At 45.3% G+C, this 57,671-nt stretch carries 46 protein-coding genes, 1 tRNA gene and 1 rRNA gene (1 of these 48 running past the window's edge); 27 read left to right on the top strand and 21 right to left on the bottom strand.

Annotated features, from left to right (window positions below):
• Positions 1-1,453, bottom strand: the 5' portion of a protein-coding gene (ilvD, locus tag L0660_RS19340) for a dihydroxy-acid dehydratase (RefSeq protein ID WP_235160941.1). 233 nt of this gene lie to the left of the window's left edge; the window shows 1,453 of its 1,686 coding nt (coding positions 1-1,453); its start codon is at positions 1,451-1,453; the stop codon falls past the left edge of the window.
• 321 nt (positions 1,454-1,774) lie between these two features.
• Here ilvD and murQ point away from each other — a divergent pair, with 321 nt between their 5' ends.
• Entirely contained in the window at positions 1,775-2,578 is an 804-nt protein-coding gene (murQ, locus tag L0660_RS19335; protein ID WP_235160940.1) for an N-acetylmuramic acid 6-phosphate etherase, read from the top strand.
• 3 nt (positions 2,579-2,581) lie between these two features.
• On the opposite strand, the gene L0660_RS19330 is transcribed toward murQ, so the two are convergent.
• From L0660_RS19330 to L0660_RS19320, 3 genes are all read right to left on the bottom strand, one after another.
• A complete protein-coding gene (locus tag L0660_RS19330; protein WP_235160939.1) occupies positions 2,582-3,592 on the bottom strand; it encodes a zinc-binding dehydrogenase in 1,011 nt (336 codons plus the stop codon).
• 12 nt (positions 3,593-3,604) lie between these two features.
• Positions 3,605-4,396, bottom strand: coding sequence for an NIPSNAP family protein (locus L0660_RS19325; protein WP_409013439.1), 792 nt, complete (start codon positions 4,394-4,396; stop codon positions 3,605-3,607).
• A gap of 99 nt (positions 4,397-4,495) precedes the next feature.
• Positions 4,496-5,527 carry a type IX secretion system membrane protein PorP/SprF gene (locus L0660_RS19320; RefSeq protein WP_026631933.1) on the bottom strand — a complete coding sequence of 344 codons (1,032 nt, stop codon included), beginning with the start codon at positions 5,525-5,527 and terminating at the stop codon, positions 4,496-4,498.
• Positions 5,528-5,862: 335 nt separating this feature from the next.
• On the opposite strand from L0660_RS19320, the gene L0660_RS19315 reads away from it, so the two are divergent.
• The 3 genes from L0660_RS19315 (at position 5,863) to L0660_RS19305 (ending at position 10,213) form a co-directional block, all read left to right on the top strand.
• Positions 5,863-8,625 carry a PKD domain-containing protein gene (locus L0660_RS19315; RefSeq protein WP_233799159.1) on the top strand — a complete coding sequence of 921 codons (2,763 nt, stop codon included), beginning with the start codon at positions 5,863-5,865 and terminating at the stop codon, positions 8,623-8,625.
• Positions 8,626-8,678: 53 nt separating this feature from the next.
• Complete coding sequence (gene ruvB, locus L0660_RS19310; protein WP_233799160.1) at positions 8,679-9,704, top strand: Holliday junction branch migration DNA helicase RuvB; 1,026 nt, start codon at positions 8,679-8,681, stop codon at positions 9,702-9,704.
• Positions 9,705-9,787: 83 nt separating this feature from the next.
• Complete coding sequence (locus tag L0660_RS19305) at positions 9,788-10,213, top strand: (deoxy)nucleoside triphosphate pyrophosphohydrolase (RefSeq protein WP_233799161.1); 426 nt, start codon at positions 9,788-9,790, stop codon at positions 10,211-10,213.
• On the opposite strand, the gene L0660_RS19300 is transcribed toward L0660_RS19305, so the two are convergent.
• Positions 10,196-11,557 (bottom strand): dihydroorotase, encoded by a 1,362-nt coding sequence (locus tag L0660_RS19300; protein WP_235160937.1) that lies wholly within the window; start codon positions 11,555-11,557, stop codon positions 10,196-10,198. The genes L0660_RS19305 and L0660_RS19300 overlap by 18 nt on opposite strands.
• A gap of 48 nt (positions 11,558-11,605) precedes the next feature.
• Between L0660_RS19300 and L0660_RS19295 the strand changes: the two genes are divergently transcribed.
• The gene (locus L0660_RS19295) at positions 11,606-12,298 is read left to right on the top strand and encodes a ComF family protein (RefSeq protein ID WP_235160936.1); all 693 of its coding nucleotides are present in this window, start codon (positions 11,606-11,608) and stop codon (positions 12,296-12,298) included.
• A gap of 53 nt (positions 12,299-12,351) precedes the next feature.
• Here the strand turns inward: L0660_RS19295 and L0660_RS19290 are convergent, their stop codons facing one another.
• Positions 12,352-13,623: an SUMF1/EgtB/PvdO family nonheme iron enzyme gene (locus L0660_RS19290; RefSeq protein ID WP_026631927.1), complete on the bottom strand. Its 1,272-nt coding sequence runs from the start codon at positions 13,621-13,623 to the stop codon at positions 12,352-12,354.
• A gap of 105 nt (positions 13,624-13,728) precedes the next feature.
• Complete coding sequence (gene mfd / locus L0660_RS19285) at positions 13,729-17,082, bottom strand: transcription-repair coupling factor (RefSeq protein WP_235160935.1); 3,354 nt, start codon at positions 17,080-17,082, stop codon at positions 13,729-13,731.
• Between the two features lie 295 nt (positions 17,083-17,377).
• On the opposite strand from mfd, the gene pnuC reads away from it, so the two are divergent.
• Positions 17,378-17,992 carry a nicotinamide riboside transporter PnuC gene (gene pnuC, locus L0660_RS19280; RefSeq protein WP_235160934.1) on the top strand — a complete coding sequence of 205 codons (615 nt, stop codon included), beginning with the start codon at positions 17,378-17,380 and terminating at the stop codon, positions 17,990-17,992.
• Here pnuC and L0660_RS19275 read toward each other — a convergent pair.
• The 3 genes from L0660_RS19275 to L0660_RS19265 all read right to left on the bottom strand — a co-directional run bounded on the left by L0660_RS19275 (position 17,974) and on the right by L0660_RS19265 (position 19,702).
• A complete protein-coding gene (locus tag L0660_RS19275; RefSeq protein ID WP_235160933.1) occupies positions 17,974-18,420 on the bottom strand; it encodes a barstar family protein in 447 nt (148 codons plus the stop codon). The two genes, pnuC and L0660_RS19275, sit on opposite strands and share 19 nt — an antisense overlap.
• Before the next feature lie 64 nt (positions 18,421-18,484).
• Complete coding sequence (gene rhaM, locus L0660_RS19270) at positions 18,485-18,805, bottom strand: L-rhamnose mutarotase (protein WP_235160932.1); 321 nt, start codon at positions 18,803-18,805, stop codon at positions 18,485-18,487.
• 78 nt (positions 18,806-18,883) lie between these two features.
• On the bottom strand, positions 18,884-19,702 hold the full coding sequence (locus tag L0660_RS19265; protein WP_235160930.1) for a phytanoyl-CoA dioxygenase family protein: 819 nt from the start codon (positions 19,700-19,702) through the stop codon (positions 18,884-18,886).
• 136 nt (positions 19,703-19,838) lie between these two features.
• Between L0660_RS19265 and L0660_RS19260 the strand changes: the two genes are divergently transcribed.
• Positions 19,839-20,708 carry an AraC family transcriptional regulator gene (locus L0660_RS19260; RefSeq protein WP_235160928.1) on the top strand — a complete coding sequence of 290 codons (870 nt, stop codon included), beginning with the start codon at positions 19,839-19,841 and terminating at the stop codon, positions 20,706-20,708.
• Between the two features lie 19 nt (positions 20,709-20,727).
• Here L0660_RS19260 and L0660_RS19255 read toward each other — a convergent pair whose 3' ends face one another.
• Positions 20,728-21,087 (bottom strand): YraN family protein, encoded by a 360-nt coding sequence (locus L0660_RS19255; RefSeq protein WP_235160925.1) that lies wholly within the window; start codon positions 21,085-21,087, stop codon positions 20,728-20,730.
• 89 nt (positions 21,088-21,176) lie between these two features.
• On the opposite strand from L0660_RS19255, the gene lipB reads away from it, so the two are divergent.
• The 10 genes from lipB (at position 21,177) to L0660_RS19205 (ending at position 33,209) form a co-directional block, all read left to right on the top strand.
• The gene (lipB, locus tag L0660_RS19250; RefSeq protein WP_235160923.1) at positions 21,177-21,890 is read left to right on the top strand and encodes a lipoyl(octanoyl) transferase LipB; all 714 of its coding nucleotides are present in this window, start codon (positions 21,177-21,179) and stop codon (positions 21,888-21,890) included.
• A gap of 11 nt (positions 21,891-21,901) precedes the next feature.
• Positions 21,902-22,315, top strand: a complete 414-nt coding sequence (locus L0660_RS19245) for a hypothetical protein (protein WP_235160922.1) — start codon at positions 21,902-21,904, stop codon at positions 22,313-22,315.
• A 26-nt stretch (positions 22,316-22,341) separates the two neighbouring features.
• On the top strand, positions 22,342-23,076 hold the full coding sequence (locus L0660_RS19240; RefSeq protein ID WP_235160920.1) for a 3'-5' exonuclease: 735 nt from the start codon (positions 22,342-22,344) through the stop codon (positions 23,074-23,076).
• A 56-nt stretch (positions 23,077-23,132) separates the two neighbouring features.
• On the top strand, positions 23,133-25,514 hold the full coding sequence (rnr, locus tag L0660_RS19235) for a ribonuclease R (protein ID WP_235160917.1): 2,382 nt from the start codon (positions 23,133-23,135) through the stop codon (positions 25,512-25,514).
• 156 nt (positions 25,515-25,670) lie between these two features.
• Entirely contained in the window at positions 25,671-26,561 is an 891-nt protein-coding gene (locus tag L0660_RS19230) for a DUF1080 domain-containing protein (protein WP_235160913.1), read from the top strand.
• Positions 26,562-26,645: 84 nt separating this feature from the next.
• Positions 26,646-27,653 (top strand): phytanoyl-CoA dioxygenase family protein, encoded by a 1,008-nt coding sequence (locus L0660_RS19225; RefSeq protein ID WP_235160910.1) that lies wholly within the window; start codon positions 26,646-26,648, stop codon positions 27,651-27,653.
• A gap of 109 nt (positions 27,654-27,762) precedes the next feature.
• The gene (gene gldG / locus L0660_RS19220) at positions 27,763-29,418 is read left to right on the top strand and encodes a gliding motility-associated ABC transporter substrate-binding protein GldG (protein ID WP_235160908.1); all 1,656 of its coding nucleotides are present in this window, start codon (positions 27,763-27,765) and stop codon (positions 29,416-29,418) included.
• A gap of 105 nt (positions 29,419-29,523) precedes the next feature.
• Positions 29,524-30,648: a DNA polymerase III subunit beta gene (gene dnaN / locus L0660_RS19215; protein WP_233799181.1), complete on the top strand. Its 1,125-nt coding sequence runs from the start codon at positions 29,524-29,526 to the stop codon at positions 30,646-30,648.
• Between the two features lie 252 nt (positions 30,649-30,900).
• A complete protein-coding gene (locus tag L0660_RS19210) occupies positions 30,901-31,275 on the top strand; it encodes a BlaI/MecI/CopY family transcriptional regulator (RefSeq protein WP_026631911.1) in 375 nt (124 codons plus the stop codon).
• A 2-nt stretch (positions 31,276-31,277) separates the two neighbouring features.
• A complete protein-coding gene (locus tag L0660_RS19205) occupies positions 31,278-33,209 on the top strand; it encodes a M56 family metallopeptidase (RefSeq protein WP_235160907.1) in 1,932 nt (643 codons plus the stop codon).
• 65 nt (positions 33,210-33,274) lie between these two features.
• On the opposite strand, the gene L0660_RS19200 is transcribed toward L0660_RS19205, so the two are convergent.
• The 6 genes from L0660_RS19200 to L0660_RS19175 all read right to left on the bottom strand — a co-directional run bounded on the left by L0660_RS19200 (position 33,275) and on the right by L0660_RS19175 (position 38,910).
• Positions 33,275-34,342: a ferredoxin--NADP reductase gene (locus tag L0660_RS19200; RefSeq protein WP_235160904.1), complete on the bottom strand. Its 1,068-nt coding sequence runs from the start codon at positions 34,340-34,342 to the stop codon at positions 33,275-33,277.
• A gap of 96 nt (positions 34,343-34,438) precedes the next feature.
• Complete coding sequence (locus L0660_RS19195; RefSeq protein WP_235160903.1) at positions 34,439-35,668, bottom strand: pyridoxal phosphate-dependent aminotransferase; 1,230 nt, start codon at positions 35,666-35,668, stop codon at positions 34,439-34,441.
• A gap of 132 nt (positions 35,669-35,800) precedes the next feature.
• The gene (locus tag L0660_RS19190) at positions 35,801-36,007 is read right to left on the bottom strand and encodes a prevent-host-death family protein (RefSeq protein ID WP_235160902.1); all 207 of its coding nucleotides are present in this window, start codon (positions 36,005-36,007) and stop codon (positions 35,801-35,803) included.
• Positions 36,004-36,264, bottom strand: coding sequence for a type II toxin-antitoxin system RelE/ParE family toxin (locus L0660_RS19185; RefSeq protein ID WP_235160901.1), 261 nt, complete (start codon positions 36,262-36,264; stop codon positions 36,004-36,006). The genes L0660_RS19190 and L0660_RS19185 overlap by 4 nt, the downstream gene beginning before the upstream one ends.
• 78 nt (positions 36,265-36,342) lie before the next feature.
• Positions 36,343-37,584, bottom strand: coding sequence for a hypothetical protein (locus L0660_RS19180; RefSeq protein WP_235160900.1), 1,242 nt, complete (start codon positions 37,582-37,584; stop codon positions 36,343-36,345).
• Between the two features lie 114 nt (positions 37,585-37,698).
• A complete protein-coding gene (locus tag L0660_RS19175) occupies positions 37,699-38,910 on the bottom strand; it encodes an NADP-dependent isocitrate dehydrogenase (protein WP_235160898.1) in 1,212 nt (403 codons plus the stop codon).
• A gap of 156 nt (positions 38,911-39,066) precedes the next feature.
• On the opposite strand from L0660_RS19175, the gene L0660_RS19170 reads away from it, so the two are divergent.
• Together L0660_RS19170 and L0660_RS19165 are read left to right on the top strand one after the other, a co-directional pair.
• Complete coding sequence (locus L0660_RS19170; RefSeq protein ID WP_235160894.1) at positions 39,067-39,648, top strand: 5-formyltetrahydrofolate cyclo-ligase; 582 nt, start codon at positions 39,067-39,069, stop codon at positions 39,646-39,648.
• A gap of 149 nt (positions 39,649-39,797) precedes the next feature.
• Entirely contained in the window at positions 39,798-40,808 is a 1,011-nt protein-coding gene (locus L0660_RS19165; RefSeq protein WP_235160893.1) for an aspartate-semialdehyde dehydrogenase, read from the top strand.
• A gap of 137 nt (positions 40,809-40,945) precedes the next feature.
• On the opposite strand, the gene L0660_RS19160 is transcribed toward L0660_RS19165, so the two are convergent.
• Positions 40,946-42,163 (bottom strand): NADH-quinone oxidoreductase subunit D, encoded by a 1,218-nt coding sequence (locus tag L0660_RS19160; protein ID WP_235160890.1) that lies wholly within the window; start codon positions 42,161-42,163, stop codon positions 40,946-40,948.
• A 3-nt stretch (positions 42,164-42,166) separates the two neighbouring features.
• Entirely contained in the window at positions 42,167-43,684 is a 1,518-nt protein-coding gene (locus L0660_RS19155) for a glycoside hydrolase family 10 protein (protein ID WP_235160888.1), read from the bottom strand.
• Positions 43,685-44,064: 380 nt separating this feature from the next.
• Between L0660_RS19155 and L0660_RS19150 the strand changes: the two genes are divergently transcribed.
• From L0660_RS19150 to L0660_RS19130, 5 genes are all read left to right on the top strand, one after another.
• Positions 44,065-45,879, top strand: a complete 1,815-nt coding sequence (locus L0660_RS19150; protein ID WP_233799192.1) for a glycogen synthase — start codon at positions 44,065-44,067, stop codon at positions 45,877-45,879.
• 99 nt (positions 45,880-45,978) lie between these two features.
• Positions 45,979-46,809, top strand: coding sequence for a 50S ribosomal protein L11 methyltransferase (gene prmA, locus L0660_RS19145; protein ID WP_235160885.1), 831 nt, complete (start codon positions 45,979-45,981; stop codon positions 46,807-46,809).
• Positions 46,810-46,819: 10 nt separating this feature from the next.
• The gene (locus L0660_RS19140) at positions 46,820-51,502 is read left to right on the top strand and encodes a hypothetical protein (protein ID WP_235160884.1); all 4,683 of its coding nucleotides are present in this window, start codon (positions 46,820-46,822) and stop codon (positions 51,500-51,502) included.
• A gap of 153 nt (positions 51,503-51,655) precedes the next feature.
• Complete coding sequence (gene plsY, locus L0660_RS19135) at positions 51,656-52,312, top strand: glycerol-3-phosphate 1-O-acyltransferase PlsY (RefSeq protein ID WP_026631898.1); 657 nt, start codon at positions 51,656-51,658, stop codon at positions 52,310-52,312.
• A 104-nt stretch (positions 52,313-52,416) separates the two neighbouring features.
• A complete protein-coding gene (locus L0660_RS19130; protein WP_235160879.1) occupies positions 52,417-53,787 on the top strand; it encodes a dipeptidase in 1,371 nt (456 codons plus the stop codon).
• A gap of 67 nt (positions 53,788-53,854) precedes the next feature.
• On the opposite strand, the gene L0660_RS19125 is transcribed toward L0660_RS19130, so the two are convergent.
• Complete coding sequence (locus L0660_RS19125; protein ID WP_235160877.1) at positions 53,855-55,081, bottom strand: lipopolysaccharide assembly protein LapB; 1,227 nt, start codon at positions 55,079-55,081, stop codon at positions 53,855-53,857.
• A gap of 174 nt (positions 55,082-55,255) precedes the next feature.
• Here L0660_RS19125 and hpt point away from each other — a divergent pair, with 174 nt between their 5' ends.
• From hpt to L0660_RS19110, 3 genes are all read left to right on the top strand, one after another.
• Positions 55,256-55,783, top strand: coding sequence for a hypoxanthine phosphoribosyltransferase (hpt, locus tag L0660_RS19120; protein ID WP_235160874.1), 528 nt, complete (start codon positions 55,256-55,258; stop codon positions 55,781-55,783).
• 14 nt (positions 55,784-55,797) lie between these two features.
• Positions 55,798-57,198, top strand: coding sequence for an MBL fold metallo-hydrolase RNA specificity domain-containing protein (locus L0660_RS19115; protein ID WP_235160873.1), 1,401 nt, complete (start codon positions 55,798-55,800; stop codon positions 57,196-57,198).
• Positions 57,199-57,271: 73 nt separating this feature from the next.
• Positions 57,272-57,355: transfer RNA gene (locus L0660_RS19110), tRNA-Leu, on the top strand.
• A 210-nt stretch (positions 57,356-57,565) separates the two neighbouring features.
• Here the strand turns inward: L0660_RS19110 and rrf are convergent.
• Positions 57,566-57,671 (bottom strand): 5S ribosomal RNA (gene rrf, locus L0660_RS19105); the annotation flags it as partial.

Raw genomic sequence — 57,671 nt, 5'->3', positions numbered from 1 at the left:
GGCCTACAACAAATCCGTGCGTTCCGCCTGAGAAACGGCCGTCAGTGATCAATGCGATTTTGTCTCCCAGTCCAGCTCCCATCACTGCGGAAGTTGGTTTTAGCATTTCCGACATGCCTGGGCCTCCTTTTGGACCTGCGTTACGAATTACAACCACGTGTCCTTCTTTGATTTCACCTTTGGAAAGCATGGTGATGATTTCCGATTCATGCTCGCAAACCTTTGCCTCCCCGTCGAAAGTCATCCCTTCTTTTCCTGTAATTTTCGCAACCGCGCCCGTTGGCGTGAGGTTACCATACATGATCTGAATGTGACCGCTTGATTTGATGGCTTGCTCCAATGGAAAAACCATTTTTTGCGTATCGAAATTAAGATCAGGTGCTTCCGCAAGATTTTCAGCAACTGTCTTACCCGTTACCGTAATGCAATCTCCGTGGATCAAGCCTTTGGAATACAAGTATTTGGTAATGGCTGGAACACCGCCGATTTCCAGAATATCTTCCATATAATATTTACCACTCGGTTTCAAATCCGCGATAAATGGCGTACGATCTGAAATGGCCTGAATGTCATCCAATGTCAACCAAAGGCCGGCCGAACGCGCAATCGCCAGGTAATGCAATGCTGCATTTGTTGAACCGCCTAGTGCCATAACCACTGTCAAAGCGTTTTCAAGCGACTTTTTAGTAATAATTTCTTTTGGCGTAATGTTCAGTTCCAAAAGCTTTTTCATCGCCGCGCCGATTTTCTTGCATTCTTCCTGCTTGCCTTCGTGCGTCGCCGGGTAAGAACTGCTGAATGGCAAGCTCATTCCCATCGCCTCAATCGAAGCCGCCATGGTGTTCGCCGTGTACATGCCACCGCAAGCGCCCTGACCAGGAATTGAATTTTGGATAACGCCTTTGAAATCTTCGTCTGAAATGTTGTTCGCAAACTTCTTTCCAAGCGCTTCAAATGCAGAAACGATATCGAGTTTTTGTCCTTTATAATGTCCTGAACGAATTGTTCCGCCATAAACCATAATCGCAGGGCGATCGATCCGGGCCATCGCCATTACTGCTCCCGGCATATTTTTATCACAACCAACAACCGCAATCACGCCGTCATACCATTGTGCAGAAACCACCGTTTCAATCGAATCCGCGATAATGTCGCGACTAGGCAGAGAGTAACGCATTCCGTCGTTTCCGTTGGTCATCCCGTCTGAAACACCGATTGTGTTAAAGATCAAACCGACCATTTCATTGGCCGTAACACCTTGTTTCACATAAACGGAAAGTCCGTTTAAGTGCATATTGCAAGGATTTCCTTCATAACCCGTACTGGCAATCCCGATTTGCGGTTTTGCGAAATCTTCTTCCTTTAACCCAATGCCGTAAAGCATGGCTTGTGCTGCCGGGTTGGTTACTTCTTGTGTAAGTGTTTTAGAAAATCTGTTAAGTTCTGTTGCCATGGTGAATATGTTGTAAATAAAAACACCTCATTCAGTGCGGTGAGTGAGGTGCCAGGTTTTATGCAAATCGTCCTCACTCACACTAACGCGTGACTAGAATTAGAATTGGGACGATTAAAATGAATCTCATTAGCGTAACTATCAGGTCTAGCGAAATTTCGCTGATTTTTTATTTGTGATACAAATTAGAAGGGTATCTTTCTATTTTCCAAACATTCGCACGATTTTTTGAAGATATTCTGAGATAAATACCAAATTAATGTTTGGTCAAGGATGGTTTCAGGAAAATATTTAATTTTGACCATCGCAAAATCCATTACTATGCTTACCACCGAATCGTCGTCCAAATACCAGGATCTTGAAAAAATGAGCGTTCAGGATATTTTGTTTTCTATTAATAAGGAAGATAAAACAGTCCCGAATGCAGTTGAAAAAGCCATCCCACAAATTGAAGCGCTGGTGTCGCAAATTGTGCCGCGCATGCAGCAGGGCGGACGGTTATTTTACATCGGCGCAGGCACGAGCGGCCGTTTAGGCGTTGTAGATGCGTCGGAATGCCCACCTACATTCGGCGTTCCGTTTGATCTGGTGGTGGGAATCATTGCGGGAGGCGATAAGGCGATCCGTAAAGCGGTTGAAAATGCTGAAGATGACTGGAACCAGGCATGGCTGGATCTGGCACCTTATCAATTGAATGAAAATGACACATTAATAGGCATAGCCGCCTCGGGCCGCACACCTTATGTGATCGGTGGCTTGAATGAAGCGCAAAAAGCGGGTTTGCTGACGGGTTGTGTTGTTTGTAATGATGGCTCACCGGTTGCCAAAGCGGCGGAATTTCCAGTGGAAGTGGTTGTAGGACCTGAATTTTTGACGGGAAGCACGCGTATGAAATCTGGAACTGCTCAGAAATTGGTCCTTAACATGATCTCAACGGCTGTAATGATCCGCTTAGGCAAAGTGAAAGGCAATAAAATGATCGATATGCAGCTTACCAATGAAAAACTGGTGAATCGCGCGCAGCAAATGATCATTGACGAGCTGAATGTCGATGCCGCAGAAGCTGAGAAGTTGTTGAATCAATACGGAAGCGTTCGCGGGGCGATTGAATCTGTGCAAAAATAAATGCTAGATTTTTAAGACAATTTTCCCAAACTGCTGACCGGAATCCATCAAGCGTAATGCCTTTTCGGCTTGGTCTAATGGGAAAACGGTGTCAATTATTGGTATAATCTCTTTTTCTTCAACAAAGCTGATCATTTCCTGAAACTCCGACTCGGTGCCCATGGTGGTTCCGATAATGTTGAGTTGTTTGAAAAAAACTTTGGCCGGAACAATGTCGGTAATGTTGCCGGTTCCGCCGCCATAGAAGCAAATTCTGGCACCGGGAGCGGCAATGTCAATTAATTTCGCAAATCCGGCACCGCCTGCGCTGTCAATAATAACATTGAAATAGCCCAGCTTCGGACCTCTTGCTTTGACTAACAGATCTCTGAACCAGGTTGGATTTTTATAATTAATCCCGCCTTTTGCACCCAATTCAATCGCTTTTTGAATTTTTTGATCTGAACCGGAAGTAACCCAAACTTCCGCTCCTGCCGCAATGGCGAACTGAATGACAAAAAGTGCAACGCCTCCGCCCGCACCCGTCACTAAAACTTTATCGCCCGACTGAAAATTCGCGCGTGTATGCAGCGCACGCCACGCCGTCAACGCGCCAAGCGGCAATGTTGCGGCTTGCTCAAAAGAAAGATAAGCTGGCTTTTTGACCAGATAACGGGCTTCTACTTTGACATATTCCGCAAAAGTCCCGTTATCCGGCAAACCTAATATTTTATGATCCGCTCCGTAAAAAGCCGGATTATCACCCCAATTATGCGATGGATTAATAAGCACTTCCTTGCCGATCCATGCCGGATCAACCCCTTCGCCCACTTCACTTACAATGCCAGCGCCATCGGAACCGGGGATGATGGGCGTCGTGATTTTAGGATAAAGTCCTTTTTGGATCCAGACGTCGCGGTGATTTAATGAAGCTGCTTTTAATTGAACTATCACCTCGCCCGAACCGGCCTGTGGTTTTTCAACATCTTCTATAACCAAAGGTTCGTGAAGATTTTTAATGACAGCAGCTTTCATTCATTCGGGGTTTTAAATGTCAGAGTAATCTGTTGGTGTCAGGAAAAAGCTCGTGTTCTTCGAAACGTTATTTTGATACTCAGGATTTACTTTTAGCTTATTCCACTCCGCATCAGATCCAAATGCTTTCCAATGTTCGTCACGGGAAGCTTTGTTCTCAAAAGTGGTCATGTACATCAAATTTGGCTGGTGACTTCCGGCAATTACTTCTGCATAGAAAACCGCATTAAAACCAAGTCGCTCAAACAGAGGAACTTCGCCGCCGTCATTGAACATTTTTACTTTGTTCTGATAAATTTTTTCTGTGTGACCTTCGTAGCTGCGCAGTTCATAAACACGGTCTGCTTTTGGGCCGGTTAAGCCTGGTTTTTTGTGCATCGGCATGCCTGTAAATGCTTGAAGCAAAATCGTTTCGTAACGAGCGTAAGGTGCATTTTTATACTCAGCATCAATGTAATCCTTTCCGGCCGACGCGTAGGCTGCATCTTTTGCAAGCGTTTTAGGCAGTTCAAGCAATTGTTCCAGCGATTTCAATGGCGTGAAAACGTAGATTAGTTTCCCAGCGGCTGCTGTGTCAGAAGCAACGGGCTTGAAAACTCCTACATTTTTGATCCCGGCGCGGTGCATGGCAGGAATGTAAGCGTCTTTGAGATAATTTTCAACACGCGTTCCTTGTTCAGCGTTTTTGAGTTGATAAATTCTAATCTCGTAAAATTCTCTTTTGGGAGGAGCAGCTGCAATGCTTAATACGGCTGCGAACAAAAATACTGCGGTAAAAAGACCGCTCTTCAAGTAACTTATCATCGTTTTGGTAAAGGTAATAGGTGGATCATTGTAGGAAAAAGTCTACTTAAATGCTTTCTACCGCTATACGCCACGAAAATAATTTACCAACAACCTATTTTAGAACTTCGGACAAGAAAGCTGCCGTTTGCTGCTCTTACTCCTTCTGGGTTTAGACTCAATAGGATCAAACACATAGGAAAGCGAAATCTCATGCGCACCACCGCTGCTGGCACCTAATGTAGAAATGGTTAAGTCGTAGCTATAACCGATTGAAAACTTGTCCTGTCTGTAACCCGCCAAAAACACCAACGATTCGTGGTTATTAATGTTCTGTTCGTATTTTTTGAAAGGAATCCCGCGATACCAAACACCCAAAACCAACGGCTCAATGGTTGCGTAAAGTCCTGCGTCAAACTGATCATATTTGCCTTGCTTTTTGTACATAATGGCAGGTGAAATCGTTTTTTCCTTATCAATTTCATCCCCAAGGAATGTATAACCTGCAAATGGAATCCTTAATCCGGCCTGGAAACTTGTTTTCATTGGCAGCCTTGCTTCGGTCAGCGATGAAAATGCCTGGTTAGGACGGTTCAAATGGTGCGCCGAAATCCCGGCCCAATACCAGTCTGAATACAACATTAATCCAGACCCAAAATCAGCGTAATTTACATTAGGACCGCCTAATGCGAAGGGATCATCCGAAGGGCGGCCTGTAAGTCCGCCATTATCATATTGATCACCAAATGTCAGTCCGAAATAATCCAGTTTCCGGGAAACAAACCCGCCCTGAATTCCTAATCTTAATGAAGTAACATCATTCAACTGGATCTGATAGGAATATTGAAGCGCAATGTCGGTTGATTTTAAATTACCCAAACCCTGGCTGTCCATCGTTACCAAAACGCCCAACCCGCTGTTGTAATTAGGCAAAAATACATCTGCACCAAAAGAGGTGGTCACGAAATTCGCTGAAAGTGACGGCCATTGATTCCTGTAATTGATCGTCGCACGCGGCGCGAGCGCACCACCCGCCAAAGCAGGGTTCAGATATAACGGATTCGCATAAAATTGAGAAAACTGCGGGTCCTGGCTCCAACCTTTCAGGCAAAGCAGTGTCAGTACAAAAAGGAGAAGTAAACGCTTTGTCATAGATATTTCTTATTGCCGCAAGTTCAAAAGCGGGAGGAAAACAGGCTCAAAAAAAATACAAAATTAAATTCACAAAATATCATCAAATTGCGTATTAATATTCAAATTAGAGTGGTTTTTACGACATTACCGCACAAAATTTTAACATTTTATTTTCGTTAGTAGTGTCAGGTAATCCGAATATTAATTGTGGTGGCGTGGGGTGTTTGAACTAGTAACGAAACATGGGGCGATTTTATAATAAGTACCAACAAATATTTTATTTAACATTCTTTCTGCTCCTGCTGACCACAGTGTGTGCTAACGCACAGGATTTTGTGGTTCAAGGGCAGTGCATGCAGAATCCCGATTGCGAAGCCGACTCGACTACATTCAGTGATACGCTCCGCACGGCCATTGCGTGGCAATGGACTTTTGGGGAAGGCGGCGCAACGGACACCCGTCGCATTGCGCAACATTCCTATTTAGCCCCTGGCTCTTATACAGTTACATTGCTAAGAACATTGAGAGGCGGCGCGCAGCAAACGGTTTCAAAAGTCGTACAGATCGGTGAATTGCCGCCTGCTTTTCAGCAATGGAAAACGGACACAACGATTTGTCCGGGCGATACATTAATTCTGGATCCTTATCCCAACGGCGCACCCGATGGCGCCCGATATGTCTGGTATCCAAAAGGCGACACGACGCAGACCTTAAATGTCGACAGTTCAGGCTGTTATTCTGTGGAAGTTATCTTGCCTAATGGTTGTAAAATTCAGGACCGGATCAATGTGAAGATCTGTATGGAGCCAGCCAACCAGGAAGGCGCAAAATGGTTTTTTGGTGGAAATGCGGGCCTTGATTTTTCCAACAACCCACCCACGCCGATCACCGATGGAAAGCTCAATACGCCTGAAGGAACCTCATCCATAGCCAATTCCAAAGGCCAATTGCTGTTTTATTCCGATGGTATAACGGTCTGGAACAAGAATGGCGACCCGATGCCCTGTTTCGAACAGCCCAATTGTCCGCCGCTGAAAGGAAGCCCGAATTCCACGCAATCCGTCCTTATTGTGCCTCAGCCTACTTGTAAGGGTTGTGAATATTTGTTCAATGTATTTACAACTTCCGACATCAATGGTGAAAAGCTGCTGACGAAAAGCGTTGTGGATATGCGTCGGAACAACGGCCTGGGCGCGATCATTGAAACCAATACATTATTGCAGGAGCCAACGACCGAACGTATAGTGTCTGCACGTAATGACCGCGACAGCACTTACTGGGTTATTTCCCACGATTACGGCACGAATAAGTTCCGCATTTTCCACGCCACAACCGGCGGATTGGTAGAAAGCAGCGCGCCTGAGTTAGGAATGAAGCATGATAGCCTCGGAAAGGCAGAAGGTTATATGAAATTTTCTTCTCCTGACAGTGCCACCGGACAGCGCCGACTGGCGGTGATCATTCCGGGTCCTCCAAAAAATTACGTTGAATTGTTCAGTTTCAATGACTCAACAGGCACATTAACCTATGATAAAACGGTGGATCTGGGAGCCGCGCCGCCCACAGCTTATGGGATCGAATTTTCGCCCAGCGGGGAGAAAATGTACATTTCGTTTTCGGGCGAAAACGGCACCAGTTCTTATTTAAAGCAATACGATCTCACATTGCCCGACAGTTTGCTGACGGAAACTGCCATAACCATTGACAGTTCTGCCAACCGAAAATTTGGCGCATTGCAATTTGGTCCCGATGGCAGGATTTACATGGCGATTGAAGGCAGTGAATATCTGGCGGTTATTGGTGAACCGGAGGGGAATTCGCTTACTGGGGTGGAATATGAGCGCGATGGCGTGAGTTTAGGCGGCAAAAAAAGTCAGTTAGGTTTGCCGAATATGGTGCAGGATTTCACGCAGGAATCATCAGGTCCTGGTTTTGAGGCAAATGGTTTTTGTACAAATGAACCCACCACATTCGAAGCAAGCCCGATCTGCGATCCGATCGAAGACACTTATCAGTGGGATTTCCTTGGAGACGGCAGCTTTACAGCACCTTCGAAAGAACAAAAAGCAACTTACACCTATACAAAGCCAGGCACATACATGGTCCGCATGCGTGCGACCAATAAATGTAAAGACACAACAATTGTTCAGGAAGTCGTGATTTTCGAAACGCCTCCACCGATTAATCTGGGTGCTGATAAAGATACTTGCGGTGCATTTGTTCCTTTGGATATGGGCGTTCAGGCTGAGGTTTATGCCTGGATCAACCGCGGAAGGGTTGTAGGACGTGGAAAAACTTATAATGCAACTGCGACAGGCCGTTACATTGCCGTTGCATTCAATGGTCCGCAAGGCGAATGTTTCTCTGCCGACACCATTGAAATCACCTTGCGCCGCCCGCCAGCTGTGAGCATCGGGCCAGACACAACATTATGCCGCGACAGTTCAATTGTTCTCACCGTGCCAAGCGAAAGATGGATTGAGTTCAACTGGAGCACCGGCGAAGACACCAGAGACATCACAGTGGCTCAGCCAGGTTCTTATTTTGTGATCGTAAAAGACCGCAATGATTGCTATAATTCAGACACCATTCAGGTTGGCGAGCGTCCTTCACCGATTTTGAATCTCTTACCTGAATACGCGATATGCATTCCGGATGGACAGTCTGTTATTCTGGATGCAAACGGACAAGGCGTGCAATCCTATGAATGGCCGCATTCCGGCGACACCACGCGGACGGTGACTGTGGGTGCAGAAGGAACTTACACGGTGATCGCTGTCAATAAAGAAGGTTGCGTAGCGCAGCAAACAACTGAAGTTGTTGATCGCTGCGAGCCACGGTTCTTCATTCCCGATGCATTTACTCCCGATGGCGAAGGGCATAATGAGATTCTGGAAATTTTCGGGGCTTATTATACCAATTTCTCCATTCGCATTTATAACCGCTGGGGTGAAGTAATTTATGCTTCTACGAACATTGAAGATCGCTGGGATGGAACCTATAAAGGCCAGAAAGTGCAGCCAGGCGCCTATCCTTATGTGATCTCCTACGAGGCCCTTTACTATCCCGAGCGCGCCCCTAATGTGAAGCGAGGATCGGTAATGATCATCCGGTAAGCTTCTTTTTGCAGATTAAAACGAGTATTTTTTTGTTTATTTAGCCGATTATTATGCGTCAGGATTATTTATCCGGAGATAAAGAAAATCTTTCCAATACTGAAAAAGAAGTTGAGCGCGCATTGCGTCCGCTTACTTTTGATGACTTTACAGGTCAGGACAAAATTCTTGAAAACCTTAAAATCTTCGTTCAGGCTGCGCGTCAGCGTGGCGATGCGCTGGATCACGTTTTGCTTCACGGGCCTCCGGGACTTGGGAAAACAACATTATCTAACATTGTCGCAAATGAGCTTGGCGCTGGAATCAAGATCACTTCCGGGCCCGTTCTGGACAAACCAAGTGATCTTGCCGGCTTGCTGACGAATTTACAGGAACATGACGTATTATTCATCGACGAAATCCACCGCTTAAATCCCATCGTCGAAGAATATCTGTATTCGGCAATGGAAGATTACAGAATCGACATTATGCTCGATAGCGGGCCCAATGCACGCAGCATTCAAATAGGATTAAACCCTTTTACATTAATAGGTGCAACAACACGCGCCGGGATGCTTACTTCTCCGCTTAGGGCGAGATTTGGCATTAATGCGCGTCTTGAATATTACGACGCGGAATTGTTATCCACGATTTTGAAGCGTTCCGCAGCTATTTTAGGAACGCCGCTGGAAGAAGACGCCGCCTACGAAATCGCTCGTAGAAGCCGCGGGACGCCTCGTATTGCAAACAATCTATTGCGACGAACACGTGATTTTGCACAGGTAAAGGGCAATGGAAAAGTTACCGTTCAAATTGCTGAAATGGCATTGCTGGCGCTGGATGTAGATCAGAATGGCCTTGATGAGATGGATAACCGCATTCTGTCAACAATTATCAACAAATTCAAAGGCGGCCCAGTTGGAATTTCCACCATTGCAACGGCTTGCGGCGAGGAAGCGGAAACGATTGAAGAAGTGTACGAGCCATTCCTGATCAAAGAGGGATATATGAAACGGACTTCGCGCGGACGGGAGGTTACGGAGAAGGCTTACAAGCACTTAGGGATTCTGCCGACCTATCGTTCAGGAGAATTATTCTGATCAAATACTCCGCGAAGTTTTAAGAATTAATCGCGAATTAACATTGAAATTTGTATTTTTGCGGTAAATTACTAACCGCCTCTATGATTGAAGTACTGGTTTCCGAAAAATTGGTTGTGAGAGTGCCCTGTGCTGTGATTGAACATAATGGAAAAGTACTGGCTGGACAACGTAGCGCTGCATTATCTTTCCCCTTGCAATGGGAATTCCCCGGCGGCAAGCAAGAGAAAGGTGAAACGGACGAAGAGACACTCGCCCGCGAAATCATCGAAGAGCTTAATGTTGAAATTGAAATAATTGACCGGCTGCCCGAAACTTCCAAAGATCAGGGCTGGCGCGAAATTATCCTAGTTCCCTTCGTTTGCAAACTCAAAACACTCGACATTACATTAACCGAGCACGAACAGATCCTGTGGCTTACGCCAGGGCAATTGCCCACATTGGATTGGACCGAAGCCGACCTGAATGTGATCGAAAACTATTATGGCTATTTAGCGGCTAAAAAGTAGCCGTTGACCCTTCTGATTTTCATTGAATTTCCCGTTCTCAAAAACCAGGTTTCCTGACACAAATGTATGGGTTACACTGGATTGGAAATTAACTCCCTCAAACGGCGACCAGCCGCATTTTGAATAGATATTACCCGGCTCCACCGCCGTTTGCGCATTCAAATCCACTAAGATCAGATCTGCCCAGTAACCTTCACGTATATAACCGCGTTTGCTGATTTGGAATAAGTCGGCAACAGCGTGGCTCATTTTCTCAGCAATTCTTTCAATCGATATTTTGCCGGATTTGTGTAGTTCCAACATTACATTCAATGTGTGCTGCACCAAAGGCAAACCGGATGGCGCCTGCCAGTAACCCTGCGCTTTTTCTTCAATCGTATGCGGCGCGTGGTCTGTTGCGATCACGTCAATGCGGTTGTCCAGCACGGCTTGCAGAATTGCCTCTTTATGGTGCGGCGCTTTGATTGCCGGATTGCATTTAATTTTGTTTCCAAGCGTGTGATAATCTTCGGCATCAAACCACAAATGATGGACGCAAGCTTCGGCAGTCACTAATTTCGGTGTTCCGTCGCTCAACAAAATCTGACCGTTTTTCCTGATTCCCGGTTCAAAAAGCACAACCTCATCACCCGTCGAAATGTGCAGGATATGCAGCTTTGTGCCATGCTTATGCGCAAGTCCGCTCGCGAATGTGGATGATTTCAGGCACGCTTCCTCGTTTCTTATCAATGCGTGAATGTTGTAAGGCACATTCTCGCCGTATTTTTCTTTGAAATGCTCCATTCGCTGCCGCACGGTTGGCTCGTCTTCGCAATGTGTGGCGATGATGCAGGGCGCGTTTGCAAATATTTTTTCCAAAACCTCCGGCGCATCCACAAGCATATTGCCCGTTGACGAGCCCATAAAAATCTTGATCCCGCAAACTTCCGCCGGATTGGTCTTCATCACTTCCTCATAATTGTCATTGGAAGCGCCCATGAAAAAGGAATAATTGGCCAGTGAAGTGTCCGCGCCGATCTTGTATTTATCTGCCAGAAGCGCCTGCGTGAGCGTGTTTGGAACCGTATTCGGCATTTCCATAAACGACGTCACGCCGCCTGCAACGGCTGCTTTGGATTCAGTGTAAATGTTTGCTTTGTAAGTCAGCCCAGGCTCGCGGAAATGCACTTGGTCGTCGATTACTCCCGGCATCAGATACTGCCCTTTTGCATCAATGACCCGATCCGCCGCAATGTGCTGTAAATCTTTTCCGATCCTTTGAATGTGACCATTTTCAATAATTACGTCAAACTCATGGATCTCATTCTCATTGACAACTTGGGCATTTACGATCAGCGTGGTCATTCGGGGGTGAATTTTGATGTGATGCAAAGTTATTTAAAACAACCAAAAATGAATCTGAAAAAAATTTTAAGTGATTTCACCGACCTTATTTTCCCAAGATGTTGCGAAGCCTGCGACAGCTCGCTCGTCGGTAACGAAGCCACCATCTGCACTTCCTGCATGATTTCCCTGCCCAGGATTCATCTCCACGGCCTGCATCAGGATGTTATTCGTTACAAGTTTGTAAATGTTCCCGAAGTGGCTTTGACGCATTCTTTTTTGCTTTTTACCAAAAAAGGAAAAGTGCAGCGCCTGCTGCATGCATTGAAATACAAAGGAAATCAGGATGTGGGGTTGCTGCTGGGCTTTATGTTTGGGCAGGAAATGATGACAGCAGGAATGCTTCCCGCAGCCGAAATGATCATTAGCGTGCCTTTACATGCTAAGAAAAAGAAATCAAGAGGTTATAATCAAAGCGATTTGCTGGCAGAAGGTTTTGCTAACGCAACCGGCATTCCGTGGTCAGCAACGATTTTGGAACGAACAAAACACACCGCCACGCAAACGGGCAAAAGCAAAACAGAACGAAGGGAGAATGTAAAAGGCGTTTTTGCCGTGAAAGATCACATTGATTACAAAAAAGTAATTATTATCGACGATGTGCTCACTACAGGTGCAACGCTTGAAGAATGTGTGCAGACATTAAAACTCGCAGGTTGCGAATCATTCACAATCCTAACCATTGCATTGGCAGAACATTAAAAAAGGCGTTGCCCGATGAGCAACGCCTTCCATATATTCTTTTAAATCTAATCCTATTCTTTACGACTTCCAGTTGCGATCATTGCGCAACGGAAACCTACCATTGCAGTCGCTGAATCCTGATCCATATAGCGACGTGTTCCTGGTGATAACCAGTATGCAACGTCTGACCAGGAGCCACCTTTGTAAACTCTCAAATTATCGTTTACCAGGGAGTTGCTGTTTTTGTTATCGTAATTTTTAGCCTCATCCTGATATCCATCGCGACGGAAAGAGTTCAAATCATTTACATCGCTGTTTGAAAGCGGACGATAAACGTCATAAACCCATTCGCTTACGTTTCCAGCCATGTCATAAAGACCATTGTCGTTGGCAGGATACGAGCGAATTTCTTGTGTAATGATCGCTCCGTCATTGGATTTACCTGCGATACCTGCGTAGTCACCAGGACCACGTTTGAAGTTGGCAAGCATTGTTCCCTGCTTACGGCCGCGTGGCTGACGCATTGTGGAGCCGTCCCATGGATAAATACGCTGGTTAGATTGGTTTTCATCAGAATATTGTGTTCCAATCATCGCAATCGCAGCATATTCAAATTCTGCTTCTGTTGGAAGACGGTAAGGAGGCATTACGTAACCACTTTCAATTCTAAGCTGTGGTGCCGGTGCATCCGTCGCTGCAACTGCCGCGTCTGCCGCTGCTGCATCTTTTTTCTTCTTGCCAAAAGAGAAGCCTTTTTTCTTCTTAGGACCCGCTGCTGCTTGTCCGGCTGTATTGTTAGCCTGACTTACTGCCGCCGTTCTCCAAGCGCAATAATCATTTGCCTGAACCCACGACACACCCACAACCGGATACAGACGGAAGCCTGGGTGACGCAAATACATGGTCACATATGAATCGTTGAATGATAATTCATTGTACCAAACGTTGGTATCAGGCAATGCTTTACTGTAAAATTCCTCAGATGAATCTCTTTGAACTGCGTTTAGATATTCAAGATAATGGACATTTGCCACCTCTGTCTGGTCCATGTAAAATGATTGGATACTGACAGTACGCTTTGGATTGTCACGTCTTCCCATCACTTCCTCTTCCAAAGAACCCATTGTAAACCGGCCGCCTTCGATATAAACAAGGTCGGGGCCTGCTGGCAATGCTTTGTACTGTTTAACCTCGAACCCGTCTTTGCCATTGTAAGCCAAACCCGTTTTAGAGCTCGTTTTACCAGGTTTAAGACTGGTTGGTCGTTTCTTTTTACTACAGGCAGTAGCCGCTAATAACACAATCAGAATCAACGCGATCGACCGGATACCCATCTTATGCATGCAAATCATTGCTTTAAAGTGACTTAAGTGTTTGGTATTTTTATAGTATGCGAAATCGCAAATGTAAGAAATGAAAAGAAATTATTTTTAAAAATCAATTATTGGTCATCGTGACCCGGTCATCTCCATCAGAACCTTTCTGGCTTGCTCAATGCTTTTAATGTCTTCACAAATGAGCATTAGCTTGCTTTTCTGGTCTTTTAAAGCAATTTTTCTTGGGTGTTGTTTAATGTAATCAATCACCTGCCCGAACTTCGGAGACTGAAAGAATTCGTCGTTCTGCGAAGTAACGAAGTAGCCTTTCAATGTATTGCTTTTCAAAGTTAATTTTTCGAAGTGCAAAAGCTCTGCTTCCCAGCGCAAACGAACGGTTTTCAACAGATCTTCCACTTCGCCAGGAACCGGGCCAAACCGGTCGAGGATCTCTTTCTCGAATTTGGCAAGCTCCTCTTCCGTCGAAATGTTGTCGAGGCGGGTATATAACGACAATCTTTCTGAAATATTTTTGACATAATCATCAGGAATCAGTGTCGCAAAATCGGTTTCGATCTGGCAATCCGGAACCAACTTGGATGGCAGACCTAAGGCATTGGAGAACAGATCTTTAAACTCATTATTCTTCAATTCTGAAACAGCTTCATCCAACATTTTGTGATATAGCTCATAGCCCAGATCATTCACAAAACCGCTCTGCTCCGCACCCAGCAGGTTCCCTGCGCCGCGAATGTCCAAATCGCGCATAGCCACCTTGAAACCATCCCCCAACTCAGAAAACTCTTCCAATGTCTGCAGACGCTTCCGCGAATCGCTCGCTAATGTGGAAACAGAAGGCGTTAGCAAATAACAGAAAGCTTTTCTATTGGAACGTCCTACACGCCCGCGCATCTGGTGCAAGTCGGACAAACCAAACATATGCGCCGAATTAATAATAATGGTGTTCGCATTCGCAATGTCAATTCCAGACTCAATAATGTTGGTCGAAACCAGCACATCATATTCGCCTTCGATGAAATTGACCATTACTTTTTCGAGCTTATCACCGTCCATTTGCCCGTGTGCGATGCCTATGCGTACATCCGGAACGAGGCGCAAAACAATGTTGGCAATGGATTCAATGTCATTTACACGGTTATGGACGAAGAAAACCTGTCCGCCGCGCTGCACTTCGAAGCTGATCGCATCCCTTATAAACTCTTCACTGAATGTATGCACTTCCGTCGTAACCGGCTGACGGTTAGGCGGTGGCGTAGCGATAACAGAAAGGTCGCGTGCGCCCATAAGCGAGAAATGCAACGTTCTGGGGATCGGCGTCGCCGTTAATGTCAGCACATCCACATTCACCCGCATTTCCTTTAATCTGTCTTTGGCCTTAACCCCAAATTTTTGCTCCTCATCGACAATTAAGAGCCCCAAATCCTTGAATTTCACATCCTTATTCAGAATGCGGTGCGTGCCTATTAATATGTCAATCTTGCCTTCTTCGGCTTGTTTCAGCGTTTCTTTGATTTCTTTGGGAGATTTGAAACGGTTGATATAACCTACTTTTGCAGGAAAATCGCCTAATCGTTCACTGAATGTCTTGAAATGCTGCATCGCCAAAATGGTCGTCGGCACCAGTACAGCAACCTGCTTACTGTCGCAAACGGCCTTAAAAGCCGCGCGGATCGCGATTTCGGTTTTACCAAAACCCACGTCCCCGCAAACCAGCCGGTCCATCGGATGCGCTTTTTCCATATCCTCTTTTACATTGGCTGTCGCCGTAGCCTGGTCGGGCGTATCTTCGTATAAAAAGGACGATTCCAGCTCGGCTTGCATATAATTGTCGGGCGAGAACGGAAAACCCGGTGCCTGGCGCCGCTTGGCATAAAGCGCAATGAGCTCGTGCGCAATGTCTTTGAGCTGCTTCTTGACCTTCGATTTTTTGGCTTCCCATTCACCAGAACCCAACTTGCTCATGGCGGGCGGCGTGCCTTCCTTACCCGTGTATTTTGCGATCTTATGCAGGTTATGCACACTCACATAAAGCAAATCATTGTCTCTGTAAATCAGCCGGATCGCCTCCTGCTCCTTACCATTTACGTCCTTCCGCTCCATGCCTGCGAAGCGGCCGATTCCATAATCCACATGGGTTACAAAGTCGCCCGGATGCAGCGATTTAAGCTCTTTGAGCGTGATCGCCTTTGATTTGCTGAATTTTTCTTTAAGTCTGTATTTATGAAAACGGGCAAAAATCTGGTGATCGGTGTAGCAAACCACCTTTAAGTTATCATCCACAAATCCTTCCCGCAGCGAAATGTGCATTGGTCGGAATTTTACAAATGGATCCAGGTCTTCAAAAATCCTTTCAAGCCGATCGAGCTGCTTGGGCTGCTCGGCAACAATAATGTTGACATAACCTTTCGATTGGTTTTCGGAAAGATCGTCGAGCAGTCTTTTGAAATCCTTATTAAATGAAGGCTGCGGTTTGGAAGAATAAGGAAGCTTGTTTTCTGTTTTGAAATAACCTTTTTTACCAAATTCAACGGTTTTGAACTTCTTAACCTGGTTCAGAAATCCCCTGCGCGTTTCGAAAAGGTCCTGCGGATTGGAAACAATCTGAATGCCGCCTCCGGTCACTTCCTGCAAGGCTTTTTCCGCTTTCTCAAAACAACTTTCAATGATTTCCAATGTCAGCTCAGCATCCTTAAACCAGAGAACCGTCTCCGGCGCAAAGAAATTAAGGAACGACTCCCGTGTTTCCTGTGACAATTTTTGCTGAATGTCCGGAACAATGTTGATCTGCTTCGCACTCTCGATCGAAAGCTGTGTATCCGGGTCAAAAGAACGGATGCTCTCCACCTCATCGCCAAACAATTCAATACGGAACGGATGCTCATTAGCAAATGAAAACACATCCAAAATCCCTCCACGCACGGAAAACTGACCCGCTTCAAACACAAAATCCGTAATCTCGAAGCCATAACTGGTCAGAAACTCTGTCAAAAATGACGGATCAAGCTTCTCGCCCACTTTCACCGAAAATGTGTTGGCTTTCAGCGACCGCTTATTGATCACTTTTTCAAACAATGCTTCCGGATAAGTGACGATTTGGGTTGGCAATGATTTGCTGCCGCTCAGCTTGTTCAGGATTTCGCCGCGCATGAGGACATTGGCATTATCCACTTCCTCGTAATGATAAGGGCGTTTATAGGAGGTCGGGTAGAACAAAACTTCCGTTTTGCCGATCAGATTCTGCAAGTCATTCTGAAAATAAGCAGCCTCCTCCCTGTCACTCAAAATGTAAACGGCCGGGCTCTTCTTTTTTTCCTGGATAGACGCGGCCACAACCGCATCCAGGCTCCCCACCAATCCTTTGATCTGTACATGCGCCGCTTCGGGATCTTTTGAGGCAATTTGCGTACTCAGGATATCGAGATAACTGTCTCCTTTGTAGAGTGTTAGTAAGTCTTTAACTTCCAATTATGTATCGTAAATAAAGCGGTGTTCGCTAAGTGAATGTAAATGCAAAAAGCCGTTTCAGGATTTTCCCTGACCGGCATTTTAAATAACAACGGTTTTATACAAAATGTTTGCCACAAACTATTTGCCACAAACTATTTGCCACAAACAGCATATCTCAAATGTCTGCCACTTTGCCTGCCGTGCTATCTTATCACAAAAATAGCTGGAAACACAGAACACGGCAAATTACAAAATTGTTAATCGCCCCGGAGCTGATATATTTAGCCGGATAATCATTGAAAGCACTGAAAATATGACCGATTGGCTCAATCAAACCATTTCTCTGGCGGGCATTGCCACCACCTGGCTTGAAATACTGGGCTTTATTACCGGCGCAATCTGTGTTTATTTAAATACGCAACAGAATGTCTGGGGATGGCTTTTCGGGATTGTAAATGCAGTGCTGTATGCGATCGTTTTCTGGCAGGTCCGGCTCTATGCTGATACAGGTTTACAGGGTTATTATTTCCTGACGAGCATTTATGGCTGGTGGATGTGGAAATTTGGAGGGAAAAATCACGACGGGATCAGTGTAACCCGCACGCCAGTTCGGATGTATCCTGTTTTCGGCTTGATTTTCATCGCTATAACCGCTTCGTGGGGATTTTTATTAGGCAAATTTACAGACGCCAGCCTTACTTATGCCGATTCCGCATTGACTGTAGCCAGCCTGATCGGGCAATGGATGATGGCGCGTAAATATCTGGAAAACTGGATCTTGTGGATTATTGCGGATGCCTGTTACGTGGTCATGTATTTTTACAAAGACCTGCATTTGACGGCCATATTATATGCTGTTTTTCTCGCGCTGGCAGTAGGCGGCTATGTACAATGGAAGCGTGACGTGGTTCAACTCAAAACCCAGTAAGGAATTTCCTGCTCGTCAAGCAATGTGCGGATGCGTTCCGAATCGTGGAAAACGATCTGCAATTCCTTTTTCGGCGTTCCTTCTTCTTCCTCATCCATCCATTTCCAATCCTCCGCCGTGGCATCCAGAATGTCGATCACCGAAAGCAGTTTCTCCTCGGATTTTTCCCTGGCGAGCCAATCAGCCGAATTTTCAATGTAAATGATCACTTTTTGCTCTTTGATCCATTCCAGATCATTCAGCATTTCGTCCAGCGCATCGAGATTTTTCCCGTCATGTTCGGGGAAGTGCATGGCTGTGGAAATTTCCTGGTAAAAATCTTTGAGTGAAGTGGCTTTGCTGCCATCGACTTGCGCGATGAATGCGCCCAGAAACAAGGTCCGGACATCCGATTGCTCCCTGGTGATCAGGAAGTGCGTGTTCTTCATATTTTCGGCGGATTACAGAGCTGCAAGTTAGAAAAAATAAAATTGCAACACCGTAAATCAGCTGTCAAAGTCGGAAAACCTCCGGGCAGGAAACTGTTTGCGGCGAATTGTCTGCATTAACCTCCATTAAATCTGCCATGTAATCCCACCACTTTTTCATGATCGGCAATGATGCCAAACCTGCGGTCTGATCATTGCTTCCCAATTTTTGGAATGCAAAAAGAGCTAATGTAACCTCGTCCAGAAAGATGTAATATTCCTTAATGCCCGCGTCTTTAAGCAGTTGCGCCAGCTCAGGCCAGATCTCATCGTGACGTTTTTTATATTCTACCTCATTACCCGGCTTCAATTGCATCCGGAATGCTGAAATTTTGTCCTGCTCCATTAAGGCGATTTTGGTTAAACCCTGAATGTGTTTAAGCCCGGTGCCAACACTTTTCTAATGCCGTGCGGACGGATTTTTTTAAAGGATCAATGGATTCAGTGGAGAATTAAGGGCTTGGCCAGCCGACTGGCCGCACATCCAGCGCTGCCGGTCGGCTTCCTGGTGTTTATTTTTAGGTTCCGTCACTTTTGCGCCGTCGGCTATGAAAATAATGGTCATTACTTCACGCATCGTATCAGCCGATTTGTTTCCCGGAGCGGAATGCAATGTCCAGCCATAATGCCAGGTCGCATCGCCCGCTTTCATGGTTTGTGCACGCGCAATTTTGAAACCCTTATCCTGAATAAATTTTTCAAGCATAGCCTCCGATTCATCGGAAATGGGCACATTCTCAACAAAACCGGCCCGATGCGACCCAGAAGCAAATGTAAGCATGCCCATATCGACGTCTATATCAATCAGCGGCATCCACATGGTAATGGTGTTTTTGGTATCAACAGGCCAGTAATATTGGTCCTGGTGCCAGGGGGTAAAGCCACCGCCAGGCTCCTTATAAAGAGCCTGGTCGTGGTAAATTCTGACGTTTTCTACTCCCAAAAGGTCTGCGGCAATTTTTCCAAAGCGTTTGGCCAATGCATAATTCTTCACGTTTTCGTCCACTTCCCACAAATTTGTAATCTGTAAAAAAGCTTTTCCATACGTGTCCCTGTCTTCCAGCTTTCGCTTTTCGGTGTTGAACTTTGTGGCAGCAGCGTTGATAACGTCCCTGTAATGAGACACTTCCGCTTCATTCAGCACGCCAGGGATGAGCACATGACCATTTTCTCTGAATGCATTGATTTCAGTTTCAGAGATTGCCTTAAAATCAGCCAGATCGGGAGCAGTTCTGGTCGTCATAACTTTTTAAGAGTTTAGGAATAATCAATTTCAAATTTCGGCTCTTTTGTTGTTGGTGGCTAGGCTAATAATGGATATTTTGTGGCTAATATTATCTAGTTTTACCTCAACAATTCTACTACGATTAAGATAGTCAATGATAAAGGCCCTATTTGAGACGATTAATTCCGGATCGGATGCGTCGTTTCTGGTTAACTCATTCAATCTCGAAAAGTTTAACGTCCCCTATCATTTTCATCCCGAATTTGAACTTACATTGATCCTGAAAGGGAAAGGGAAGCGCTATGTAGGCAAGCAAATGGCCGATTTTAACGACGGAGATCTTGTGTTACTGGGCTCGGATCTGCCGCATTCCTGGAAATCGGAAAGCATTTCAACGCCTGGCTTTCACGCCAAGTCTATCGTAGCGCAGTTTGACAAAAGTTTCCTGGGAACCGACTTCTTTGACAGACCAGAACTGTCTAACATTCGCAACCTGCTAAAAATCAGCGCACACGGCATTCATTTCACGGGACAAACTGCCAGGGAAATAGGCGCCAGAATGAGCGTTTTGGCGCAGGAAGAAAATGCTTTGAAAAAAATGCTGCTGTTACTGGACATTCTCGAAGATCTGGCCGATTCCAAAGAATTCGTCCTGCTGGACCAGGACGGTGTTGTCGCCACTCAGATCAATAGTAATAAGGATCGCATTAATGCGGCGCTGGGCTACATTATCGATAATTTCCGGAATGATATTGTGCTGAATGAGGTGTCAGCGGTTGTTAATATGTCACCCAATGCTTTTTGTAAATATTTCAAAAGGGTTACCAACAAAACTTTTCTGGACACAGTAATCGATTACCGCATCAATTTCGCCGTGCAACAGTTGCTGTCAACAGACCGGCCGGTTTCGGAAATCTCCTTTGACAGCGGTTTTGGCGACGTCTCCCATTTTTATAAACTCTTCAAAAGGCGCATGAAAATGAGCCCGCTTAATTATAGAAAAAGCTTTCAGAAGGGGCTTTAAATTGGTTATTTACACGGTCTCACTTACAAAAAGCATCCTCAATGTGATAAATGTCAGACTTCCCGTCTGGTTGAATCAGGATGGAAACAATGTCGAAGCGGATGTCGAACATCCAGTCTTTTTCGAAAATGTAATGTTCGGCTGCACGCATGATCAGGCGGGCTTTGGTCACGTTTACAAATTCTTCGGGCATGCCAAAACCTGTGTTGCTGCGCGTTTTGACTTCGACGAAGATTAGCATCTTGTCTTTTGTAACAATGAGGTCGATTTCGGAATATCGGTTGCGATGGTTTTTCTCGACAATCTCAAACCCCTTCTGCGCCAAAAACGCCGCTGCCTGATCTTCACCCCAGTTTCCGAGGTCATTATGTGCTGCCATGAGAACAATTTACGTGTTAATGTGTGTTAAATATTAAACCACTTCCAACATTAAGACGTTGGAAAATAAATTGGTCACAAAAATTTTAAATGAATACCCTCATCAACAAACATGTTCATTTCCAGGATCTGGGGCTGATTGATTATCAGGAGGCTTGGGATTATCAGGAGAAGATTTTTGCGGAGACGATCTCTGTGAAGACGGCGAACCGGAATCTCGGTACGGACGAGCAGCTTTTAACTCCCAACTATTTGCTTTTTTGCCAGCATCCGCACGTTTATACGCTCGGGAAAAGTGGAAAAGCGGATCATTTGCTTCTTGGTGAGAATGATCTTTTGGCAAAACAGGCAAAATATTACAAAATCAACCGCGGCGGCGACATTACTTATCATGGTCCCGGCCAGATCGTTGGTTACCCGATTTTTGATCTGGATAACTTTTTTACAGACATTCACCTCTATATGAGGACATTGGAGGAGGCGATAATCCTAACATTAGCTGATTATGGGCTAATCGCCGGTCGGATTAATGGTTTGACGGGCGTTTGGTTTGATTTTGAAGAACAAAAAAATCCTAGAAAAATCTGTGCATTAGGGGTGAAATCTAGCCGGTGGGTTACGATGCATGGTTTTGCTTTGAATGTTAATACGGATCTTTCTTATTTTGGCAACATTGTGCCGTGCGGCATTCAGGATAAGGCAGTTACTTCCATGGCAGCGGAATTGGGCAGGGACTTGGATATGCAGGAAGTTTCAGATAAATTAAAAAATCATTTAGCAGGACTGTTCCAAATGGAGCTGTAAGTAGAGAATTAATGAAAAAAGACATCATATTTCATCCCGTTCAGGGCATACAGGTTGCAATTGTAAGGAGTATCAATGAAGCGCAGGCAGAAGAATGGAACGTGATCGTGATCAACCGGAATGCGCAGCCGATCACCAACGTTTTTGTTACGTCAAAAGGTTACGGCAGCGGTGAATCAGGCACAAATGCGGACCAGCGCACTTCCACATTAAGGCATTTCTTTCCCTTAATAAATGCAGGCGAACATGCTGTTGTTGAGCCTATTATGCCCGATGTTTTTCATCTTAACAATGAATTTTGGGTGAGCTATTTCATTGAAAATCAGATATACGATAAAAAGTTTATCTTCGTGCCCGACAGCATTATTGAAGATAACCTGATCCAGATCAGCCCGCTTGGTCTGGAGGGAGTAGTGCACGAGTAGCGGGAATTTTATACCAAACACACATTATGACTGATGAATTTAGAAAGCGTGCCAAGAACTTCTTGTTACTTGACATTGAAACGGTCTCTGCATTCGCATCCTATGACCAGCTCCCCGAACGGATGCAGAAGCTTTGGGACAAAAAAACCCTGAGTTTCAGGAAAGGCGACGAGACGCTCTCCAATGCGGAATATTTCTATGATCGCGGCGCCATTTACTCGGAATTCGGAAAGATTGTATGCATTGCATTCGGTGCATTTTACTGGAATGATCACGATGAAATTTCGTTTAAAGTCAGCAGCTTTTCCGGAGATGATGAGGCAGATATTCTTCTGCAGTTCAAAGCGTTAATAGAGAAATATCCACCCGAGCAACTCATTTTGTGCGCACATAACGGTAAGGAATTCGACTTCCCCTTCCTGTGCCGCCGAATGCTGATCCATTGCATCGAAATTCCAAAAGCTTTACAGATTTCGGGTAAAAAACCATGGGAAATCCTGCATCAGGACACAATGGACCTTTGGAAATTTGGTGATTATAAAAGTTACACTTCCCTGGACTTGCTTGCAGCCGTTTTCGATATTCCCGGCAGTAAAAATGAAATGAGCGGCGACCAGGTAACGCGGGTTTATTGGGAAGAAAAAGATCTGGCCAAAATTTGTCGATATTGCAGGGAAGATGTTGTCGTACTGGCACAGCTTTATCTGAGATTACACTGTTTCAAAGCCGTCCGGCCGGAGAATATTATTCGGATAGAATGAGTGGACGGAGCCAGCAATCCGCTTTTACATATGTGAAGGCATTACATTAAGAATAAATGAGAGATAAAAAGATAAAAGATAAACAAGGCAATGATAAGAAAGAGGCCAAAGCGCCTCATCATATCGTTTCCTACATCGATAATTTGAAGGCTGATATTGCGGCTTTCTTCGATCTGAACAGTGAGCAGACGTTCCGGCCGTTTGATATCCACGACCATTTTGGCGTTCAGGATAAGAAGGTCAGGGCGCTTTTTAATGAAATCATACATGAGCTGGAAGAGTCAGGAAGGCTTATGCACCAAAACGGCGGTTACACAGCCGGGCCGAATAAAGAAGTTAAAAAAGGGCTGACCGGCCGCGTAGACCGTGTTAACAAGTCGTTTGCATTTGTGATCATTGAGGGTCGTGAAGACGACATTTACATTGAATCCGAAATGCTGAACGGCGCCTGGGATGGCGACATTGTGACGGTTCAGCCACTGACAAAAAACAGTCGGAATTCAAGATCCGGCCGCAATGATTCGGGCAAAACCCGTGTGGAAGGTCGCGTTGCGGAGATTGTGGAACGATCGGGCACCGATATTGTCGGGGTGATAGAAATTACGTCCCGCTATGCTGTCGTCCAACCGGATAACAAGAAGCTTTTTGACCCTATTTACATTGAACCGGAAGAGGTTAAGGACGCGGAGAACGGTGATAAGGTGATTGTAAAAGTTACCCAATGGCCTACGCGCAGAAGCCAGGCGGAGGGCGAGATCGTTGAAGTTCTTGGAAAAGCGGGTAACAATGATGTCGAAATGCATGCCATTCTTGCTGAGTTCGGACTTCCCTATCATTTTCCTGAAACAGTTGAAGCGGAAGCCCAGCGAATTCCGGATAAGATTTCAAAAAAGGACATTGCAAAACGGAAAGATATCCGTGACGTGCTGACGTTTACAATCGACCCGGTTGATGCGAAAGATTTTGACGATGCACTTTCTGTGCGTTATCTGGATGAAGGTAATGTTGAAGTCGGCGTGCACATTGCGGACGTTTCGCATTATGTACTGCCTGGAACCGAGTTGGAAAAAGAAGCTTACCGCCGTGCTACATCAGTTTATCTGGTGGACCGGACTGTCCCGATGCTTCCTGAAAAACTGTCTAATAATCTTTGCTCACTTCGCCCTAACGAGGATAAGTTATCGTTCTCAGCGATTTTTGAAATAAGTCCGAAAGGAAAAGTGCTCAAAGAATGGTTTGGCAGGACAGTCATACATTCGGACAGGCGATTCTCCTATGAAGAAGCGCAAGCCGTTTTGGATTCGGGAGAGGGAGATTATCCGCGCGAGCTGAACACATTGAATACGCTTGCCAAAATCCTGAGGAAAGAACGGTTCAAAAACGGCGCCATTAATTTTGAGACAACGGAAGTTCGGTTCAAGCTGGACGAGCAAGGAAAACCGCTGGGCATTTATACCAAAGAACGCCACGATTCGAACAAGCTAATTGAAGAATTCATGCTTCTGGCCAACAAAAGGGTGGCGGAATATGTGTTTTCACTTTCAAAAGGCGAGAATAAAAATACAATGGTGTACCGGGTCCATGAAGCACCGGACACCGACCGTTTGCAGACTTTCGCCAATTTCGTTGGTAAACTGGGCTATAAACTCGAAGTGGAGGAGGAAAATAAAATCGCCAAATCCATGAACAGCATGCTTTCAAAAGTAGAAGGCAAACCGGAGCAAAACCTGATCGAATCCCTGGCGGTGCGAACCATGGCAAAGGCAAGGTATAGTATTGATGATCTGGGCCATTTCGGACTGGCTTTCCAACGCTATTCCCATTTTACGTCGCCCATTCGTCGTTACCCGGACGTGATGGCGCACAGGCTGTTGCAACATTATCTGGATGGTGGCAATTCTGTGCCTAGTGAAAGCTATGAAGAGGCGTCCAAGCATTCGTCTGAAAGAGAAAGGCTCGCCGCGGAGGCCGAAAGGGCTTCGATCAAATACAAGCAGGTTGAGTACATGAGTATGATGGATAAAGACCGCGAGTTTGACGGGATCATTACCGGCGTAACTGAATTCGGGATTTTCGTCGAAATAACGGAGACCGCTTCCGAAGGCCTGATCCGTATGACAGACCTTGGAGATGATTATTACGAGCTTGATAAGGAAAATTACCGGCTTCTGGGTCAGCGTACCAAGAAGATCTATACTTTCGGCGACAAGGTGAAAGTAAAGGTAAAAGACACGAACCTTGCCAGGAGAAGCATGGATTTGTATCTGGCTGGAACGATCCCATCGCCAGCTAGAAATAACAATGGCTCGGGTGATCGGGACAGGCGACCCAGAGAGTCGCGCGAGTCGCGTTCTTCCGGAAAAAGCGGACGTTCATCAACTTCATCTTCCCGCTCCTCTTCCGCACCGAAGCCGAAAGAGCGCCGCAAGCGGCGATAGTTAGGCGGGTAAGCTTGCCATTGGTTAATTTCGCACGAGGTAAGTTAGAATTTAAGCGATTCGTGCTTTGATGTTTTGCCACGGATACACGAATTTTCACTAATCGTTATTCGTGAACATTCGTGCATCCGTGGCAACAAAAAAATCAAAAATCCAATGCTCAAAAACCTAGCACTCCTATCTTTTCTATTCTTATCCATCAGCTTAAAAGCCCAAAAAGCCGCTGACAAGGAAGAATGGCAATCATTGTTCAATGGCAAAGACCTGACGGGCTGGGACATTAAGATTGCGGGGCATAAGGTGAATGATAATTACAAAAACACCTTCATTGTTGAGGACAACATGATCCGGGTGAACTATAAGGAATACGATAAGTTTACGACCGAATACGGGCATATGTATTACAACAAGCCCTTTTCTCATTATAAGATCCGGCTCCAATATCGCTTTACTGGCAATCAGGTGCCCGGCGGGGCTTCCTGGAATGTGAGAAACAGCGGCATAATGCTTCATTCGCAGTCTGCTGCAAGCTTAGGCCTCGATCAGGACTTCCCTATTTCTCTGGAAATGCAATATTTGGGCGGGTTAAATGCAGGTGAACGCACAACGGGCAACCTTTGTACACCCGGAACGATTGTGGAGATCAATGGCAAAGTGGATGAGGCACATTGCATCAATTCCAGCTCAAAAACTTACAATGGAGACCAGTGGGTAACTGCCGAGGCGATTGTATTGGGCGACTCGATCGTTTACCATATGATCGAAGGCGACACCGTCCTGGTGTTTACAAATCCAAAAATTGGTGGTGGTTATGTTGGTAAAAATCATACATTTAAAGATGGGAAAGTAGGCAGCGAAGCGGAATGGGTGCGCAAAGACAATACGCCGCTTGGAAGCGGTTACATCGCACTTCAGGCCGAAAGCCATCCCATTGATTTCAGGAACATTCAATTGCTCAATTTAAAGGGTTGTATGGATCCGAAAGCGTCTAACTATAAGTCTTATTATCGGTACGCGGACAACAGCAGTTGCACGTTTAATAAGTAGTAGCCAGCGGTGACGCATTTGCTCCGTCACGCCAAGTAGTTTTGATTATATTTGGTAACATCATTTTCTTTAACCCATTACAACATGAGCATTGTTCAGCGCGTCATTCGCAAGGCCGAATCTCTTAAAGACCATTATTTCCCTTTAAAAGAATTTGACTCTTCTACGCTCCCCTGGATTGACAAGCCTGGTGCCAACATTGCCGACTTCCTGGCAAAACATCCACCTCGTTACAAAGTGCCTTATAACATGGCAGAAAAGCTCGAAAACTGGGAACAAAAAGGTTACGCCGTTCTCGAGAATGTTATCCCGGAAGAAATGATCGATAAATTCTGGGGCGATTTCCAGGAGCTGGTGCAAAATCCTGACAAATATGACCTCTCTGTCCGCATAGATCTGGATGAGTTTAAACCAAATCAGGAACGAAACATTAGGGAATTCCCAAAAGAAGCATTACTGGGTAAATATGTGAAGATCAATGATTTCCACAACTCATCGGTGGCAGGGAAAAAACTGATGACGCATCCTTCCATTGTTTCATTCCTGGAAGCAATTTTTAATCAAAAAGTGGTGGTCATGCAGAGCCTCGTCTTTATGTATGGAAGCCAGCAGCCCACGCATCAGGATTTTCCTTGGGTAACAGCCAAAATTCCAAGCCACCTGGCAGCCGCGTGGATTGCTTTGGAAGACATTAAAATCGATTCAGGCCCGCTTTATTACTACATTGGCTCACATAAAATGCCGAAATTTGATTTCGGAAGCGGTATTTTGTTCAAAAAAGATTCAACCAAATCACCGCTCGAATTTGCTCAGTATCTCGACAAAACCTGTGCAGAGCATCAGTATCCGAAGGAAACATTGCTCATTAAGAAAGGTGATGTGCTGATCTGGCACGCAGCGCTCGCGCACGGAGGTTCAATGATCACCAATCCGGAACAAACCAGAAAATCGTTCGTTTGCCATTATTCAACTGAACAGGCATTGCCTTACCACAGAAATTTTGTGACCCAGGAGCCTGTTAAGCAGGAGTTCAATGGCGTTTACATCTATAACAACCCTGTTTTCCCCCAATCCGAGGATGTATTGAAATAATTAATAACCAATTCATTTTTGGTTTTTTATATTTTTGCAAAAAATGGACGTTTATACTGGACACAGCATCGTCCATTTTTTGTTTTATATCATTTGCCAATCTCCCTGAATGAAAAACACAACACTCCGGTTAGTCTTGATTATAGGTTTGCTCGCCGGGGTAAACTGGTTGGCTTCACAATTCTTCTTTCGATGGGATCTTACGGAGGATAAGCGTTATAGCATTTCGGAGGCTACAAAACAGCTTTTAAGTGATCTGGACAAAGATATTATTGTTAATGTTTACCTAAATGGCGATCTGCCCGCCGGTTTTGAAAGGCTGGAAAGTGCGACTCGGGAAACATTAGAGGAATTTAAAACCTACGCAAACGGCCATCTGATCATCAATTATTCGGATCCATCCGAGGCATCCAGTGAAGAGCAAAGGCAAAAGCAATATTTAAATCTTGTAGACCGGGGATTAACCCCAACCAATGTCTTTGCAAACGAAGATGGCAAACGAACGGAAAAGATCATTTTTCCGGGAGTAATCGTTCAGGCGGATACGATGTCAGTCCCGGTGCAGCTCCTGAAAGGAAACAGATCCAGCTCCCCGGAAGAACAGCTTAACCAGTCCTATGAGGGTGTAGAATTTGAAATTGCATCCGCTATCCGGCTTTTAGGCAGCCAGGAACATAAAAAAGTCGGGCTGGTGGTAAGTCATACCAAAATCTCCCCTGCCCGATTGAGCGACCTGATAGCGACCATTCAGCAGAGCTACGATGTGTTTCTGGACATGAACAATCCCGAATCCTATGAGGGACTCGATGCATTGCTTGTGTTGAAACCCGACAGCGCATTTTCGGATAATGAAAAATTTAAGCTTGACCAATACATTATGGGAGGCGGGAAGGCGCTTTTCTTTGTTGATGGGGCGCGTGTCGACAGCGTTAGTCTGGATGGGAATTATGCGCAGCCACAGGATCTTAATCTGAATGACCTGTTCTTCAAATGGGGCGCTCGTGTGAATACAAATCTTGTGAAAGACTTAAATTGTGCCGAAATTCTGCTGAATGTCGGCAATATGGGCGACAAGCCGGAAATCAGGCCTATGCCCTGGCGTTTTTTTCCCTTGCTGAATAACTTTGGCACACATACGATCACGAGGAACCTCAATGCAGTTTACACACGATTTTTGAGCTCGATTGACACGGTTGGCGGCGCTCCTGAAATCAATAAAACACCATTACTAATGACTTCCGGTTACACGCAGGTCGTAAATGCACCCGCATTGGTCGGTTACAACGAAGCGCGTAAGGATCCGGATCCGGCGACTTATAACAATGGGGCAAAATTGGCGGGTGTCCTTTTGGAAGGGTCATTCACATCTCTGTTTGCCAACAGAATTTTACCGGGCGACCCACGCGCTGCAAAATTTAAATCAAAGGGAAGTCCGGCGAAAGTGATCATTTGCTCAGACGGTGATTTGATTGTAAATGATTATGATTATAAAAGGAATGCTCCGCTTCCGCTCGGTTACGACCGCGTGACGAAACAAACATTCGGAAACAAGGACTTCGTGATGCATGCGCTTGATTACATGACGGACGCAAACGGATTGATCAAAGCACGCAACAAACAGATCGACATTCGGGCATTGGACAAAATCCAGATCCAGGAAAATAAGAAATTCTGGCAGGCACTCAATTTACTCTTGCCTATCGCGCTAATCGGGATTTTTGGAGCGTTGCGCTACTATCTTCGTATGCGAAAATTCACCGGATAAGGGCTGCTTCGTCGGTAATTTTTTATACTTTTGTTCACTACAAGACAGATTTTTTCAAACCTGTCATTCTATAAATTTATCATCTAAACACTTACGTCACGAATTATGAAGTTTGTCGTTTCGTCATCAGTTCTACTCAAACAGCTATCTGCTATAAACGGTGTCGTTTCAACGAACCCAATTGTGCCTATTCTTGAGAACTTCCTTTTATCGCTGGAAGGTAATACATTAACTGTAACGGCTTCTGACCTGCAAACGGTGATGATCACTGAAATCGAGGTTGAATCTTCTGAAAAAGGAGCCATTGCGATCCCTGCTAAATTGTTGCTGGATACGCTTCGCGGACTGCCTGAACAGCCTATCACATTGCAAGTGAATAGTGAAACATTCGGAACAGAGATCATCTCTGACAATGGTCGCTACAAGCTTTCAGGCGAAAATCCAATTGATTTCCCTAAGACACCAGCTGTTAATCGCGGCCAATCCGTTGACTTTTCTTCGTCTGCATTGGGTGCGGCCATAGCGAATACATTGTTCGCCACCAGCACAGACGATCTTCGGCCTGCTATGACCGGGGTTTTCGTTCAAATGGGGACAGAAAACGCAACATTCGTGGCAACGGACGGTCATCGCTTGGTAAGATATCGCCGGACGGATATCAAATCTGATGTAGATACGTCAATGATCATTCAGCGGAAAGCATTGAACTTGTTGAAGTCTTGCTTGCCATCCGAAGATTTGCCGGTTAAGGCTGAATTTACTTCCAGCAATGCCTTTTTCAGCTTTGGAAATATCCGCATGATCTGCCGTCTTATTGATGAGCGTTTCCCGGATTATGAGAATGCGATTCCAACGAACAATCAAAATACGCTTACCATCAACAGGATGGAAATCCTTAGTTCGCTAAGACGTATTTCTATCTATTCAAACAGAACAACGCACCAGGTTCGCTTGAAAATGTCATTGAACGACCTCGTAATTTCCGCTGAGGACCTTGACTATTCCAATGAAGCAAACGAGCGCTTAATGTGCGAATATAATGGTGATGACATGGAAATTGGCTTCAATGCTAAGTTCCTCATCGAGGTTTTAGGTAACCTTTCCAGCAAGACAATTACATTTGAATTATCTGCTCCAAATCGCGCTGGTTTGATCATTCCAGTGGATCAGGAGGAGAATGAAGATATCTTAATGCTTGTAATGCCAGTAATGTTAAACACTTACGTTTAGCAATTTACCCCAACCCCTTAAAGGAGCTTACAGATGTTATTTAAGTAAAACAAGTCCCTTTAGGAATTTAGGGTTTTACCCGTTCAAGAAAATCCAGCTGCGCTCAGCTGGATTTTCTTGCTTTATCTCATTACCAATCAACTCTTTAACTTATTTTAACAATTAACTACGAAAAAAATCGTAGTTAGGGCTTGCATGTACGATTTTTTTCGTAGACATTTGATACGAAGATTATCGTATAACATTTCTGCCATGTACATCAAGCCAACCGATTCCGAATTAGAAATTTTAAATTACCTCTGGCAAGCAGGCCCCAGCACCGTGCGTGCTGTGCATGATGCGTTGTCAGTGACCAAAGATGTGGGTTACACAACTACATTAAAGCTCATGCAGATTATGCATGACAAAGGACTTTTGTATCGCACCGAACAGGGTCGCTCACACATTTATGTTGCATTGCTGGGGAAAGAGGAGACACAACAAAACTTGCTGGGCAAATTGGTGGAAACTGCATTTCAGGGCTCAGCCGCGCAGATGGTTATGCAGGCACTGGGAAACCATTCCACCTCCAAAGAAGAACTAGATGAAATACGTGCGTTATTAAACAATCTTGAAAACAATCGTTAGCCATGAAAATAATCCAAAACCTTCTTTCTGACCAAGCCGTCACTTCCTTTGGATGGACTTTGATTCATTCCCTCTGGCAAGGCACATTAATCGCTGTGATCGCCGTAGCTGGCTTCTATCTGCTTCGCCGCCAATCTGCTAATCTGAAATACGTTTTTGGCGCCGGATTTTTAGCCGCTCAGGTTTTCGTATCCGGACTCACATTCATTTATTATTATTTTAAAGCAACCTCAGCGGCAATAGTGGACGCAGGCGTTGGCGCTAACTCCAATGAAATGATCCATTTGGCCAGTTCCACGATGAACCGTGCGATGGATTCACAACTTCCACTTTCGTTTAAGGTTCAGTTTTGGCTATCGGCCCATTTAAACGAACTGGTTGTATGTTGGCTCATCGGCGCTGCTTTTCTGCTCTTGCGTTTTGCAGGCGGATGGATCTTTACAGAAAGATTGCGCACAAAAGCCAACATTGTCATGGATAAAGAATGGCGTGCCCGATTTGGCGTGATGATCGCGAAAATGAATATTACGCAATCGGTTGAATTCCGGGAGTCCGCCAAAATTGTAACGCCTATGGTCATTGGAGCCCTTAGCCCGGTCGTGTTGATTCCGATCGGTTTGCTTTCCGGATTTTCGACTTCACAAGTGGAGGCGATTTTGGCACACGAACTGGCGCATATCCGTCGCAATGATTATTTGATCAACATGCTGCAATCTTTTGTTGAAGTTGTTTTCTTTTTCCATCCTGCCATATGGTGGCTATCGGACCGAATCCGGGCGGAACGTGAACATTGCTGTGACGACATTGCACTGAGCGTTTGCGGGGATAAAATGTCGCTGGCGCACGCATTGGTAAAAGTAGCCGAATGGCAGCACACCCCTGGTTTCGCGATGGCCTTTGCCTCTAAAAAACCATTGCTTTTACAACGGATTCAGCGCGTTATGGGCATAAGCCCTAAGCCTGCCAGGACACTTGGTAATTTCCCCATCATATTTTTTGCATTAAGTTTGGCCATTGGTGTTTCCGTTTATGCTGTCGCCCAAAAAAGTGACAAGCAAAAAGAGGCAAAAAAGATCACAAAACCGATCAGCAAAAAGCACAAGCAGCACACTTATAAAGTTAAGGAGGGTAATGTTTACCAAATTGCTGCTAACGAACCGATTGACATTCAAGTAGATGATGTTGCGGAAATAAGCATCCCAGATTTTGACATCCCTTCAATTGAAATTCCCGAGTTTGAAGTCCCTGAAATTGACTTCGCCGGTATGGCAGACGTTCCCTTCATGAACGACTCGACGCAGAAAAAGATGAACGAGATCCATCGCAAGCTGCAAGCATTGCAGGCAGAAATGGAGCCATATAATCAGCGTATTGAGGAGCTTAATCTCGAAATGGAAAAATACCGGTTCGAGGTGGAGCGTGTGGAAAGGAATATGGAAAAGCTCGATTGGAAAAAAGAAGGCGCTATGGAGCTGCGCGAAGATCTGATGGAAAAAAGATCCTCGCTTCTGGAAAAATCCCGTTCCAATGATGCCAAGATTAACGAACAGGAACTGGAAAAGCAACTGGCTGATTTCGAACAACAGATCAAAGCACAAGAGCAAACTATTTCCGAGCTGAATGCACAAATCGCTTCTACGAGAAAAGAAACATTAAAAGCAGAAGAGCCGATCCGAAATCTTGAAAAGGAAATGGAAGGCCTTCGTGAAAAGATGGAATTGATCGGTGAGAAAATGGGCGTTGAATCACTTGGTCTTGCGCGCTTCGAAGCCAGATCCATCCCAAGAGCAAGGGTTGCACGTGTTCCTCGACCCGCAAAGGCCACTTCTATCCGGAGCGGACAAGCGCCACCTCCACCGCCCGCGCCTGCAAAGGCAAAAGCACCGAAAGCTCCTGCTCCGCCCGCGGCACCAGCAGCACCAGCGGAAAAATAATTAGACAAAATGCAAATAAGCCGGTTACAGCAATGTGTAACCGGCTTTTTTGGAATATTTCAAATTTACTCTACTTCAATAATCACGTCATCACTCATGGGATGACTTACGCAAGTGAGAATAAATCCTTCATTCAATTCTGCCTCTGAAAGTGCATCCTCTTCGTCCAAATGCACTTTTCCGGAAGTACATCTGCCCAAGCAAGCCGTGCACATGCCCGCCTGACACGAGTAAGGCAGGTCAATGTCCATATTCAATGCCGCTTCGAGCACTGTTTCATGCGGTTTTACAGGTAATTTGTATTCCGCGCCTTCATAGAATAATGTGATTTCGCGCGTTTTCAATGTATCGTCTTCTTCATCCAAAGTCACTTCCCCAGGTTGTGCGGCAGTGGCGGTCATGAAGCTTTCTTTCCGGATTTTGTTTTCCGGAATAGCCAAAATCGCCAATGCCCGATGCGCTTCCTCCATCATATCTTCTGGCCCGCAAAGAAAGAATTCGGCCTCGGCCTTATTCAATGTAGGCAGCTTTTCAACGATTTTGAGCAAATGACTTTTATTCAAACGCCCCTTTTCCCCTTCCCAATTTTCCGACGGCTGACTTAATGTATGCACCACTTTCAAGCGCTCGCCATATTTGGCCTGTAATGCATCGAGCTTATCTTTAAAAATAATGCTTTCCTCATTCCGGCTGCCGTAAATCAGGAAAACTTCACTTTCCGGCTCGACCATCAACACAGATTTCAGTATAGAAAACAATGGTGTCACACCGCTTCCCGCTCCTATAAACACAACCTGCCGTGTTTGGTCGTCACTTTGTTTGGGAAAAAATGCGCCCATCGGCTCCATTACTTCCAATGTATCGCCGACTTTAATCGTATCCAAAAGCAGATTAGAAGCATAACCACCGGGCACCCTTTTGATCGTGATGGCCAGGGAAACATCCGTATAAGGCGAACTCGACATGGAATAGGAACGCCGGATTTTCTTATCATCAACCGGCAAAAGCAATGTTAAAAACTGCCCTGGCCTGTAAGCCACCACTTCATTCAGCGGATGCCAGAAATGCAGTGTCGAAGCCTCTTCCGTCTCCTTTTCTATTTCTTTAACCTTCAAAAAATAATACTTACTCATTATTCAAATGTTGCGATGAACGGCCGATCCCCTTGGGCCGGGAATACAAAAGCCTCACAGGTAACACCCATGAGGCTTTTATGATTTCAATTTATGTTATTTTAAAGTCGCTACGGCATCTTTAATGCGTTGCACCGCTTCTACAAGCGCTTCGTCAGCAGCCGCAGTTGAAATACGAATGCAATCCGGCGCGCCAAATCCCGAACCTGCCACGGTCGACACGTAAGAGTTGTTAAGCAGCCAGTTAGAAAAATCGTCCGAGTTGTTGATCGTTGTCGTTCCGTCCGATTTTCCGAAATAGTAACTCACATCCGGGAATGCGTAAAATGCTCCCTGCGGCATATTGACCTTAAATCCAGGAATTTCTCTCAGCAAGCCAACAACTAAGTCGCGACGACGTGCATAAGCTTTTGTCATTTCAATTGAAGGCTCCATCGGACCATTGAAAGCAGCTGTTGCCGCTTTTTGAGCGATAGAATTGGTTCCCGAAGTAACCTGGCCCTGCAATTTTTCAACACCATCCGCGATCCATTTGGCGGCAGCCGTAAAGCCAATCCTCCATCCGGTCATGGCATAACCTTTTGCCACACCATTCACCGTAATCACGCGTTCTTTCAAAGCAGGAATTGATCCCATGCTGAAATGTCCTTCGTCCGTGAAGTTGATATATTCGTAGATTTCGTCAGCCAGAACGTAAACGTCTTCATGTTTTTCAATCACAGCTGCGATCTCTCTCAATTCTTTTTCTGAGTAAACTGCACCGGTTGGATTGTTTGGCGAAGCATACATTACAATTCTTGTGCGCGGTGTAATCGCCGCTTCCAATTGTGCCGCCGTTACCTTGAAATCATTGTCAAAAGCACCATCGATAATCACCGATTTGCCCTCAGCCAATTTCACCATTTCCGAATAACTTACCCAGTAAGGCGCAAAAATTACTACCTCATCGCCTGGGTTGATCAAAACCTGGATCACATTAGCTAAAGAATGCTTGGCACCCGTTGAAACCACGATATTTTCAGGTTTCCAATCTATATTATTGTCGCGCTTTAACTTATCAGCAATGGCCTTTCGCAGATCAGGATAACCTGCAACGGGAGAATAACCATGAAAACCATCATCAATGGCCTTCTTAGCAGCCTCGCAAATGTGAGCGGGCGTCTTAAAATCGGGCTCTCCAACGCTCAGACTGATTACTTTGTGACCTTGTGCGGCCAATTCACGTGCCATTTTCGTCATCGCAAGCGTCGAAGATTCTTCGAGTGCGTTGATCCGGTCGGCCAATAACCGGGGTGCAACCTGGGTTTGCTCTGCTACTGCGGACATTGCAACAAATAATTTAGTTAAAGAAGGTACTGCGATCTGTATGAACAAATTGCCCGCAAAGGTACGTGTTTTTTAGAAGTTGTTTTGTGTAATGCAAAGAAAGATTTGTGAGAAGTAGCGGTGGGAATCAAATTAAATACCCAGCTCCGCCTTCACATCATCCAGAGAATGCCAGGTTTTATTTTCCGACTTTACCTTTATTGCTCTTAGATAATCGGCGAGGTCTTCTATGCTGTCAAAATCAGCCAGCTCGTTTACCAAAGATTCGTATTCGTCAATCGGCAGCACTGCGAACTTTGGTTTGCCGGATTCTTCGATTATTTGTGCATGTAGGTTCATTCGTAAATATGTTTTCGGTGGCCTAAATCGATGACCTCGATAATTCTCAAAGCATCTTCTTTGTCAAAAAGTATACGATAGTCGCCTATTCTCAAACGAAAAACGGCTATTGGATGGCTATGAAGTCTTTTTACATTTCGGGTGGCATCCGGATTGATCGATAGCTCTTCCAGCTTTTCCAAGATTTTTGAGGCGTCGCTTTTCGGGATTGCCTTCAAGCTTTTGAGGGCCTTGCTGGTAAAAATCAGTTTGTACATTGGAGTATAGTGTGCCTAGCTAAAATTAAGCATCGAATTCCAATTAGACAAACGAATGAGTGAATCAAAAAATTTAGATTAAAACACTTCCCCCAAATTCACAAACAACCCCCGCGACCCTTTCATGCCGAACCCATAGTCAATCGCCACATTAGCCCTTGATTTTTTGTTGACTTTGATTCTAAGCCCTACGCCACCGCCAGGTGCTATTTTGGTGAAGTTGTTGGCGGGCCAGTTGGAGACACTTTGAGCGTTGCCGAAGACTACGGCTCCCAGCAGTCCATTGCGGGTGAGGGACATGCGATATTCTGTTTCGAAATAGAGTAGCTTCGGACTTCGGAAACGGCCCTGGATGTAGCCGCGTCCCATGGCTGTGGCCGGGTCCCAGCCGGTGCTGGGGAGATCGAGGTAGGGCGCTTTTCCGCTTACTACTAGCCAGTTATAGTTCCAGAAAGCCAGTGTGTTTCTGCTGCCCTGCGGGAGGTTGAAGTATTTTCGGATATCTACAACCACTGAATTCCAGTTGCCGGTGCTGTTCAGCTTTTTCAGGCTGGATCGATATTGAATACTGGTGTAAAAGCCTTTTTCAGGGTTGATGGAATTGGTGCGGTTATCGTAGACCAAGGTGGCAACCGGGCCGGATGAGATAGATTTTGGCGTCAAGCCGTATTTAGTGACGTCGGCGTTGGTGTCTTCCATCAGGATGTCCCAGCGGTAATCGTAGAAAAATCCGAGACCTGCATAGAATGATTCTGTGACCTTTTTCAGAACTGTTTGATGCAGCCTGATGTGCCTGTAATCAATCTGTGAGGCGTCTTTTATTTCACTGTTTGGGCCGAGTCCATAAGTGTCCTGCGGATATTTGAAATAACGCCAGTCGGTGAGAATGTTCAGGTCGTTGTCCCGCGTCCAGATGCTGGCTTGCAGCGGAATGGTGATTTGCTTGTATTGGGTGTATATAAAATTGGCAGTAATACTTGATAAGCGCGTTTTATGCGGATCGCTGGAATAGAACGCGGAATTGACATTCATGGAACCGATCAGGCCCGAGGTTAATGTGTAGCCGAATGCAGGGACAATCGAGAACAAAACTTTTCCCGTTTTTAAAACCGTATCCACCTTAACCGAGTCCTGGCGATGCTTTTTCCGCAATCCTTTCAGCACATCGATAATGTCCTTTTGCAGAACGATTTTTTCAACAGAGTCCGCCTTTGCGACGGGCTGGTCGTCAGGAATTTGCATAGGCCGGCCATACATTTCCACACCTGTGAGCGACAGGCAGAGCAATAACAGCCATATGCGTAGAGAATTGCGTTTCAATTTATTTATGGGGGTAACATTTACATCAAAACAATACATACCAAAATGATACCCAAGCAAAAAGCCACCGATTCGCAAGGAATCAGTGGCTTTTTGTAAACAACTATAAGTGAATTATGCCAATGCTGCTTTCAGATTTTCATCGATTGCATCAAGGAATTCTTCTGTATAAAGATAATGCTCGCCGTGTTTCACGTCATTTCCGTGAATGTTCACTGCAAGGTCTTTCGTCATTTTACCGCTTTCAACCGTTTCGATACACACTTTTTCAAGGGCAAGGCTGAAATCGATCAATGGCTGGTTGTCGTCAAGCTTTCCACGGAATGCCAAACCACGCGTCCAGGCAAAAATCGATGCGATTGGATTTGTCGAAGTTGGTTTTCCTTTCTGGTGCTCGCGATAGTGACGTGTTACTGTTCCGTGCGCTGCTTCTGCTTCCATTGTTTTGCCATCCGGTGTTACCAACACAGAAGTCATCAAACCAAGTGAACCAAAACCTTGCGCAACTGTATCTGACTGAACGTCACCATCATAGTTTTTACAAGCCCAAACAAAGTTGCCTTCCCATTTCAATGCAGAAGCCACCATGTCGTCGATCAGACGGTGCTCGTAATGTACTTTTCGTGCATAATCGCTTTCGTAAACCTCCTGGAAAATATCCTTGAAGCGGCCGTCGTATTTTTTAAGGATTGTATTTTTTGTAGAAAGGTAAAGTGGCCATCCTTTGTCCAATGCAACATTAAAACAAGCATAAGCAAATCCACGGATCGACTCGTCGATGTTGTACATTCCCATCGCAACGCCCGGCCCTTTGAACTGATACACTTCGTGCTCGATCACATTGCCATCTTCGCCTTCAAACTTAATGGTGAGCTTTCCTTTTCCAGGAACAACAAAATCCGTTGCTTTATATTGATCTCCAAACGCGTGACGTCCTACGATGATTGGTGCGGACCAGTTTGTTACCAAACGAGGCACATTGCTCATTACGATCGGCTCGCGGAAAACCGTTCCATCCAGGATGTTACGGATTGTTCCGTTCGGCGACTTCCACATTTGCTTCAAATTGAACTCCTTAACGCGGTCTTCGTCAGGTGTAATCGTTGCGCATTTGATACCAACACCATATTCTTTAATCGCATTAGCGGCATCTATGGTCACCTGGTCATTGGTTTCGTCGCGGTATTCCACGCCCAAATCGTAATATTTGATATCCAGATCCAGATATGGTAGAATAAGTTTTTCCTTAATAAATTTCCAGATAATTCTGGTCATTTCGTCTCCGTCAAGCTCCACTACGGGATTTGCAACTTTAATTTTGCTCATGTCTTGTTTATAAACTATGGTTAAAGAATTTAAAATGCGAGCGTGAAAGTACAAACAATAGCGTAAAAAGGCGAAAAAAGGAGAACATTGTTAGGCGGTTAACTTTGAATGCATTCCGCTAAATTTCGATATTGCCAGGTGCAAAAAAACCAACAAATGATGGACAAAGCCGCGTTGCGTAAAGATTTCCTTTCCAAAAGAATGTCGCTGACGGAAGATGACAGTTTGGTCAAAAATAATCTGATCTGCCAGAATCTGTTTGCAGCACTTACATTAAAAGGATCGGAAACAATTCATCTTTTTTTGCCCCAAATCATTAAAAAAGAGATTGATACCTGGCAGATAATCAATCAATTACAAGCTTCATTTTCTCAAATCCGGATCGTTGCACCTTACGTCATTCCGGGCACCAAGGAAATGGAACATTATCTTTTGGATAAAAACACAAAGCTGATCACCAATCCATGGGGCATTCCGGAGCCGGATCCTGCGACTTCCATACGCGTCAATGTTGAGGAAATTGACCGGGTTTACATTCCGCTGCTGGCTTTCGACGAGCGGGGTTACCGGGTGGGCTATGGCGGCGGTTATTATGACCGTTTTCTGGCTAAATGTCGTCCTGACATTGTTAAAACCGGCCTTTCCTTTTTTGACCCGGTTTCTAAAATCGATGACATTGATCCTTACGACATGCCGATGAATGCCTGCATAATGCCTGAAAAAATCTGGACTTGGTAACTGATTTTCGTTTTCGTGGCTGAAATTCAGCGCATAAAATGTAAAAATCCACATTCATTCTAAATTTCCTCGTAAATTTGCGGCACTTTTCAACTGCTCAGGCAGCTGAAGGGATCAAATTTCTATCCACTTTTTATCTTAATGCTAGAATGAAAATCGCAGTAGTAGGCGCTACCGGTTTGGTAGGCGGCGAAATCCTCAAAGTGCTCGAAGAGCGTAATTTCCCGGTGACGGAATTATTAGCCGTTGCATCAGAAAGATCTGTTGGTAAGGAAGTTACATTCAAGGGTAAACAGATAAAGGTGATCGGATTTGAGGACGCGATTGCAGCCAAACCTGAAATAGCGATATTTTCGGCTGGTGGCAGCACGTCATTAGAGCTTGCACCAAGATTCGCAGAGGCGGGAATTACAGTTATCGATAATTCCTCGGCATGGAGAATGGACCCGACCAAAAAACTGGTTGTTCCTGAAATCAATGCAGGCGAATTGACCAAAGAAGACAAAATTATTGCAAACCCAAACTGCTCAACCATTCAAATGGTGGTGGTTTTGAATCCTTTGCACCAAAAATATAAGATCAAACGCGTGGTGGTCTCCACTTACCAGTCTGTAACGGGAACGGGTAAGGCGGCCGTTGATCAGCTTTTCTCGGAGCGCGCCGGCGATCACAGCCGCGGAAAAGTATATCCGCACCAGATCGACCTGAATGTATTGCCGCATATCGACGTGTTTTTGGATAACGGCTACACAAAGGAAGAGATGAAAATGACCAACGAAACGAAGAAAATCATGGGCGACGACAGCATTGCAGTAACTGCAACAACGGTTCGTATCCCAACGATCGGTGGTCACTCTGAGGCGGTTAACATTGAATTTGAAAATGAATTTGATCTGGATGAAGTGCGTCAGATCCTGAGCGAGGCGGAAGGCGTGATTTTGCAGGATGATCCTAAAAACGCGATTTATCCAATGCCATTAACAGCACACGGCAAGGACGAAACATTCGTAGGCCGCATCCGCCGCGACGAATCTCAGCCTAAAACATTGAACCTGTGGATTGTAGCAGATAACCTTCGCAAAGGAGCAGCCACGAACACCGTTCAGATTGCGGAGTTTTTAGCCAAGCATGATTTGGTAGGCGTTGCGCAGGCTGTTTAAGTTTAGAACAAAATAAGAGAGAAAGAAAGGAGCTGCTGAAAGGCGGCTTCTTTTTTGCCCCTAAATCCCCTGAAGGGGACTTTGCAGTTTACTAGTAAGAAGCAAGCCCCTTTAGGGGTTTGGGGCCAAGCACCATGTTATCGATCCACTTCTCCCATTACCACGTCAATAGAACCGATAACCGCCACCAGATCCGCTAGTAACGACCCTTTTGTAATTTCACCAATTACAGAAAGGTTATGAAAGCAGCATGACCTAGCCCTGCAACGAAACGGAACGTCGGACCGGCCGTCGGAGCGGAAAAAGAAGCCTAGCTCGCCTTTCGGACTTTCGCCACGAACGTAGAAATCCATTGCCTTGGGGCGAATTTTCTTGGGAACAACGGCCTGCGGATCGAAATCGCGGGTTCGCTTGTAGTCTCCCGTAAGTTGTTCGAGGCTTTGCTCGATTAATTTCACTGATTCCCAGCATTCTATCACACGCACCCACGTCCGGTCCCAGCAATCACCGGTTGTGCCCATAGCGCCTGTGCCGATAGGGATCTCAAAATCCAGCTCGGGATAAACGGAATAGCCGTCTACTTTTCTCAAATCATAACGCAATCCGGAACCGCGGAGCATCGGGCCCGTGCAGCCGTAATTAATGGCAACCGGCAAGGGCAATACGCCCACATTTGCTGTGCGCTGGATGAAAATCTTGTTATCAACTACAAGCTGCTGCAACTCCGTCAGCTTGGGTTTCAGATACTTTACAAATTCAAGGCAGCGTTCTTCAAAACCCACAGGCAGATCGTAAAACAAGCCTCCGATCCAAATGTAATTGTAAAGCATTCTCGCGCCGCAGGTCCATTCCAGCAAGCGGAGGATCTGCTCGCGGTCACGCATCATCCACAAGAATGGCGTATAAGCGCCAATGTCCATGGCATAAGTGCCCAGCGCGACGAAATGGGAAGCCAGCCGGTTAAGCTCTGCAACCACTACGCGGATATATTCAATACGTTTTGGAATATCATTTTCAATGCCGAGCATTCTTTCCACACCCATCACATAAGCATGTTCAGAATTCATCGACGCCACATAATCCAAGCGATCCACATAAGGAATAACCTGGTTAAATGGCAGTGATTCTGCGTGCTTTTCGAAGCACCGGTGCAGGTAACCCAAATGTGGGACTACATCTACGATTATTTCCCCGTCCGTAACCACTTCCAATCGTAAAACACCGTGAGTACTAGGATGTTGCGGACCCATATTCAACACCATTTCTTCTTTACGAAGCGTTTCGGAGCTGTATTTTGTGGGGCCTGAAACCGATAAATACTCGGGTTTATACTCGTATTGAATTGTATTGCTCATATGCTAAAATCTCACAAGCTTCTGATCATGGACTTCCACTTTTAATGGCCCGATCGGGCGTCCTTCGTTATGCAACCGGTCCACTGCCGTAACATAATATATGTATCTTTTTCCCGCCTCGGCCGTCATGTCTACATATTTTTCACCCTCGTAACACATGCCTATGATGCGTCGCGGGTCATGCGCCGTGGCTTTTTCTTCCGGGCCAAAGCGGTAAATGACATAGTACCAAGCCAAATCCCCGTCCGAAGCGGGCTCAGGGCGTTCCCAGGTTAGTTCGAGTCCTTTGGACAGCAATGTTGCTTTTAAACTTCTTGGAGACAATGGGGCAATGCGGTCTTTCCAGGGCATTGTAGGAACCAGTGATGGATAACGGAAAAAATCCTGGCGGAGTGAATCAACAAAGCCAAGACTGTTGCCTTTGAGCGAACGGGAACTGAAAAAAATCGCCCCATCCGTCTCGCTTTCCCGCAAGTACCGGACCTGATTAGGGATTTCCAATGGATTAGACCAATGTTTATCTCTATCTCTATAACCTACGCGGTAAGCGCCCATTCCTATATATAAATGTCTTTCGTATGAATTTTCGGTCCACCAATCAACCAGGTTCTTGTATGGAACACGTGAAAATCCAGACGAGAAATAAACCTGCGGTGCAATGTAATCGATCCAGCCTTCCTTGATCCAGCGCCTGCTGTCGGCAAAAAGGTCGTCATAGGAAGCCAATGCACCAAATGTTTTAGAACCTTCCGCATCGCGGTCTTTATTTCTCCAAACCCCGAAAGGACTGATCCCGAATTTAAGTTTCGGCTTAACCGCTGCCAGGCCGTCATGAATTTGTTTTACCAATAAGTCAATGTTGTGTCTTCTCCAATCCGCCTTATTGGCAAATCCTGCGCCGTACTTTTGGAATGTTGCCTCATCCTGGATAACCTGACCGGGAGCCGCGTAGGGATAAAAATAATCATCAAAGTGAATGCCATCGACATCATAATTTTTGGCCACATTCACTGTCATATCCGTGATAAACTGCCTAACCTCCGGAATGCCGAAATTGAATAGCTTGTATCCGTCATAACTGAGGATCCATTCGGGATGTATTTTGCTGACATTATCGGCCGAAACGCTGGTGGAAGACTTATGCACCAAGCGGTTTAAATTTAGCCACGCATGAAATTCAAGGCCGCGCTTATGCGCCTCTGTAACCATATAATCCAACGGGTCCCACATCGGGTAAGGCTGCCTCCCCTGCCGGCCGGTAAGCCATTCCGACCAGGGTTCAGGACTTTTGGCATAAAATGCATCACCCGCCGCGCGCACTTGCACGAAAACGGCATTCATTCCTACTCTTTTATGAAAATCAAGTAGCGTGGAAAACTCCTGTTGCTGTTGCTCTGGTATAAGATTTTTGCTGCTTGGCCAGTCTATATTATCAACAGTAGCGATCCATACTGCCCTGAATTCCCTTTTTGGAGGTAAAATTTCTTCAGTATCGGCAGTCTGGGCAATACAACTTTCCATTATAAACAGAAGCAATGTAAAGGAAAGCGCAACTATTTTAATTTTTTTCACTATCTAACCAATGCAAAATGTTAATCCAATCAAAGTAACGTAATTTGGAACAAAGTTAGCCGAGAACCGTCTTAAATTCATGTCATGACGGTTTCATTTGGCTTGATTCAAAGTAAGATTGCTATAAGGCGTATTCTTGACTTTGTTATATTTCTGGCGTCCAGGCGCAGATTCGACTTTGTTTAAGGACAAAGAAACAAACCATAGATTGTTGTAATTGTGAATAATTTTTCTGCATATTTATTGTGTAATTACAAGGATTTTTGTGACATAAAGAAAACAACAAGCTTTGCAAATGCAGCTAGTAACGTTTAAACCTACATCCCGTATTGGAACCATTTGTCAAAACCACTAAGAAAAACGTCCTGTTTGAAGTTGCATGGGAGGTTTGTAACCAAGTTGGAGGAATTTATACTGTAATACGGACCAAGGTCCCTGCAATGGTAGAAAGGTGGGAAGACAACTACTTCTTGCTAGGCCCATATTTTGAGAAAAAAGCGTCATCCGAATTTGAAATAATCAGTGATCTGGAGGATTCTCCGGCCGGCCGTGTTGTGAAGCGTATGCGCGACATGGGTTACAATGTATTTTATGGCTATTGGCTCGTCACGGGCAAGCCGCGCGTCATTCTATTTGATCTGGACAGCATCATGCATGAGCTGGACACCATCAAATTTAACCTTTGGGAACGCAGCAGGATTCCAACCATTAATGTGGAACACCTGGTGAATCAAACCCTTTGTTTTGGAGAATTCGTTAGGCTTTTCCTGAAAGAATATGCCGAAGAGAATGCAAAACGCGAGGAAATTTTTGCGCAGTTCCATGAGTGGATGGCCAGCAGCGGATTGCCTGACCTGAAAAGGGATAATGTTAAGATAGCAACCACTTTTACAACCCATGCCACTATGCTGGGCCGTTATCTTGCGCAGAATGTCAGCGGGTTTTACAGCAAGCTGCCCTTTTTCGATTGGGAACAGGAAGCGAAAAACTACGGGATCCTGGCGCAATGTTCGGTTGAACGGCAGGCAGCATTAAGTGCCCATGTATTAACGACGGTAAGTGATGTTACTGCCCGTGAATGCGAAGTTTTCCTGGGGCGCATGCCCGATCTGGTGACGCCTAATGGACTGAATGTGCAGCGCTTCCAGGCCGTCCATGAATTTCAAAACCTGCATTTAAAGCATAAAGAACGCATTCACGAGTTTGTTCTGGGACATTTCTTCCCGAGCTATTCATTTGATTTAGATAAAACACTTTACTTCTTCACTTCGGGCCGTTACGAATATAGTAACAAGGGTTATGACCTCACGCTGGAAGCATTGGCCCGCCTGAACTGGAAGATGGTCCAGGCGAATATGGATATGACGGTTGTCATGTTTATTGTGACCAAACAGCCTTACTATTCTGTGAATCCGGATGTGCTGCAATCGAGGGCGGTGTTGAATGAGTTGCAGGAAACTTGTACAGCCATTGAGAAAGAAGTAGGAGAAAAGCTTTTCCTGGCAGCAGCTTCGGGTGCTGACCATAAAATGCCGGATCTGAATAATTTCGTAGATGAATATTGGAGATTAAGGCTCAGAAGAACGATTCAAACTTGGAAAACGGATAAGTTACCTGCCTTTGTAACGCACGATCTGAAAGAGGAAGATGGCATTACGGAGTTTTGCAAGACAGCAAACCTTGTCAACAATGAGCGGGATAGGGTCAAGATCGTCTATCACCCTGATTTCATTTCTTCTACAAACCCACTTTTCGGACTTGATTACGGGCAATTTGTTCGTGGCTGTCACTTAGGCGTGTTCCCAAGTTATTATGAACCATGGGGTTATACACCATTGGAATGTGTAGTTAGAGGCGTTCCGACCGTAACAAGCGATCTTTCCGGTTTCGGAGATTACATTATGCAAATCATGCGGGATTATGAAAACCGCGGCATTTACGTCATCAACCGAAAATCCCAAACATTCACCCAAGCCGCCGACCAGCTCGCCGACATTCTCTTCAAATTCGTAAGAATGCAACGCCGCGACCGCATCATGCAAAGAAACCGCGTAGAAAACATCTCAGATGTATTCGACTGGATGAATTTAAGGTCTTATTATGACACCGCGCATGATCTTGCAGCGAAGCGGAGAAAGCCTTGATCAGATAAAGAATTAAATGAAGCCCATTTCAAATGTTAAATTTGAGTGGGCTTTTTTTGTGAGTAAGTTTACCCATAAACAATATACAATCGGAATAGAATGAACTACATCGAAGTTGACCTTAAAATTGACGCGGATTTTGTTGAAATATTGATGGCGGAGTTGGGGGAAGTGGGGTTTGAGTCTTTTGTGGAGACGGAGGAGGGGCTTTTGGCTTATATTCAGGAAAATGATTTTGATGCGCAAAACTTGCAGGATCTTACTGCCAAATACCTGGAATTAACGACAATAGCGGCCACGTGGAAATCGTTAGAAAGAAGAAATTGGAATGAGGAGTGGGAAAAAAGCTACGAGCCAATAGAAGTTGGTGACCAGATCCGGGTGAGGGCCACCTTTCACGAGCCGGACCCTGCATATAAATACGATTTGCTAATCCAACCGAAAATGTCTTTTGGCACCGGACATCACGAAACGACATGGCTCGTCATGAACGAGCAGCTGAGTTTGCCGCACCAAGGAATATCGGTCATGGATGTGGGTTGCGGAACAGGGATTCTGTCCATTCTGGCTGCAAAATTAGGCGCAGTGCATTTGTTGGGATTTGATATCGACGAATGGGCTGTTGAGAATACAAAAGAGAATTTTTTAATGAATAATCTAGCTGCCGAGGCCGGGGTTTTCCAGGGAACAATCACAGAAGTGCCGGAAGGACAAATGTTTGGCGGGATATTGGCCAACATTAACCGGAACATTCTATTAAGCGAGATCCCTGCTTACGTAAAACATTTACAGCCTGGCGGCTGGCTGGTTACCAGCGGATTTTATGAAACGGATCAAGCTGACATTGAGCAATGTGCATCGGAAAACGGTTTGACAAAAATCAATTCCAACACGCGCAATCAATGGGCCTGTGTTGTATTTAAAAGTTGAAACAAAACCAATGAGGATACTTCGTACTGCTTTACTTTTCTGCATTCTGGCATTAGCAGGTCAAACTGCGTCTGCGCAAAACCTGAAACTTTCGGATGATCCGGGACAGTTTATGGTGCAATTGCGCAAGCTCATGGACGGCAGCCGCAACCCGCAATACATCCGCTCCGCCGCGCAGCTAGACAGCGTGTGGATGTCGGCGCTGAATACTTCCCAGCAGACGAAGTTTATCAACATTGTCAAAACACAGATTTCCAAAGGGCAAAAAGCCGGGCCGGTTATGTTCCTGCTGATCCGGAATACGCATACATTTGCGAAGCAATCGCCCGAAAACCTGGAAGGGTTTCTGGATCTGGCAACCAGCTCGGGGCAGCAATATGATGGTAAAACATTGCAGAAAGTGCTGGAAACGGTCAGGACGATAAATGAAACCAAGAAACTTTACGCGGCTAATTACAACTCGCTTTACCTTTTAGAAGGAAGTTATAAATATCGTTTCGACACCACGAATGCGGTTGTGGCCAATGTCGAGGCCAATGTGGCTGCTGCAAATGACAGCTGGGACACGCCTGTTGACTCTAACTTTGTAATCACACCCAAATCCAATCCCCTGCCCGTTATTTCGGGAGCACTGCTCGATTTGCAGAATGCAACGTTCGCCATGGTTACCGCTGGCGATTCGGTTGTTTTCGGTCCGGCAAATGGCAGCGTTTCTTTGAAAGATGGGACTTTTGTAGGTAAAAATGGCAAGTTCAACTGGCAGGCAGGCGGTGATTCATCGATTTACGCCGATCTGGACAGTTATTCCTTCAACATTACGCAACCTAAACTGGTCGCGGAAAATGTAACCTTGCACAGTGATTCACAACTGGCGGCGCCTATCAAAGGAACATTGGAATATCGTGGTGTTAAGAAAATAAAAGGCCAGCCTGCTGCCTATCCGCGTTTTGTATCCAACGGCATCGACGCCCGTTTGAAGGAAACGCGTAAAAACATTGACTACAAAGGCGGTTTCGCGCTGATCGGGACGGAAATGTACAGCTCTTCCCTCAGCGATCTTCCCTCGACGATTAAGGTAAAATACAAGGATAAGCTCGCTTTCACTGCGCAAAGCAAGAAGTTCGTGCTCAAAGATTCGGTCATAGCGGCCTCCTTTGCAACTTATTCCATGCCGCTTGGCAGCGATTCCCTCTTTCATCCGGGCGTGACATTCAAATACAATGATGACGAAGGGTTGGTAAAACTGGGCCGGGTGGAACGGACGGATTATGCGCCGCTTCCTTATAAAGACACTTATCACAAAATGAATATCTGGTCGCAGGCAATGCGGTGGCGGTTTCCGAATGATAAGGTGGAATTCTTTCGCATTAATGGCAAGCAGGTTGCGCCTGTGAAGCTGGAATCGCTGGATTATTTCAAAAAGGAGCGTTTCAAGGACATTAGCAAGGAATATGGCTTCCAGCCGCTGATTATGGCGGCGAATTATACACAGACTGAGAAAAAACAAGCTTTCCTATCCGACGATCTGGCCAGGAAATTCAAGCAGAAGCCGGAAATCATGCGCAACACATTGCAGCGCTTGACACTTGAAGAATATTTCCTTTACAATAAGGCAACGGACGAATTTGCATTAAGCAAAAAAGGAATTCTGTTTGTGCTGGCAAACCTGGATAAGGCTGATTATGACAACTTCCAGGTCACTTCTCAATTTACGGCCAATGACGAAACGGCGAACGCGACGATTTACCTGCCCGACACCATGTTAACCGTTATGGGCGTTTCGCGTTTTGTTGTGAGTGATTCTTTAAAAATTTATGCGGTTCCGCAGGACAAAAAACTGATCATTGGCAAAAACAGGAATTTCACATTAAATGGTCAAATGGTTGCCTCCAATTACCAGTTCAGAGGGCAGAACATTAAGTTTGACTACAACCAGTTTTTTGTAAATGTGGCTCCTTCGGACTCCATTACATTTACGCCGCGTGACAAATTTGCGAAAGGCCAGAAAGGCGAAGTGGGTGGTCACGTGAAATATGAAAAGGGTGGAACATTCTATTTGAGTGATCCAAAAAACAAATCAGGGCTGCAAAAAGGCGTCAAAAAGTCGCCTCGACTGGTGGTTGAGGATGGAATGATGGTTTATTTCGATCAGCCTGAGCGGGGAACTGTCGTTTACCCGAGAGAAGTCAATTTCAAGATCCCAAAGATCGATATGGGCGGTCTGGATGAGCGTGACGTGATTTTTGAGGGAACATTCAATGCAAACGGCATTATCCCGAACATTCAAACGGTCCTGAAAAGCATGCCCGACAACTCGCTTGGCTTCGAATACAAGCCGCCGGTGACGGACATGAAATTGTATGACGGAAAAGCGCTGGCCAGGTTTACGGACACGCTGACAATGGACAACACGGGTCTGCATTCCAAAGCAATTTTGAAATACATGTCGGCCTCGATGACAGCCAAGAATGTTCTGCTCACCGCCGATTCATTAATGGCCTCCGGTGAAGTGGCCAGCATTAAGGAAGCGACCATTGGAAAAGGCTATTTCCCTGCTGTTCAGTTGAAGGATTATGCATTGAAATGGTATCCCAATGCAGACAGCATGTTTATCAACACACAGGGTAAATCCTTCTCATTTTATAATGGAACTACGAGCCTGGAAGGCGGGCTGCTGTTGCGCTCGACGGGGTTATATGGAAACGGAAAGCTGAAAAGGGCTGATTCTGAGCTGTCTTCGCCCGACATTAAATTTAATAAAGACGGCTATCTGGCCAATCGCTCCGAATTTGCCATTAATAGTGTTGATCAAAAATCAACAAAGAAGCTGCTTACGGGTAAGAATGTGAACATTGATTTCAACTTCAAAACCGGCATCGCCAACTTCCTGACCGACGAAACGGGCTTCGGCACTGATTCCTCAGGGATGGAAATTCCCACAGCTTCATACAAAACATTGATCGGCAGCGCGAAGTGGGATATGGCTAAGAAGACGATCCTGATGAAAGGATTTGGCGAAACCTCTTCGTACACATCAATGGACCCGGACCAGGAAGGGCTTACATTCAATGGTTCTGAGGCCATTTATGACGTTGAAAAAGTAACATTGAACATTAAGGGCGTTCCTTTTATTCAAACTGCGGATGTGAAGATCATCCCGGACGGTGGGTTGGTAAGCGTGGATAGCAAAGGGAAAATTGCTCCGTTGAAAAAAGCACGCATTGAAATTGATACATTAAACACCTCACACAGAATGCGCGACGCGGACATCCGCATCGATTCCCGCAACCATTTCGAAGGATCTGCCACATATCAATACATTACGGCCCGGAAAGACACATTCAATATCAAGATGCAGAATTTTGAATTGAGGGAAATTGGCGCGGCAGAAGAAGGAAAGAAAAAACGTGCTGATAACCAGGCTCCCCCTGCTGTCAAATACTACACAACTGCGCGTGCAGACATTAAGGAAACGGAAAACCTGCTTTTATCGCCCCGCATTCAATATAAGGGAGGCATTAACTTGATCGCGTACGAGCCGTCGTTGCAACTGGATGGGTTTGTAAAACCTGTTATTAAATTCAGAAAGGATTTTCAGAGCTCATGGATTGTCTACAAAGATGCGCCCGGCGAAACGGTGGCTATCAAAATTGACAAAGACCTGAAAAACGAGCATGACATTCCACTTTCGGTAGGCTTGCATTATAATGAAGCAAAAGGCATGTATATGTCGTTCCTTTCGCCCAAGGATTCGGATGGCGATGAGGACATTTATTCTGCTCAGGGTGCTTTGAATTATGATGAGGATGAAAAAGCATTCAAAGTAATGCCGCCTCCGGGCGCCGATGGGCTTATCGATGAAGCTAATGCTTTGCGTTTTGATGATAAAACCGGCCTGGCAACATTCTCCGGCCCTTTGAAACTGACCGGCGCGACCTGGCTGCAAGCCGTAGGAACGGGTGAAGCACAGGTAGATAGCGCCCGGTTCTCGTTCAATACGATGCTGTTAATGAAACTACCGGCACTGGAACCGATCTCGCAGCCCTTAGCAGCCAAAATCGTCGAAGTTAACCTGGAAGAGCAAAACAGCACGGCCGCTGATGATGATGCGGAGCAACTGAATAATAAGCTTTCCGCATTAATCGGCCCCAAAGCAACGGATGCTTATGCCAAGCTCACTGCGGCAGGTTACAAGCCGCTTTTTGAGGCCTCCCCGGCGCTGGACGTGCCTATGCTTTTGTCCAATGTGAACTTGAAATGGTCTGCCTCACATGGGGCATATTATTCGCAGGGGCCGATTGGCGTGGCGAATTTGGGTAGAAACAACATTAATGCGCAAATGGAAGGGGTCCTGGAAATCAGGCGGTCTGTGGATGGGGATGAATTTAGTTTGTATTTGCAGGCGTCCCCGGATGTGTGGTATTATTTTGACTACAAACTCGGTGAGTTGGGAGTGGTTTCGTCGCAGGTTGACTTCAATGATCAGATTACAGCGAAGTCGAAAAATGTGAAATCGAAGGATATGTCGCTGGTGTCTATCGGGTCTGAGGAGAAGGATGCATTTGTAAACCGCTTCGATGATTTTTACCAGCCAGCGATCAAGAAAGCTAAGTTAGCGGCTAAAACAGCGAAGAAGAAAGTGGTTCCGGCAGAAGCTAAAAAGAAGAAGGTGGAACCTGCCGAAGGATTTTGATGTCTTTGTAGAAGTGGCAATAGTTAATGCTACAAATTGAAAAAATGCTTGTATAATGTTAGTTTTGTATCCTTTTTGCTTGTAAAATCCCCTCGCTATCGTATTTTTGGACAAAACATTTCAACGTTTAAAATTTTCTGCGAATAGTACAATATGAGTATTGCCTTATTAATAACTACGATTATCGCTGCCTATTTGTTGGGATCAATCCCGAGTTCAGTTTGGTACGGAATAGGATATTTTGGAATTGATGTAAGAAAACATGGCAGCGGAAATGCCGGCGCGACAAACACTTTCCGGATTTTGGGAAAACGCGCAGGGACGGTTGTAATGCTGATTGATGTATTGAAAGGTTGGACAGCAACATGCCTCGCTTCGATGCTGTTTTATATGAATGCGATCGGCGAGACGGAGCTTTTGATGTACAAAATCATTTTTGGGATCATCGCTATCATCGGTCATATTTTCCCGGTTTTTGTCAAATTTAAAGGCGGTAAGGGAATTGCTACATTGCTTGGTATGGTGCTCGCTATTCAGCCGGAACTTGCTTCTGTTTGCATCGCGATTTTCATTCTGACATTACTGGCTTCGCAGTATGTTTCGTTAAGTTCTATTCTGGCAACGCTTGCGTTTCCGGTGCTTTCCTGGCTGGGCGTCTTTGGCCATCCGGAGCCGTTGCTGATCGTTTTTGGGTTTACAATGTTTGTGCTGGTTGTCTTTACACACAAAAAGAACATTGTAAGGCTTATGAATGGCAATGAAAACAGGGTAAGTCTTTTTGCAAAATCAAAAGCGAACAACGGTCGCTAACAGATATAATTTCAAAAAACAGCCTCTAAGGATCGACCTTAGGGGCTATTTTTTTATCTTGCCCGGCCGTTCAGCGGCACATTAAACCACTAACTTCTGACCTGATGCTTGATTATATTGATAAAAACCGCGACCGATTTTTAAATGAGCTTCTGGATCTGCTGAGGATCCCGTCTGTAAGCGCCGATTCTAAATTTAAGCCAGACATGCTTAAAGCAGCCGAATTCGTGCGTGATCGGATTGCAGAGGCTGGCGCGGATCGTGTTGAAATTTATGAAACGGCTGGCCATCCGGTTGTTTACGGCGAAAAGATCATTGATCCAGCGCTTCCTACGGTGCTTATTTACGGACATTATGACGTCCAGCCAGCTGATCCGTATGAGCTTTGGAATTCCCCGCCATTTGAGCCGGTGATTAAAAATGAGCGCATTTATGCAAGAGGTTCCTGCGATGATAAGGGCCAGTTTTATATGCACATTAAGGCACTGGAAACCATGCTGGCAACCGATAACCTGACTTGCAATGTAAAAATTATGATCGAAGGCGAAGAAGAAATTGGCTCTTCGAATCTTGGATCATTTGTCAGCGCACATAAGGAAATGCTGAAATGCGACACCATCCTGATTTCCGACACAAGCATTATCGCCAATGATGTGCCTTCCATTGAAACCGGCTTGCGCGGACTGACTTACGTAGAAGTGGAAGTCGTAGGGGCCAATCGTGACTTACATTCGGGCGTTTACGGCGGTGGTGTGGCTAACCCCATCAATGTGCTTTGCGAAATGATTGCGTCGCTTAAAGATGAAAACGGGCACATTACCATTCCGGGCTTTTACGACAATGTGGAAGAGCTCACCACCGAAGAACGGGCAGCATTAAACGCAGCGCCATTTGATCTGGAAGAATACAAAAAAGATCTCCATATCAACGACATTATGGGCGAGGCTGGTTACTCGACCATTGAAAGAACTTCCGTGCGGCCAACATTGGATGTGAACGGAATTTGGGGTGGCTATATCGGCGAAGGTGCGAAAACCGTGCTTCCATCGAAGGCAAATGCAAAAATTTCCATGCGCCTGGTGCCTAACCAAACGGACGATGAAATCCTTGCACTATTTACCAAACATTTCGAATCAATCGCGCCAGCATCTGTAAAAGTGAAGGTCTCTCCACATCACGGCGGCCTGCCTTATGTCACGCCAACCGATTCTGTGGAATATAAGGCTGCAGAAATGGCAATGGAAGAATCTTTTGGCAAGAAACCAATTCCAACCCGCGGCGGTGGAAGCATTCCTATTGTCGCATTATTTGAGCAAGAGCTAGGCTGCAAAAGCATTCTCATGGGCTTTGGACTTGATATTGATGCTTTGCATTCTCCTAACGAGAGTTATGGGCTATTCAATTATTACAAAGGCATCGAAACGATTCCGCTGTTTTTTAAACATTATGCGGAGTTGAAAGTTGTAAAGGCATAAAAAACCTGGCAAGCTTAAAACTTGCCAGGTTTCATCGTAGTCTTTGTAATGACGCAGTGATAAGATCTTAGCGCTTCCTTCGCTGGTCGCGCTTCATCTTTTTAAGATTAGCAATGGCCGCCTTGGCTTCTTTATCCTGACTGGTTTTCTTGTCAGCTTTGTCAGCCGCCAGCTTGTAGTAGCGCAACGCTTCATCGTAATCTTTTTTAATCTCTGCTATTTTACCCAATCCAATTAACGATGAAACGTAGTAACCGGCGTTCATTGAGTTGGTTTGGGTGGAATAGTCAATGGCTTTCTGATAAAATTTGGACGCAGCATCATAATTTTTGTGATACGTCATGTTATAATAAGCAAGCACATAAGCAGCATTGCGGCCACTTACGCCTTCATAACCCGGCATTCCGCTGCTTATTTTATCAATAATGTTCTGCGCAGCCTTTTCGGCTTCGGCCATTTTGCCTGTTACAAATGCGGTCCGGCAAAAATAACGCTCGAAATACGGATTGTTGGGATAGGTCTGCCACATGTATTTCGCCATTTCATATGCTTTGCTGTACTCATTCTCCATGCTGTAAATCTGCAAGAGAAAGTAACGGGCTTCCACACGCGTGTAAAATGCATTGTTTCCTACTTTTTCCAATTGCTGTTCACCGAGCTTCTTGTTGCCTTTTGGAAAAAGCGACATGATGGGCTTTAAAATCGGATATTCTTTCGGGACCCATTCCGCATAATAATTGTAAAGTCCGTCGCCAAAGAGCAATTCCGGCGTCAGATCGCCATTTCCTTTGCATTGTTCAAAGTATTTCAAAGACTTCTTGCCAGCAAAAGCCGCTTTTGTCCAGCTTTCTCTTTCGGCATACAACCGTCCTTTGAATGCATAAGCCGCAGCCAGGAAGAATGCAGGCTCTACTTTATTTTTCTCTTTATCATAAAGCACTTCCGCCAGGTTAATGGTGGAATCCATTTGTGCGAGAAAAGCCTTGTCGTGCGATTCATTTTCCGTATTCGGCACGATTTTCCACCATTCGGCAAGTCCCATCAGAAAGTGCGGCATAGGATGCTTTGGATAGCGATATTTCAGCCAGCGGAATTCAGTGTCCGCTTCCGCAAATTTGTAATTATAAAGCATATTAATCGCCTCTGTGGATTCAATCTGAACGCTGGGATTTTTCAGGATCATATCGTAATTCTTGTCCAGTTCGGCCGAAGAATACAATTGAGCAGAGGCAAATTGAATGGAAAATGCAGTTAAGAAACAGTATGTGGCTATATGTATGAGTAGGCTTTTCATATCAGGGGTAAATCTCCCTAATTAACGCCGGAATTTTATTTTACGTTTGCCACAGGCCGGGTTTTTGAAAAAAGAGTTAATATTGATCCTCAGACCGTTCCGCAGTTTCTGACAAACCATTTTTAAGTTATCCATCACCTGTAAGGGATTTTGGTAAAATCGACACCTCTTAATATGATCAATATTCTTGATAAAAAATTCGTCCCTCTTATTACTACGGAAGCTATTGAAACACGCATTACTGCGCTTGCAAAAGAGATCTCTACGGATTACGAAGGCCGTTGTCCGCTTTTCATTGTTGTACTGAATGGCGCTTTCCTTTTTGCAAGTGAATTGGTTAAAAGAATTCCCCTATCCTGCGAAATTACATTTATTCGGCTGGCCTCTTACTCACAAACGCAATCCAGTGGCTCGGTGCGGGAAATTATAGGTCTGAATGACAGTATTGAAGGCCGGGACATTATCATTATTGAAGACATTGTAGACACGGGATTAACAATGGCGCAATTGCTGCGGCAGATCAATGAACTTTCGCCTGCGTCCGTAGCCATTGCCACGTTACTGCATAAACCGGAAGCATTGAAAACGCCTGTCGACATTCGTTACACGGGTTTTAACATAGATAATAAATTTGTGGTGGGTTATGGGCTCGATTATGACGGCATGGGCCGCAATCTGGATGCTATTTATGTTTTAGCCTGATTTAAGATTACATTATGAACATACAATTTTTCGGAGCCGCAAGAACCGTAACTGGTAGCAAACACCTGATCACTACTGAAAAAGGGACTAAAATATTACTGGATTGCGGGCTGTTTCAGGGCATCCAGACCGACGAGCTGAATGAGAAATTCGGCTTCAAGCCATCCGAGGTGGATTACCTGATTTTATCTCACGCGCACATTGATCACTCGGGATTGATTCCGCGGCTGGTTAAGCAAGGTTTTTCCGGCCCTATTTATTGTACAGCTGCCACGGTAGACCTTTGCAGGGTTATGCTGTTGGATAGCGCGCATATTCAGGAAAAAGATTTGGAGCGGATTAATCGGCGAAGGGAAAAACAAGGCCGCCCGTTGCTGGATGAGCTTTATAACACCGAAGATGCCGTTCATGCACTAAGCTTGTTTAAAAGTGTGCAGTATGGCCAGACATTCTATCTGGGAGAAGAAAAAGAAGTTGCAGTTGTATTAACAGATGCCGCGCATTTGCTGGGCAGCGCCGCGGTTCATATGACCATTCCCGACGCAGGTACATATAAGCAGGTAACATTCACCGGTGATATTGGACGCCCCGAAGACAGAATTCTACGTAAACCCGACGTTTTCCCGCAAGCAGATTTCATTATCTGCGAATCAACCTATGGCGATCGCCTACATGAGAAGCAAACCGACATGCAGGGCCATCTTTTGGAGATCGTTCATGAGACTTGCGTCGTAAGGAAAGGCAAACTGATCATTCCGGCATTCGCCATAGACCGCACGCAAGAGCTTATATATGCATTAGACCAATTATCGAGCTCAGGAAAATTGCCGCAGATCCCAGTCTACATCGACAGTCCCCTGGCAATCCGTGCCACTAAGATTATGAAGGAGCACGACGAATGCTTTAATCCGGAAATTCTTGCTTACATTGAGAAAGACGGCGATGCATTTGCTTTCCCTTATCTGAAATACATTTCTGACGTCAATGAATCCATTGCGCTCAACGATAAGGACGAACCGTGCGTCATCATTTCTGCATCCGGAATGGCCGAAGCAGGGCGAATTAAGCATCATATCAAAAACAACATCGGGGATGCCCGGTCAACCATTCTATTGGTTGGCTACGCATCTGGCAATACACTCGCAGGAGCGTTGAAAAGAGGCGACAAGCAGGTGAATATATTTGGCGAGCAATTCGAGGTGGAATGCCAGGTAAAATCCATGGAGTCGTTTTCAGGGCATGGCGATTACAACGAAATGCTTGACTTCCTTTCTTGCCAGACCCCCGAGCGGGTTAAGAAAGTGTTTCTGGTTCATGGGGAATATGAAACCCAGGTTGCTTTCAAGTTGAAGCTGCAAGCGGCAGGATTTAAAGATATTTTGATTCCAGCTCAGTTCGAGAATATCAAACTATAAAAGTTTCTATTTTTTAGCTGCTTCCAGCTGGTTAAAAAGAAAACATTACTATTTTTGCCAACCAGTTTTTTATGCCGAAGTGGTGAAATTGGTAGACACGCACGTTTCAGAGGCGTGTGGGGGTTGCCCTGTGTGGGTTCGAGTCCCATCTTCGGCACAACATTAGGACCTCAATAAGCTATATGATAGCGAGTTGAGGTTTTTTTGTGTCTGACAAAAAGCGTATTGCTCGTTTGGCCATGTCCTAGTCAACTTTCTAGACGTCAAAGCAAAAAAAGACGATCCTTTTGAGATAGTCTTTTTCACATTTCGGGATTCCCTCAATCACAAAAAAAGACCATCCTTTTGAGATGGTCTTTGAATGGTATTGTGGCGGCTACCTACTTTACCAGGTTTGATCCAAGTATCATCGGCGGTTCTGGGCTTAACTTCTCTGTTCGGGATGGGAAGAGGTGAACACCAGGCCAATAGCC

Source organism: Dyadobacter sp. CY351, assembly GCF_021502625.1.
In the GTDB taxonomy this organism is placed as follows: Bacteria; Bacteroidota; Bacteroidia; order Cytophagales; family Spirosomataceae; genus Dyadobacter; species Dyadobacter chenhuakuii.
Note: the sequence above shows the minus strand (reverse complement) of the source record. Positions and strands in the feature narration are given on the sequence as shown.

Bases quoted from the DNA above. Each gene is read 5' to 3' on its own strand.
- murQ (WP_235160940.1), top strand. From the start codon at position 1,775: ATGCTTACCACCGAATCGTCGTCCAAATACCAGGATCTTGAAAAAATG.
- L0660_RS19330 (WP_235160939.1), bottom strand. From the start codon at position 3,592: ATGAAAGCTGCTGTCATTAAAAATCTTCACGAACCTTTGGTTATAGAA.
- L0660_RS19325 (WP_409013439.1), bottom strand. From the start codon at position 4,396: ATGATAAGTTACTTGAAGAGCGGTCTTTTTACCGCAGTATTTTTGTTC.
- L0660_RS19320 (WP_026631933.1), bottom strand. From the start codon at position 5,527: ATGACAAAGCGTTTACTTCTCCTTTTTGTACTGACACTGCTTTGCCTG.
- L0660_RS19315 (WP_233799159.1), top strand. From the start codon at position 5,863: ATGCAGAATCCCGATTGCGAAGCCGACTCGACTACATTCAGTGATACG.
- ruvB (WP_233799160.1), top strand. From the start codon at position 8,679: ATGCGTCAGGATTATTTATCCGGAGATAAAGAAAATCTTTCCAATACT.
- L0660_RS19305 (WP_233799161.1), top strand. From the start codon at position 9,788: ATGATTGAAGTACTGGTTTCCGAAAAATTGGTTGTGAGAGTGCCCTGT.
- L0660_RS19300 (WP_235160937.1), bottom strand. From the start codon at position 11,557: ATGACCACGCTGATCGTAAATGCCCAAGTTGTCAATGAGAATGAGATC.
- L0660_RS19295 (WP_235160936.1), top strand. From the start codon at position 11,606: ATGAATCTGAAAAAAATTTTAAGTGATTTCACCGACCTTATTTTCCCA.
- L0660_RS19290 (WP_026631927.1), bottom strand. From the start codon at position 13,623: ATGCATAAGATGGGTATCCGGTCGATCGCGTTGATTCTGATTGTGTTA.
- pnuC (WP_235160934.1), top strand. From the start codon at position 17,378: ATGACCGATTGGCTCAATCAAACCATTTCTCTGGCGGGCATTGCCACC.
- L0660_RS19275 (WP_235160933.1), bottom strand. From the start codon at position 18,420: ATGAAGAACACGCACTTCCTGATCACCAGGGAGCAATCGGATGTCCGG.
- rhaM (WP_235160932.1), bottom strand. From the start codon at position 18,805: ATGGAGCAGGACAAAATTTCAGCATTCCGGATGCAATTGAAGCCGGGT.
- L0660_RS19265 (WP_235160930.1), bottom strand. From the start codon at position 19,702: ATGACGACCAGAACTGCTCCCGATCTGGCTGATTTTAAGGCAATCTCT.
- L0660_RS19260 (WP_235160928.1), top strand. From the start codon at position 19,839: ATGATAAAGGCCCTATTTGAGACGATTAATTCCGGATCGGATGCGTCG.
- L0660_RS19255 (WP_235160925.1), bottom strand. From the start codon at position 21,087: ATGGCAGCACATAATGACCTCGGAAACTGGGGTGAAGATCAGGCAGCG.
- lipB (WP_235160923.1), top strand. From the start codon at position 21,177: ATGAATACCCTCATCAACAAACATGTTCATTTCCAGGATCTGGGGCTG.
- L0660_RS19245 (WP_235160922.1), top strand. From the start codon at position 21,902: ATGAAAAAAGACATCATATTTCATCCCGTTCAGGGCATACAGGTTGCA.
- L0660_RS19240 (WP_235160920.1), top strand. From the start codon at position 22,342: ATGACTGATGAATTTAGAAAGCGTGCCAAGAACTTCTTGTTACTTGAC.
- rnr (WP_235160917.1), top strand. From the start codon at position 23,133: ATGAGAGATAAAAAGATAAAAGATAAACAAGGCAATGATAAGAAAGAG.
- L0660_RS19230 (WP_235160913.1), top strand. From the start codon at position 25,671: ATGCTCAAAAACCTAGCACTCCTATCTTTTCTATTCTTATCCATCAGC.
- L0660_RS19225 (WP_235160910.1), top strand. From the start codon at position 26,646: ATGAGCATTGTTCAGCGCGTCATTCGCAAGGCCGAATCTCTTAAAGAC.
- gldG (WP_235160908.1), top strand. From the start codon at position 27,763: ATGAAAAACACAACACTCCGGTTAGTCTTGATTATAGGTTTGCTCGCC.
- dnaN (WP_233799181.1), top strand. From the start codon at position 29,524: ATGAAGTTTGTCGTTTCGTCATCAGTTCTACTCAAACAGCTATCTGCT.
- L0660_RS19210 (WP_026631911.1), top strand. From the start codon at position 30,901: ATGTACATCAAGCCAACCGATTCCGAATTAGAAATTTTAAATTACCTC.
- L0660_RS19205 (WP_235160907.1), top strand. From the start codon at position 31,278: ATGAAAATAATCCAAAACCTTCTTTCTGACCAAGCCGTCACTTCCTTT.
- L0660_RS19200 (WP_235160904.1), bottom strand. From the start codon at position 34,342: ATGAGTAAGTATTATTTTTTGAAGGTTAAAGAAATAGAAAAGGAGACG.
- L0660_RS19195 (WP_235160903.1), bottom strand. From the start codon at position 35,668: ATGTCCGCAGTAGCAGAGCAAACCCAGGTTGCACCCCGGTTATTGGCC.
- L0660_RS19190 (WP_235160902.1), bottom strand. From the start codon at position 36,007: ATGAACCTACATGCACAAATAATCGAAGAATCCGGCAAACCAAAGTTC.
- L0660_RS19185 (WP_235160901.1), bottom strand. From the start codon at position 36,264: ATGTACAAACTGATTTTTACCAGCAAGGCCCTCAAAAGCTTGAAGGCA.
- L0660_RS19175 (WP_235160898.1), bottom strand. From the start codon at position 38,910: ATGAGCAAAATTAAAGTTGCAAATCCCGTAGTGGAGCTTGACGGAGAC.
- L0660_RS19170 (WP_235160894.1), top strand. From the start codon at position 39,067: ATGATGGACAAAGCCGCGTTGCGTAAAGATTTCCTTTCCAAAAGAATG.
- L0660_RS19165 (WP_235160893.1), top strand. From the start codon at position 39,798: ATGAAAATCGCAGTAGTAGGCGCTACCGGTTTGGTAGGCGGCGAAATC.
- L0660_RS19160 (WP_235160890.1), bottom strand. From the start codon at position 42,163: ATGAGCAATACAATTCAATACGAGTATAAACCCGAGTATTTATCGGTT.
- L0660_RS19155 (WP_235160888.1), bottom strand. From the start codon at position 43,684: ATGGAAAGTTGTATTGCCCAGACTGCCGATACTGAAGAAATTTTACCT.
- prmA (WP_235160885.1), top strand. From the start codon at position 45,979: ATGAACTACATCGAAGTTGACCTTAAAATTGACGCGGATTTTGTTGAA.
- L0660_RS19140 (WP_235160884.1), top strand. From the start codon at position 46,820: ATGAGGATACTTCGTACTGCTTTACTTTTCTGCATTCTGGCATTAGCA.
- plsY (WP_026631898.1), top strand. From the start codon at position 51,656: ATGAGTATTGCCTTATTAATAACTACGATTATCGCTGCCTATTTGTTG.
- L0660_RS19130 (WP_235160879.1), top strand. From the start codon at position 52,417: ATGCTTGATTATATTGATAAAAACCGCGACCGATTTTTAAATGAGCTT.
- L0660_RS19125 (WP_235160877.1), bottom strand. From the start codon at position 55,081: ATGAAAAGCCTACTCATACATATAGCCACATACTGTTTCTTAACTGCA.
- hpt (WP_235160874.1), top strand. From the start codon at position 55,256: ATGATCAATATTCTTGATAAAAAATTCGTCCCTCTTATTACTACGGAA.
- L0660_RS19115 (WP_235160873.1), top strand. From the start codon at position 55,798: ATGAACATACAATTTTTCGGAGCCGCAAGAACCGTAACTGGTAGCAAA.